This window comes from Vibrio sp. Vb1755 (assembly GCF_033338635.1).
In the GTDB taxonomy this organism is placed as follows: Bacteria; Pseudomonadota; Gammaproteobacteria; order Enterobacterales; family Vibrionaceae; genus Vibrio; species Vibrio alginolyticus.
Genome location: NZ_JAWOTA010000008.1, coordinates 1 through 57671, shown reverse-complemented (window position 1 = coordinate 57671; position 57671 = coordinate 1). Strand labels below are relative to the sequence as shown.

Annotated in this window: 50 protein-coding genes (1 of these 50 running past the window's edge); 23 read left to right on the top strand and 27 right to left on the bottom strand. The window is 43.0% G+C overall.

Annotated features, from left to right (window positions below):
• The 5 genes from R7E00_RS09590 to R7E00_RS09570 all read right to left on the bottom strand — a co-directional run.
• Window positions 1–97, bottom strand: the start of a protein-coding gene (locus tag R7E00_RS09590) for a sulfite exporter TauE/SafE family protein (protein ID WP_213871873.1). It extends 674 nt beyond the left edge of the window; only the first 97 of its 771 coding nucleotides appear in the window; its start codon is at window positions 95–97; its stop codon lies beyond the left edge, outside the window.
• Window positions 98–178: 81 nt separating this feature from the next.
• On the bottom strand, window positions 179–694 hold the full coding sequence (locus R7E00_RS09585; RefSeq protein ID WP_213885709.1) for an adenylate kinase: 516 nt from the start codon (window positions 692–694) through the stop codon (window positions 179–181).
• Window positions 695–973: 279 nt separating this feature from the next.
• On the bottom strand, window positions 974–2500 hold the full coding sequence (locus R7E00_RS09580; RefSeq protein WP_005388177.1) for a tripartite tricarboxylate transporter permease: 1527 nt from the start codon (window positions 2498–2500) through the stop codon (window positions 974–976).
• Between the two features lie 19 nt (window positions 2501–2519).
• Window positions 2520–3014, bottom strand: coding sequence for a tripartite tricarboxylate transporter TctB family protein (locus R7E00_RS09575; protein WP_033906154.1), 495 nt, complete (start codon window positions 3012–3014; stop codon window positions 2520–2522).
• Window positions 3015–3252: 238 nt separating this feature from the next.
• Window positions 3253–4224, bottom strand: coding sequence for a tripartite tricarboxylate transporter substrate binding protein (locus R7E00_RS09570; RefSeq protein WP_005388181.1), 972 nt, complete (start codon window positions 4222–4224; stop codon window positions 3253–3255).
• Between the two features lie 266 nt (window positions 4225–4490).
• On the opposite strand from R7E00_RS09570, the gene R7E00_RS09565 reads away from it, so the two are divergent.
• From R7E00_RS09565 to R7E00_RS09520, 10 genes are all read left to right on the top strand, one after another.
• Window positions 4491–4889 carry a GFA family protein gene (locus R7E00_RS09565; RefSeq protein WP_162497024.1) on the top strand — a complete coding sequence of 133 codons (399 nt, stop codon included), beginning with the start codon at window positions 4491–4493 and terminating at the stop codon, window positions 4887–4889.
• Between the two features lie 264 nt (window positions 4890–5153).
• Window positions 5154–5867, top strand: coding sequence for a GntR family transcriptional regulator (locus R7E00_RS09560; RefSeq protein ID WP_005377279.1), 714 nt, complete (start codon window positions 5154–5156; stop codon window positions 5865–5867).
• Between the two features lie 12 nt (window positions 5868–5879).
• Window positions 5880–6776, top strand: coding sequence for a methylisocitrate lyase (gene prpB, locus R7E00_RS09555; RefSeq protein ID WP_262606329.1), 897 nt, complete (start codon window positions 5880–5882; stop codon window positions 6774–6776).
• Window positions 6777–6907: 131 nt separating this feature from the next.
• The gene (prpC, locus tag R7E00_RS09550) at window positions 6908–8050 is read left to right on the top strand and encodes a 2-methylcitrate synthase (RefSeq protein ID WP_033906152.1); all 1143 of its coding nucleotides are present in this window, start codon (window positions 6908–6910) and stop codon (window positions 8048–8050) included.
• A gap of 156 nt (window positions 8051–8206) precedes the next feature.
• Window positions 8207–10798 carry a Fe/S-dependent 2-methylisocitrate dehydratase AcnD gene (gene acnD, locus R7E00_RS09545; protein ID WP_213909771.1) on the top strand — a complete coding sequence of 864 codons (2592 nt, stop codon included), beginning with the start codon at window positions 8207–8209 and terminating at the stop codon, window positions 10796–10798.
• Window positions 10799–10807: 9 nt separating this feature from the next.
• The gene (gene prpF, locus R7E00_RS09540; RefSeq protein ID WP_005377286.1) at window positions 10808–12004 is read left to right on the top strand and encodes a 2-methylaconitate cis-trans isomerase PrpF; all 1197 of its coding nucleotides are present in this window, start codon (window positions 10808–10810) and stop codon (window positions 12002–12004) included.
• Window positions 12005–12081: 77 nt separating this feature from the next.
• Window positions 12082–13959, top strand: a complete 1878-nt coding sequence (locus tag R7E00_RS09535; protein ID WP_053307036.1) for a propionyl-CoA synthetase — start codon at window positions 12082–12084, stop codon at window positions 13957–13959.
• Between the two features lie 189 nt (window positions 13960–14148).
• Window positions 14149–14628 carry a GNAT family N-acetyltransferase gene (locus R7E00_RS09530; RefSeq protein WP_005377290.1) on the top strand — a complete coding sequence of 160 codons (480 nt, stop codon included), beginning with the start codon at window positions 14149–14151 and terminating at the stop codon, window positions 14626–14628.
• A gap of 191 nt (window positions 14629–14819) precedes the next feature.
• The gene (locus tag R7E00_RS09525) at window positions 14820–16151 is read left to right on the top strand and encodes a trypsin-like serine protease (RefSeq protein ID WP_206958243.1); all 1332 of its coding nucleotides are present in this window, start codon (window positions 14820–14822) and stop codon (window positions 16149–16151) included.
• Window positions 16152–16536: 385 nt separating this feature from the next.
• Complete coding sequence (locus R7E00_RS09520) at window positions 16537–17982, top strand: bifunctional NUDIX hydrolase/phosphatase PAP2 family protein (protein WP_213889422.1); 1446 nt, start codon at window positions 16537–16539, stop codon at window positions 17980–17982.
• A 160-nt stretch (window positions 17983–18142) separates the two neighbouring features.
• On the opposite strand, the gene R7E00_RS09515 is transcribed toward R7E00_RS09520, so the two are convergent.
• Entirely contained in the window at window positions 18143–18952 is an 810-nt protein-coding gene (locus R7E00_RS09515) for a Cof-type HAD-IIB family hydrolase (protein WP_017821691.1), read from the bottom strand.
• A 216-nt stretch (window positions 18953–19168) separates the two neighbouring features.
• On the opposite strand from R7E00_RS09515, the gene queE reads away from it, so the two are divergent.
• On the top strand, window positions 19169–19819 hold the full coding sequence (gene queE / locus R7E00_RS09510) for a 7-carboxy-7-deazaguanine synthase QueE (protein WP_262606330.1): 651 nt from the start codon (window positions 19169–19171) through the stop codon (window positions 19817–19819).
• 310 nt (window positions 19820–20129) lie between these two features.
• On the opposite strand, the gene queC is transcribed toward queE, so the two are convergent.
• From queC to eamB, 3 genes are all read right to left on the bottom strand, one after another.
• Window positions 20130–20786 carry a 7-cyano-7-deazaguanine synthase QueC gene (gene queC / locus R7E00_RS09505; RefSeq protein ID WP_005377298.1) on the bottom strand — a complete coding sequence of 219 codons (657 nt, stop codon included), beginning with the start codon at window positions 20784–20786 and terminating at the stop codon, window positions 20130–20132.
• 67 nt (window positions 20787–20853) lie between these two features.
• Entirely contained in the window at window positions 20854–21192 is a 339-nt protein-coding gene (locus tag R7E00_RS09500) for a helix-turn-helix domain-containing protein (RefSeq protein WP_149192497.1), read from the bottom strand.
• A gap of 308 nt (window positions 21193–21500) precedes the next feature.
• A complete protein-coding gene (gene eamB / locus R7E00_RS09495) occupies window positions 21501–22085 on the bottom strand; it encodes a cysteine/O-acetylserine transporter (protein WP_047102681.1) in 585 nt (194 codons plus the stop codon).
• A gap of 112 nt (window positions 22086–22197) precedes the next feature.
• Between eamB and R7E00_RS09490 the strand changes: the two genes are divergently transcribed.
• The gene (locus R7E00_RS09490; RefSeq protein ID WP_137282042.1) at window positions 22198–23097 is read left to right on the top strand and encodes a LysR family transcriptional regulator; all 900 of its coding nucleotides are present in this window, start codon (window positions 22198–22200) and stop codon (window positions 23095–23097) included.
• 1233 nt (window positions 23098–24330) lie between these two features.
• On the opposite strand, the gene R7E00_RS09485 is transcribed toward R7E00_RS09490, so the two are convergent.
• The 3 genes from R7E00_RS09485 to R7E00_RS09475 all read right to left on the bottom strand — a co-directional run bounded on the left by R7E00_RS09485 (window position 24331) and on the right by R7E00_RS09475 (window position 29728).
• Window positions 24331–25260 carry a LysR family transcriptional regulator gene (locus tag R7E00_RS09485; protein WP_054579510.1) on the bottom strand — a complete coding sequence of 310 codons (930 nt, stop codon included), beginning with the start codon at window positions 25258–25260 and terminating at the stop codon, window positions 24331–24333.
• 145 nt (window positions 25261–25405) lie between these two features.
• The gene (locus R7E00_RS09480; protein WP_213911255.1) at window positions 25406–28546 is read right to left on the bottom strand and encodes an efflux RND transporter permease subunit; all 3141 of its coding nucleotides are present in this window, start codon (window positions 28544–28546) and stop codon (window positions 25406–25408) included.
• A gap of 12 nt (window positions 28547–28558) precedes the next feature.
• Window positions 28559–29728, bottom strand: a complete 1170-nt coding sequence (locus R7E00_RS09475; RefSeq protein WP_053304410.1) for an efflux RND transporter periplasmic adaptor subunit — start codon at window positions 29726–29728, stop codon at window positions 28559–28561.
• Between the two features lie 378 nt (window positions 29729–30106).
• Between R7E00_RS09475 and R7E00_RS09470 the strand changes: the two genes are divergently transcribed.
• Window positions 30107–31030 carry a LysR family transcriptional regulator gene (locus tag R7E00_RS09470; protein ID WP_005377321.1) on the top strand — a complete coding sequence of 308 codons (924 nt, stop codon included), beginning with the start codon at window positions 30107–30109 and terminating at the stop codon, window positions 31028–31030.
• A 140-nt stretch (window positions 31031–31170) separates the two neighbouring features.
• Window positions 31171–32145 carry a porin gene (locus R7E00_RS09465; RefSeq protein WP_213987446.1) on the top strand — a complete coding sequence of 325 codons (975 nt, stop codon included), beginning with the start codon at window positions 31171–31173 and terminating at the stop codon, window positions 32143–32145.
• 609 nt (window positions 32146–32754) lie between these two features.
• Here the strand turns inward: R7E00_RS09465 and R7E00_RS09460 are convergent.
• Complete coding sequence (locus tag R7E00_RS09460; RefSeq protein ID WP_005377323.1) at window positions 32755–33099, bottom strand: DUF3316 domain-containing protein; 345 nt, start codon at window positions 33097–33099, stop codon at window positions 32755–32757.
• A gap of 461 nt (window positions 33100–33560) precedes the next feature.
• Between R7E00_RS09460 and R7E00_RS09455 the strand changes: the two genes are divergently transcribed.
• The 4 genes from R7E00_RS09455 (at window position 33561) to R7E00_RS09440 (ending at window position 37360) form a co-directional block, all read left to right on the top strand.
• The gene (locus R7E00_RS09455) at window positions 33561–34349 is read left to right on the top strand and encodes a transporter substrate-binding domain-containing protein (protein ID WP_005377324.1); all 789 of its coding nucleotides are present in this window, start codon (window positions 33561–33563) and stop codon (window positions 34347–34349) included.
• A 135-nt stretch (window positions 34350–34484) separates the two neighbouring features.
• Window positions 34485–35432: an amino acid ABC transporter permease gene (locus R7E00_RS09450; RefSeq protein ID WP_258481819.1), complete on the top strand. Its 948-nt coding sequence runs from the start codon at window positions 34485–34487 to the stop codon at window positions 35430–35432.
• A gap of 14 nt (window positions 35433–35446) precedes the next feature.
• Window positions 35447–36181 (top strand): amino acid ABC transporter ATP-binding protein, encoded by a 735-nt coding sequence (locus R7E00_RS09445; RefSeq protein WP_170893395.1) that lies wholly within the window; start codon window positions 35447–35449, stop codon window positions 36179–36181.
• Window positions 36182–36457: 276 nt separating this feature from the next.
• Window positions 36458–37360, top strand: coding sequence for a homocysteine S-methyltransferase family protein (locus R7E00_RS09440; protein ID WP_206970878.1), 903 nt, complete (start codon window positions 36458–36460; stop codon window positions 37358–37360).
• Window positions 37361–37507: 147 nt separating this feature from the next.
• On the opposite strand, the gene R7E00_RS09435 is transcribed toward R7E00_RS09440, so the two are convergent.
• On the bottom strand, window positions 37508–38500 hold the full coding sequence (locus R7E00_RS09435; protein ID WP_318124429.1) for a zinc-binding dehydrogenase: 993 nt from the start codon (window positions 38498–38500) through the stop codon (window positions 37508–37510).
• 345 nt (window positions 38501–38845) lie between these two features.
• Here R7E00_RS09435 and R7E00_RS09430 point away from each other — a divergent pair, with 345 nt between their 5' ends.
• Complete coding sequence (locus R7E00_RS09430) at window positions 38846–39919, top strand: permease (RefSeq protein WP_242532995.1); 1074 nt, start codon at window positions 38846–38848, stop codon at window positions 39917–39919.
• Between the two features lie 98 nt (window positions 39920–40017).
• On the opposite strand, the gene R7E00_RS09425 is transcribed toward R7E00_RS09430, so the two are convergent.
• Window positions 40018–40779, bottom strand: coding sequence for a transporter substrate-binding domain-containing protein (locus R7E00_RS09425; RefSeq protein ID WP_186585015.1), 762 nt, complete (start codon window positions 40777–40779; stop codon window positions 40018–40020).
• Window positions 40780–40899: 120 nt separating this feature from the next.
• Window positions 40900–41418 (bottom strand): cysteine hydrolase family protein, encoded by a 519-nt coding sequence (locus tag R7E00_RS09420; protein WP_005377333.1) that lies wholly within the window; start codon window positions 41416–41418, stop codon window positions 40900–40902.
• A gap of 114 nt (window positions 41419–41532) precedes the next feature.
• Here R7E00_RS09420 and R7E00_RS09415 point away from each other — a divergent pair, with 114 nt between their 5' ends.
• Entirely contained in the window at window positions 41533–42444 is a 912-nt protein-coding gene (locus R7E00_RS09415) for a GlxA family transcriptional regulator (RefSeq protein WP_054579521.1), read from the top strand.
• 202 nt (window positions 42445–42646) lie between these two features.
• Here R7E00_RS09415 and R7E00_RS09410 read toward each other — a convergent pair whose 3' ends face one another.
• The 3 genes from R7E00_RS09410 to R7E00_RS09400 all read right to left on the bottom strand — a co-directional run bounded on the left by R7E00_RS09410 (window position 42647) and on the right by R7E00_RS09400 (window position 45539).
• Window positions 42647–43696, bottom strand: a complete 1050-nt coding sequence (locus R7E00_RS09410) for an alcohol dehydrogenase family protein (protein ID WP_017635961.1) — start codon at window positions 43694–43696, stop codon at window positions 42647–42649.
• Window positions 43693–44214 (bottom strand): TetR/AcrR family transcriptional regulator, encoded by a 522-nt coding sequence (locus R7E00_RS09405; protein ID WP_053307056.1) that lies wholly within the window; start codon window positions 44212–44214, stop codon window positions 43693–43695. Before R7E00_RS09405 ends, R7E00_RS09410 begins: the two co-directional genes overlap by 4 nt.
• 143 nt (window positions 44215–44357) lie before the next feature.
• Window positions 44358–45539, bottom strand: coding sequence for an MFS transporter (locus R7E00_RS09400; RefSeq protein ID WP_017635963.1), 1182 nt, complete (start codon window positions 45537–45539; stop codon window positions 44358–44360).
• A gap of 159 nt (window positions 45540–45698) precedes the next feature.
• Here R7E00_RS09400 and R7E00_RS09395 point away from each other — a divergent pair, with 159 nt between their 5' ends.
• A complete protein-coding gene (locus tag R7E00_RS09395; RefSeq protein WP_262606331.1) occupies window positions 45699–46583 on the top strand; it encodes a LysR family transcriptional regulator in 885 nt (294 codons plus the stop codon).
• Window positions 46584–46698: 115 nt separating this feature from the next.
• Here R7E00_RS09395 and R7E00_RS09390 read toward each other — a convergent pair whose 3' ends face one another.
• Window positions 46699–47604 (bottom strand): TIGR03571 family LLM class oxidoreductase, encoded by a 906-nt coding sequence (locus tag R7E00_RS09390; protein ID WP_053307049.1) that lies wholly within the window; start codon window positions 47602–47604, stop codon window positions 46699–46701.
• A gap of 132 nt (window positions 47605–47736) precedes the next feature.
• Entirely contained in the window at window positions 47737–48642 is a 906-nt protein-coding gene (locus tag R7E00_RS09385) for a LysR family transcriptional regulator (RefSeq protein ID WP_005377343.1), read from the bottom strand.
• Between the two features lie 112 nt (window positions 48643–48754).
• Between R7E00_RS09385 and dkgB the strand changes: the two genes are divergently transcribed.
• Window positions 48755–49555: a 2,5-didehydrogluconate reductase DkgB gene (dkgB, locus tag R7E00_RS09380; RefSeq protein WP_053304418.1), complete on the top strand. Its 801-nt coding sequence runs from the start codon at window positions 48755–48757 to the stop codon at window positions 49553–49555.
• A 198-nt stretch (window positions 49556–49753) separates the two neighbouring features.
• Here the strand turns inward: dkgB and R7E00_RS09375 are convergent, their stop codons facing one another.
• The 6 genes from R7E00_RS09375 to R7E00_RS09350 form a co-directional block, all read right to left on the bottom strand.
• Entirely contained in the window at window positions 49754–50446 is a 693-nt protein-coding gene (locus R7E00_RS09375; protein ID WP_132937121.1) for an SDR family oxidoreductase, read from the bottom strand.
• A 106-nt stretch (window positions 50447–50552) separates the two neighbouring features.
• Window positions 50553–51251: an IclR family transcriptional regulator gene (locus R7E00_RS09370; RefSeq protein WP_054575004.1), complete on the bottom strand. Its 699-nt coding sequence runs from the start codon at window positions 51249–51251 to the stop codon at window positions 50553–50555.
• 87 nt (window positions 51252–51338) lie between these two features.
• Window positions 51339–53309 (bottom strand): diguanylate cyclase domain-containing protein, encoded by a 1971-nt coding sequence (locus R7E00_RS09365; protein WP_115386007.1) that lies wholly within the window; start codon window positions 53307–53309, stop codon window positions 51339–51341.
• Window positions 53310–53495: 186 nt separating this feature from the next.
• Window positions 53496–53849, bottom strand: coding sequence for a DUF2750 domain-containing protein (locus tag R7E00_RS09360; RefSeq protein ID WP_262606332.1), 354 nt, complete (start codon window positions 53847–53849; stop codon window positions 53496–53498).
• A 175-nt stretch (window positions 53850–54024) separates the two neighbouring features.
• Window positions 54025–54639: an OmpA family protein gene (locus tag R7E00_RS09355; protein ID WP_005377354.1), complete on the bottom strand. Its 615-nt coding sequence runs from the start codon at window positions 54637–54639 to the stop codon at window positions 54025–54027.
• Between the two features lie 2 nt (window positions 54640–54641).
• Window positions 54642–55952: a TolC family outer membrane protein gene (locus tag R7E00_RS09350; protein ID WP_017635971.1), complete on the bottom strand. Its 1311-nt coding sequence runs from the start codon at window positions 55950–55952 to the stop codon at window positions 54642–54644.
• A gap of 400 nt (window positions 55953–56352) precedes the next feature.
• Between R7E00_RS09350 and R7E00_RS09345 the strand changes: the two genes are divergently transcribed.
• Window positions 56353–57671, top strand: a 1319-nt coding sequence (locus R7E00_RS09345) for a cadherin-like domain-containing protein (RefSeq protein WP_318124428.1), incomplete at its 3' end; no start/stop codon positions are given.

Genomic DNA, 57671 nt, shown 5'->3' with positions numbered 1-57671 from the left:
GAGCCGGAAAAGTAATAAAGCTTCCGCCTCCCGCTATGGAGTTAATAATCCCACCAATTACGCCAGCAACGAATAAAAGTGCGAGTTCTAAAAGCATAAGCAATCCTTGTTATGTTCTTTTTCATTGTTAGAGCTTCAGATGATCTAACCCACATGCTCTAATGTTCTGATATGAGGTTTACTTTACCCGCTCTAAAACAAAATTGTTCAGTTCTGTAACGTTTTTGATGACATGAACGGCTTTAGTTTGAGAGTACCCCTTGAGGCGAGACATAAAGTCATCATTCCAGAATGCGGGGCATTGCTGAAGAACTTTGTAGCTTTGTAACGTTCCTTTCAGTACCGAACTACCATCAGGCCAACCTTCAGGTTTAATGAATAGTCCTTTAAGGAGACGTTTCGTCACAAACCAATAGCTTACTGAGTATGGTAGATCAATATAAATGAGAGTATCGGCTGCATCTAAACGAGCGTTGAAAGAGCTGATCGGTCCAAGGCCATCTATAATCCAACGATCTGAGCTTAGTATATTGCTATGGGCTTCATCAAAAACGCTACGCTCAACGGGATCACCGTTTGGTTTATAGACTATTGAATCTAATTGATGAAGAGGAAGACCGGTAGCAGACGCGATTGCTTTACTTACCGTCGATTTTCCACTGCCGGGTTTACCAAAAACTGCTATTTTTTGCATTGTGACCGCCTCCAAGAGAGCTTTTCCCATACGGTAGAGACAGAAAACCCACCGCTATGGGTGGGTTCGATAAATACTGAGCGCATCAAAAAATCCCACCATTCCTATGGAATGATGATAATTCGTTGGTTAAGTTGCGCTAAGTGTGTGTTCATACAATCACCTTCATATAACGACAGTGATTTGTCAATACCATCTGTACAACAAGCGAACGATTTGGAAGGGGGAAGATAAAGCCATCACGATGGATGGCTTTATCTAGGTTGAAAGAGACAGCGATTACTGCTCAACGCTGACTGGCTGTGCTTTAAACTTTTGAATCAGCTTTACGATTAGTGGACTTGCCAATACCAATACAGCTAAAACAGTAAAGGTAAGGGTAATAGGACGCTCCCATAGGAAACTCAGTTCTCCATCTGAAATCATTAATGCGCGGCGTAAGTTCTCTTCCATTAATCCTCCAAGGATGAAGCCCAGCAATAAAGGTGCGAGCGGGAAGTTAGCGAGCCGAAGTGCAATGGCAGCCATAGCAACAATCAGCATCACGAACACATCCATAGTGTTAAAGGAGACCAAATAAACCCCGGTGATTGAGAAGAATAAAATCATCGGTAGAAGCACCGTTCTTGGAACCGCCAAAAGCTTTGAAATATACGGAATCAACGGTAAGTTCAGGATCACAAGTACGATGTTGCCGAAGTACATGGAAATGATCACTGACCAGAACACATCTGGGTGTTCAACAAACAGGCGAGGGCCAGGTTGAATACCATAAGCGATCAGAGCGCCGAGCATTATTGCTGTTGTACCAGACCCCGGAATACCAAGCGTTAATAGCGGTACAAATGAACCACTAGATGCTGCATTGTTCGCAGACTCTGGCGCAACCAAGCCACGGATACTGCCTTTACCGAACTCATCCTTTTTCTCTTTAGGTGCGAGGTTGCGCTCCATACCATAGCTTAAAAAAGCAGCAATGGTTGCCCCTGCGCCAGGAAGAACGCCAGTGAAGAAACCTAATATTGAAGAGCGAATTGAAACAGGCGCAACATCTTTGATTTCTTCCTTGGTCACTTTCATTGAGCCAATGTTGCTCAGCTTTTCTTGTTCTTCATCGCTGGTGTCTTTTGATGGTTTAAGAATGCCCATCAATGTTTCACCCAGTGCGAATGTCGCCATTGCAAGCAACAAGAAGCTAAAGCCATCCATTAAATCCGTTAAACCGAAGGTAAAGCGTTCAACGCCTACGCCTTTATCGATTCCAACTGTAGATAGCATCAAACCAAGAATGGTCATCATCCACGCTTTGATTACCTGACCTTTCCCCGCAAAAGCCGCGACTGCTGATAACCCAAGTAGCATCAACGCAAAATAGTCCGACGATTGGAAGCTAAGGGAGACGCTAGCCAATGCTGGTGCGGCAACAAGCAACATAATGGCAGATAGCGTACCGCCAGTGAAAGACGAATAAGCTGCCAAAGCTAATGCTTTACCTGCTTGGCCTTTTTGGGCCATTGGGTAGCCGTCAAATGCTGTGACCACGGTTGAAGAACAACCCGGTGCGTTAATTAAAATCGACGATGTAGAACCACCAAATACCGCACCGTAATAAACACCCGCCATCAAAATAAGGCCCGAGGAGGGCTCTAGGCCATAAGTAATTGGGATCATCAAAGCAATGGCTGAGATCGGCCCAAGTCCAGGTAACATGCCGATAAATGTACCGACGAAGCAACCCACGATCACCATCATAATGTTCATTGGCATTACTGCGGTGGATAAACCTTGTAGAATTCCATCTAACATAATTCAGTCCTTTCTTTGACTACCAGATGGTGAAAATCAAACCCGGTTCGAGATAGATGTCCAAACCTTGAGTGAGTAATAAGTAGAACGCGATCACGAATGGAAACGACGCGCCAAACAGAACGGGTTTACGTCTTTCCCCGAGCAGATAAAAGCCAGCCAATAAAAAGAAGCCAGTAGCTATCACAAAACCTAGATAAGTCAGGCCCACGCCGTAGAGTGCCATTAAAATTAAAAAGGCAATCAGTAACTTCCAATTGAAGGTCAGCACTGCGCCACTTTTTTTATCTGGTTGTCCTGTCACCAGCAACAGCAAAGAAAGGCCGACACCAACGTAAGTCAGGATGGTTGGCAGAGTACGTGCGGTGAATGGTTCATACTCATCACCTGGAAACAATGGAATCTGCGAGGTTTGATAACCGTAGCAAAGACAGAAGAGTAGAAAGATCATTGCGCCGACGCGGTCACGACAGAGCAAGTACTCTTTGGTGAAAAAGTTGGTTGAACGAGGCATATTCAACTCCTAACAAAAGTAAAAAAGACCGCATATGGACGTCAATGAATAAACTAAACCATTAACAATTAAGCATTTCGCTGCTAGTCGAGCCGCTTTGGGTATATAAACAAAGGAGTGTGCATGCCGATTGTCGACAATGTCCATATGCGGTGAAACTTAGAGTGCAAATACAATGGGGAAATACCAACCTACGTTATTCATTGAGGTTGGTATCTGAGGGACCCCAATTCGATTGTTACTTCAGGAAGCCTAACTCGCGCATTAAGTCACCCATCTGTTGCTCTTGATCTTCAAGAAACGCGAAGAATGCTTTATCCGCTTTATAGTTGTCGATCCAACCATTGCGGTCTCGAACGACTTGCCATTCGTCGGTGTTATACATTTTAGTAAATGCGGCATTCCATTCATCTAGCTTTTCTTGGCTTGTGCCTGGTGCTGCAAAGAATCCACGCCAGTTAGCAAAGACAGTTTCATTACCATATTCGGTGAGAGTTGGAATGTTAGGCGCAGCTTCTAAACGTTTTGGTGCTGTAATCGCTAACACTTTCACTTGCCCAGACTTAGACATTTCGAGTACTTCACCTAGCCCTGTAGAGAGCAGTTGTGTTTCGCCTGAAAGTAGGGCTGCCATGGCTTTTCCACCTGCATCATAGGCAATGTAACGAACTTTACGCGCATCAAAACCTTCACCTTTGAAAGCTGCTGCTATAACCAAATGATCCATAGAACCACGAGCAGAGCCACCAGCAACCTTCACCTTACGTGGGTTTTCTTTAAAAGCTTTAACGACATCTTCCCAAGAGCTGTAAGGAGAATCGGCTGATGTAACAATGGCGCCATAATCGGCAACCGTTGCGGCAACAGGAGTCAAGTCGCGGAAAGATTGTGGGAAGATCCCACTGAGCGAGCGAACGACGATCGGTGTTGAGTTCACCATGAGTGTATCTTCTTGACGATCAGCCGTTTCAATCAAATGTGCGATTGCTTTGCCACCGCCACCACCAGATAGGTTTTGAAATGATACGGTTTCGACGATGTCCGACTTTATTAATACATCACCAGTACCTCGGGCGGTCATGTCCCAACCGCCACCGGCACCTCCAGGGATAAGAAAGTGCATTTTTTCAATATCTGCAGCAAGAGCGTTGAATGAAAATGAAGCTGCGATGATTGAAGCGGCGAGCGTTGGTTTGAGTACCTTTAACATGTTCACGTTCCTTATGTTGGCGACTCTATTTAGTTGAGCCTTATTGTTTTTGCTCAGTTGTTATGCCTTGTAAGCGTTAAAGCTGAACTTGGTGTAAAGGTTAATTAAGTGTTAAATATCTGTCTGTAAAAGAGATATAAAGAGAATATTGAGCATTTCGGTTATTTTGTTCATAAAGTTCACGACGAGAAGTTGGTGTTAGGTCACGCGGCTTTACGCTTTGGTAGGCCATAATAAAATGACGGAAAATGAACGAGGAAAAGAGAATGAAAGGGACGTGTTTGTGCGGCGCAATTGAAGTCGTCGCTGAGGTTAAAAATGAGGTTAGCCTGTGCCATTGCTCTATGTGTCGAAAATGGTCGAGTGGCGCACTTCATGCGGTGCATTGTGGGCCTAACGTGACGTTTAAAGGTGGCGAACCTAAACGTTATCAGTCGTCAGACTGGGCGGTGAGAGGTTTTTGTGGCGAATGCGGCACAAACCTTTTCTATCATTTGTTGCCGACAGGTGAGTACATTCTTTCCGCTGGTTTGTTCGATAACCCAGATTTCAAACTCACTTTAGAGATTTTTACCGATGAAAAGCCAGCTTATTATGACCTCAATTCCGCTTCACAAAAGATGACTTCGCAACAAGTCTTTGATCAATTTGTACCTAAAGAATAGTTTTTTATCCGATTATTGTTCGACAGCTGAGCTTTTAGTTTTTAGATCATAAGCTTAAAGGTTTACAAGTTGTCGACAATATGAGTTCCCCATTCTTTATTTCTGCTAAAAACGGCACTTAATAGGCATTTTAGGCCAATTTAAATTACGACCTTAGTCTAAATTGTCGACAATTTACTTGATTGTCGACACTTTGATCGACTACTTTATATTCAGGTTAAGAAATTGTAGACATTTCGATGTCGGTAACAAGAGTATCTGAATATGAACTCTGAGTTGAAAGCTCGTTATAAAGTGCTGGGTTCTGAGAAAGAACACACCAAATCCGAAACGCTGACCGAAACACTCATTGAAGTCATTGTTAATGGCGACGTGAAGCCTGGCCATAAGATATCAGAGCCTGAGCTAGCAAAGAAATATCAAGTCAGTCGTGGGCCTTTGCGTGAAGCATTGATGCGCTTAGAGGGGCTAGGGCTCATCGAGCGAATTCCTCATGTTGGGGCTAGAGTGACCACTTTTTCTCCGGAAAAGCTGATAGAACTTTATGCCGTTCGAGAAGCATTGGAAGGCATGGCGGCAAGGTTAGCTGCGCGACACATTACGCAAGAAGAGCTCTTAAGCTTGGAAATGCTATTGTCGACACATTCCAAGCATATAGACCAAATGGAAGGCGCGTCTTACTTCCATCAACATGGTGACTTTGATTTTCACTATCGCATCATCCAAGCGAGCAGAAACAGTAAGTTAATATCTCTGCTGTGTGATGAACTCTATCACTTATTACGGATGTATCGTTACCAGTCGCCACGTGCGCAATCTCGCCCGAATGAGGCGCTCACCGAACACAAATTCATTTTGGAAGCCATTCGCAATCGCGATGAAGAGCTTGCAGAAATGTTGATGAGAAGACACATATCAGGAAGTCGAAAGCTCATCCAATCTCAAATTATACATACAGAAAGTTTAGACAAAGACTAGAAGGAATTCGTCATGAGCTTAACACCGGGAGCGAAATTCAGACTCGCCATTGAACAAAATAATCCACTACAAATTGTCGGCACTATAAACCCGTATTGCGCCATGATGGCAAAAAACTTGGGTCACCAAGCGATTTACTTGTCTGGTGGCGGTATCGCAAATGCGTCATACGGATTGCCGGATCTCGGTATCACAACATTAAACGACGTTTTGGTTGACGTTGACCGCATCACTAACGCATGTGATTTGCCTCTTTTGGTTGATATCGACACGGGCTTTGGCGGTGCATTTAACATTGCTCGCACGATCAAAGCGATGGAAAAAGCGGGCGCGGCAGCGGTGCACATGGAAGACCAAGTCGCACAGAAACGTTGTGGTCATCGTCCGAACAAAGCAATAGTCAGCCAGCAAGAGATGGTTGATCGTGTAAAAGCCGCGGTTGATGCACGCAATGATGAAAGTTTCGTGATTATGGCTCGTACAGACGCGCTAGCTGTTGAAGGCATGGACAGCGCAATCGAGCGTGCGATTGCGTGTGTGGAAGCTGGCGCAGACATGATCTTCCCAGAAGCGATGACCAAGCTGGATCAGTACCTTCAGTTCTCAAACGCACTTGAGCAAGCAACTGGAAAGCTCGTTCCTATTCTGGCCAACATTACCGAGTTCGGCGCAACGCCACTGTACGGCTGCGATGAGCTTGCAAAAGCGAAAGTCGATATGGTGCTTTACCCATTAAGTGCGTTCCGTGCCATGAACAAAGCTGCTGAAACGGTCTACAAACATTTGCTAGAAGTGGGTAATCAGGAAGCACTGGTTGATTCGATGCAAACACGTAAAGAGTTGTATCAGCACCTGAATTACCACGACTACGAAGACAAACTTGACCAGTTATTCTCTGAAGGGAAATAGCGGGGAAAAGCAAAAATAAACGGAAGCCCAAGAAAAAGATAATCGGAATTTATCTCATCTAATAACGTGAAATTCGTTTGGCTAAAAACACCCCAGAGAGGGAAAAGTCAGACAGAAAAGGAGTTCAAACAATGTCTCAAACTGCAGAAAAGAAAGCAGAATTAGGTGGCGCAGGCCTTCGTGGTCAAAGCGCAGGAAGCACAGCTTTATGTACTGTCGGAAAAACGGGAACTGGTTTAACTTATCGTGGATACGATATTACTGATCTTGCGAACAACGCACAGTTTGAAGAAGTGGCTCACCTTCTGTTACGCGGTCACTTGCCGAATCAACAAGAACTTGATGCGTACAAGACACACCTACTCAGCTTTAGAGGTTTGCCAGCCGAGCTAAAACAAGCTTTAGAGTTGATTCCTGCAAGCGCACACCCAATGGACGTAATGCGCACGGGTTGTTCTGTATTGGGTAACCTAGAGCAGGAAATGAGCTTCGAGGAGCAACTGAAAGCAACCGAACGTATGCTAGCCTTGTTCCCTGCCATCATCTGTTACTGGTACCGCTTTAGTCATGATGGCGTGCGTATCAACACCGAGGATCAGACTGAAGATTGCATCGGTGGTTACTTTTTGCGATTACTTACAGACAAAGCGCCATCTGCGCTGCACAAACAAGTGATGCATTGCTCGCTTATTCTTTATGCTGAACATGAGTTTAATGCTTCTACATTCGCAGCACGCGTTTGTGCATCAACGTTGTCAGACATCCATTCTTGTATCACGGCAGCAATCGGTACGCTTCGTGGACCACTTCACGGAGGTGCGAACGAAGCGGCGATGGAAATGATTGAAGATTGGCAAACGCCCGACGAGGCGGAAGCGAACATCATGAAAATGCTAGCCAATAAAGACAAGATCATGGGCTTTGGTCATGCGATTTATCGTGAAAGTGACCCTCGCAACGCCTTAATAAAACGCTGGTCCAAAGAGTTATCGAAGCAAGTTGGTGATACACATCTATATGCGGTTTCTGAGCGTGTTGAATCAGTGATGAAGCGAGAGAAAGGTCTGTTCTGTAATGCGGACTTCTTCCATGCATCGGCTTACCACTTCATGGACATTCCAACCAAACTATTTACCCCAATCTTTGTGATGAGTCGTTTAACGGGCTGGGCTGCACACGTTTATGAACAGCGTGCCAATAACCGTATTATTCGCCCAAGTGCTGATTACACGGGCCCAGATCATCAAGAATGGGTGCCTATCGAGAATCGCTAGCGCGAAGGTCAACGAGGGCATTATATGCTTTGGTTGACCACCTCCTTCCTTTGTCATTCTCTCTAACAGAGGAAGGAGAACCTCTCATCACTGTGTTTCTGGAGCAATGGAAAACCTTGATGAAGGTAAGATGTAAAGACTGAATGGAAGCAAACCATGAATACAAATATTAATACCCAATATCGTAAGCCGCTTCCGGGAACTCAACTGGATTATTTTGATGCACGCGAAGCCGTCAATGCCATTTCTCCTGGAGCCTATGAAACACTCCCTTATACCTCTCGCGTGCTAGCTGAGCAACTGGTCCGTCGCTGTGACCCGAACACATTGACAGATAGCCTGAAACAGTTAATTGAACGCAAACGCGATCTTGATTTTCCTTGGTATCCAGCACGCGTTGTTTGTCATGACATTCTTGGTCAGACCGCTCTAGTCGATTTAGCGGGTCTGCGCGATGCCATTTCAGATCAGGGCGGCGATCCTGCAAAAGTGAACCCAGTGGTTGAGACACAATTGATCGTTGACCACTCTTTAGCGGTTGAACATGCGGGCTTTGACCCTAATGCCTTCGACAAAAACCGCGCGATTGAAGAGCGCCGCAATGAAGACCGATTCCACTTTATCGAGTGGTGCAAAACAGCGTTTGAAAACGTCAGCGTGATTCCAGCTGGGAATGGCATCATGCATCAAATCAACTTGGAAAAAATGTCTCCTGTGGTACAAGCAAAGCAGGGCATTGCCTACCCAGACACCTGTGTGGGTACGGACAGTCACACACCTCACGTAGACGCTCTTGGTGTTATTGCGATAGGTGTCGGTGGTCTGGAAGCAGAAACCGTCATGCTTGGCCGACCATCAATGATGCGTCTACCAGATATTGTCGGTGTCAAACTGACGGGTAAACGTCAACCGGGCATTACCGCAACGGATATTGTCCTCGCGATTACTGAGTTTCTGCGTAATGAGCGTGTGGTATCTTCATATCTTGAATTCTTCGGAGAAGGCGCACGTGATCTAACGATCGGAGACCGCGCAACGATTTCAAACATGACACCAGAATACGGCGCAACAGCTGGCATGTTTTATATTGATGAGCAGACCATCAATTACTTGAAACTAACTGGTCGAGATGAAGAACAAGTTGCTCTAGTAGAAAATTACGCAAAACAAACCGGTCTTTGGGCAGACGATCTTGATAGCGCCGTTTACGAGCGCGTACTTGAGTTCGATTTATCATCAGTTAGCCGTAACTTGGCTGGTCCGTCAAACCCTCATCGTCGTTTACCAACTTCTGAGTTGGCACAGCGCGGTATTTCTGGAGCGTGGGAAGAGAAAGAAGGCGAGTTGCCAGATGGTGCAGTGATCATCGCTGCTATTACCTCATGTACGAATACCAGTAACCCAAGAAACGTGGTTGCTGCTGGCCTTGTCGCGAAGAAAGCCAACGAACTTGGTCTTGTACGTAAACCTTGGGTGAAATCGTCTTTTGCTCCGGGTTCTAAAGTTGCACGCTTGTATCTGGAAGAAGCGGGCTTGTTACCAGAGCTAGAGAAGCTTGGCTTTGGCATTGTTGGTTACGCATGTACAACTTGTAACGGTATGAGTGGTGCGCTGGATCCAAAAATCCAACAAGAGATCATCGACCGTGATTTATATGCGACAGCGGTGCTTTCTGGTAACCGTAACTTTGATGGCCGAATCCATCCGTACGCCAAACAAGCTTTCTTGGCTTCACCACCATTGGTTGTCGCTTATGCACTAGCCGGTACAATTCGTTTTGATATCGAGCGCGATGCGCTTGGCACGGACCAAAACGGCAAACCAATTTATCTCAATGATTTGTGGCCAAGCGATGAAGAGATCGATGCAGTTGTCGGTACTCATGTTAAACCTGAGCAGTTTAAGCAAGTTTACATTCAGATGTTTAAGCTGAATGATCAAGAGCAAAATCCCAACCCGCTGTACGACTGGCGTCCGATGAGTACCTACATCCGCCGACCACCGTACTGGGAAGGTGCGCTAGCGGGAGAAAGAACATTGTCTGGTATGCGTCCATTGGCGATTCTGGGCGACAACATCACCACTGATCACTTATCACCATCCAACGCGATTCTTGGAAGCAGCGCAGCAGGTGAATACTTAGCGAAAATGGGTGTGCCAGAAGAAGATTTCAACTCTTACGCGACTCACCGTGGTGACCACTTAACGGCGCAACGCGCGACCTTCGCTAACCCAAAGTTGTTCAATGAAATGGTGAAGGAAAACGGCGAAGTCGTGCAGGGATCTCTGGCTCGTGTAGAGCCAGAAGGGCAGGTGGTTCGTATGTGGGAAGCGATTGAAACCTACATGAATCGTAAACAACCATTGATCGTGGTGGCTGGCGCGGATTACGGTCAGGGGTCATCCCGTGACTGGGCAGCAAAAGGCGTTCGACTGGCAGGCGTAGAAGCCATTGTTGCTGAAGGCTTTGAGCGTATTCACCGTACTAACTTGGTTGGCATGGGCGTACTACCACTGCAATTTAAGTCGGGCGTTAACCGCAATACGCTAGAGCTGGATGGTACGGAACTTTACGACGTGGTTGGAGAAATCAAGCCGGGCGCTGATTTAGCGCTGGTTATCACACGCAGCAACGGCGATAAAGTCGATGTTCCGGTTACTTGTCGCTTAGATACCGCTGACGAAGTTCACGTGTACAATGCGGGCGGTGTTCTGCAGCGTTTCGCGCAAGATTTCTTGGCACAATAAGGAGTGCGTATGTCAAATAATACTCCGAATCAAACAAGCCAAATAAAAGTGCCCGCGACGTACATGCGTGGCGGCACGAGTAAAGGTGTCTTTTTCAACCTAGAGGATTTACCTCAAGAAGCGCAAGTGGCTGGAGCCGCACGTGACAAACTGTTGCTACGCGTTATTGGCAGCCCTGATCCTTACGCGAAGCAAATTGATGGCATGGGGGGCGCGACGTCAAGCACCAGTAAAACAGTGATTGTTTCGCGCAGCAGCAGAGCCGATCACGATGTTGACTACTTATTTGGTCAAGTGTCGATCGACAAACCATTCGTCGATTGGAGTGGTAACTGCGGCAACTTGTCTGCGGCAGTTGGTCCCTTCGCCATTCATGCTGGGCTGATTCCACAAGACCGCATTCCAGAAAATGGAATTGTGACGGTGCGTGTTTGGCAAGTGAACATAAGCAAAACGATTTTGATTCACGTGCCAATCGTCAATGGTTTCGTCCAAGAAACCGGAGAGTTTGAACTCGATGGTGTCACGTTTCCAGCGGCAGAAATTCAAGTGGATTTTGTTGATCCTTCCGATGGCGAAGGAAGTATGTTCCCAACGGGTAACTTAGTTGATGATTTGGTGGTGCCGGATGTGGGTACGTTCAACGCGACCTTTATTAACGCGGGCATACCAACCATTTTTATTGATGCTGAATCGATAGGATATCAGGGCACAGAGCTGCAAGACGATATCAACAACGATGACACAGCATTAGCGATGTTCGAATCCATCCGTGCATATGGCGCGTTAAAAATGGGCCTGATTTCTGATTTAGAAGAAGCTCAAACACGCCAACATACGCCGAAAATAGCGTTTGTTTCTAAACCGAAAAGTTACCTGTCTTCAAGTGGTAAAGCCGTTAATGAGTCGGATATTGATGTGCTCGTTCGCGCGCTGTCGATGGGCAAGCTACATCATGCAATGATGGGAACAGCAGCCGTTGCTATCGCTTCTGCTGCGTGTGTGCCCGGAACGTTAGTGAATTTAGCCGCTGGTGGCGGTGAAAAAGAGTCCGTGACTTTTGGTCACCCGTCAGGAACGTTAAAAGTTGGGGCACAAGCGAAGCAAACTGAGCAGGGCTGGGTGGTGCAAAAAGCCATTATGAGCCGAAGTGCGAGAATACTGATGGAGGGATTTGTGCGTGTACCCTTCTATGTCTTCGATTAAAAGAGACGATCTTTGGATTAAAAGAGCGATCTTTGAGTAGAACGAGAGCAATGTCAGGACATACTGGAGGAAGCAATATGTCTTCATACGAAAAAGAATACTTATGGGCGAAGAATGAACCGGAGAGTTTTTGGCGCGCTCAAGCGGAGAATATCGATTGGTTCGAATCTCCTAAAACTATCTTGAAATCTGATGAAAACGGCATAGAACGTTGGTTTCCAGATGGTGTAATGAATACGTGCTGGTTAGCATTAGATTACCATTGCGAGCAAGGACGCGGTGATAATACTGCACTCATTTATGACTCGCCAGTGACAGGTCGTAAAGCCACGTACACCTATAGCGATCTACGTGACCAAGTAGCAAAAATTGCTGGCATGCTGTCTGCTCAAGGTGTTGAAAAAGGCGACCGAGTCGTTATTTATATGCCGATGATCCCAGAAGCCGCAATGGCGATGCTTGCCTGCGCGCGTTTGGGGGCGATTCATTCCGTAGTATTCGGTGGTTTTGCACCTAATGAGCTTGCTGTACGAATTGAAGATGCAGAGCCGAAAGTGATCATGACTGCGTCGTGCGGGATTGAGATCAACAAAGTCATTCCATACAAACCAATGGTAGACAAAGCCATTATGGACAGCCGTTGGAAGCCTGAGAAAGTGTTTGTTTTCCAACGTCCAGAGTGCGACGCTGAGCTAAACCAAGATAGAGACTTAGATTGGCAGCGAGAGTACAACCAAGCGCTGCCACATGGTTGTGTTCCGGTGTTAGCAACCGATCCGCTCTACATACTTTATACATCGGGTACGACAGGTAAGCCGAAAGGCGTTGTGCGTGATAACGGTGGCCATGCTGTCGCGATGAAGTACTCCATGAGCGCAATCTATAACATTCCTCAAGATGGCGTCTTTTGGGCGGCATCTGATGTGGGCTGGGTAGTAGGGCACTCTTACATTGTTTACGCTCCACTGATTCACGGTTGCACTACCATCCTATTCGAAGGCAAGCCTGTTCGAACACCGGATCCTGGGGCATTTTGGCGAGTGTGTGATGAATATAAAGTAGATGCGTTGTTCTCTGCTCCAACGGCGTTTCGTGCGATTAAGAAAGAGGACCCGGAAGGCGAGCACTTAAAACGGTACGACTTGTCGAATCTGAAAACCATCTTTATGGCGGGAGAACGCCTTGACCCTCCGACACTGGAGTGGGTTCAGAGCAAAGCGGACAAGCCCGTTATTGACCACTGGTGGCAAACCGAGACGGGCTGGGCCATCGCGGGCAACCCGACAGGTGTCGAAATGATGCCAGTTAAAGCTGGTTCTTCGACGAAGCCCATTCCGGGTTATCAGGTCGAGATTCTGAATGAACTTGGAGAGGCTGTCGGGCCTAACCTACAAGGCTTTGTCGCATTAAAACGTCCGCTACCACCAAGCTGTCTGCCAACGGTTTGGCGTAATCATGACCGTTTTGAAACTGGTTATCTTAGCCAATTCCCAGGCTACTACGTGTCAGGTGATGGTGGCTATCTGGATGAAGACGGTTACCTGTTTATTATGGGACGTATTGATGACGTGATTAATGTCGCGGGACACCGATTGTCGACAGGTGAAATGGAAGAAATAGTAGGAGGCCACCCAGCGATTGCAGAATGTGCGGTGGTTGGTATCCACGATGATCTAAAAGGTCAGCTTCCACTTGGCTTTGTGGTACTAAAAGACGGTGTAAAAGTGGATGAGCTAGACCTTGAAGGTGAGCTTGTGGGCAAAGTGCGTAGTGAGATAGGTGCAGTTGCTTGCTTCAAGCATGCGTTGGTTGTAGACCGTTTACCGAAAACACGTTCAGGTAAAATTTTGCGTCGAACTATACGTCAAATAGCTGATGGTGAAAAATACACCGTTCCGTCAACGATTGATGACCCAAGTAGCTTGAACGAAATTGAGCGAGTGCTACGACGCTGAGAAAAACTCAATTCTAACTAACCCCTGATCCTCGAACTCTGTTGGTTGGTTCTGCCTCTGTACGTTTATTAAGTGCAGGGGCCTTTTTGTTGTTCAAACAGTACAAACGTATCGTGAAAGCATTTGTGACTTGCCAATACGACGTTTTCCTCACAAACTACAGCCATTCCATTTTTAGTGACCCTTTGTATGACCACGTTTGCGATTAAACCTGCGTGTTTTAGCGACCTAGAGTTGCTCAACGATCTTATGTTCGAGCTTCATGATGAGCATCATCTTCAATCTCCTGAGCTTTTCAAAACGGCAGAGGAGATAGAACAAGAAAAAAGCATTGCTCGATATATTGACGACCCTGAGTGCCTTGTTTACGTAGCAAAACAAGGAGATGAAATTATTGGCTTTATTTCTGGTCACTTCTGTGAACTTATTTCTACCGTCAGCCAGCCAGTTATGATGGGAAGCGTGGATGAGCTCTATGTGCTGCCTGAATATCGAAAACAAGGTACGGCGCAGGCTTTGATTAATAAAATTGAGTCAACGTTCTCTGATTACGGTGCAAAACAGATGTTTGTTGAAGTATGGCATTTTAACCAGGGCGCAATATCTTTGTATGAAAAACAAGGGTTTGCACACCATATCCACTATTTAAGAAAACCGCTGAACGAATAATCGTATTTAACTTTAATATTGTGATTTAGGTTCGATCGAATTGAAATCATTCAGTTCGTCAATAGACTTTTCTCTATAAGTTGCTCGCAATGTTAACAAATTGATATGCACCCACATTGGTATCGGCGTTTTTGTCTGCTTGTTTATTAGTAGCACGAGGATCGTGCTTACAAAAACAAGAGGACAATATTTTGAAACTAACAAAATCGTTACTTGCTTTAGCCGTTTTGCCAATGTTCGCAAGTGCTGATGATTTGTCACAGACGCAAAATCATACTATCCAACCCCAGATCGTAGGCGGAGTAACTGCCGACCCACGTGACTGGAAATTCTACACCCAAATTGTTAGTCGTTATGGTAACCGATCATATTGTGGGGCCAGTTATATCGGGAATGGTTACGTCCTGACTGCTGCACATTGTGTTGAGGGTGATTCTCCGAATCAGATTGCGGTTAAAATCGGTGGCGTTGTTTATAACGGTAGTGATGGTGTTCGTGCAAACGTCAGTGAGATCCATATGCACCCGGCATATCGCCGCGCGACGCTTTCTCATGACCTCGCGGTATTGAAGCTCGACTCTGTTCCTCAAGGTGTTTCTTCAGTTGAAATTGCCGATGGCAGTCTAACGCAATACGCGAGCATCGGAGATTGGCTTAGTGTTGCTGGCTTAGGGCGAACTTCTGAAGGAGGAAGCTCTCCGTCTCGATTGCAAGAGGTTGACGTCCCACTTGTGTCGGATATGACTTGCCGTCAAGCCGGTGGCAACTACACAACGGTTGGAGAAGTGTCATTCTGTGCGGGTATTCCTCAAGGTGGGATAGATTCTTGTCAGGGAGATAGTGGTGGTCCAATCGTCATTAATCGCAGTGGTGTAATTACTCAACTTGGTGTGGTCAGTTGGGGAATAGGTTGTGCTCGTCCTGGTATGTATGGGGTTTATAGCGATATCGCTGCTATGCGCAATTTTGTCGATGGTGTTATCGGAACAGCAACACCACCAAAAGAGAATGTTTCTGTTGGATACACCACCGAACAGACACTGGCATCATTTTATGTTGGGGAGTTACAGCAACATAGCTTTGTTATCCAGAATTCAGGGAACACCACGTTCACTGTGGAAAATGTTCGCGCGTTTGCTTCGGGTGTTACTGATGCAGCTGTTATTGCCAATGATCAGTGCTCTAAGGCGACGTTAGCAATGAATGCAAGTTGTCGTGTTGATGTTGAATTTGGTGCTACTCAGAGCGGAGAAGCAAGAGTGGCTTTGAACTTCAACGTTGATAAGACCAGCACACAATACCAAGCGTTAGTATCTGCTCAAGCGAAAACGGTGACAACGCCTCCCACAGATAGCTGTACAACTGTATGGCAAGCCAGCTTAGTGTATCTCAAAGGAGATACGGTCACTTGGAATGGTAAAGTTTGGCAAGCGCAGTGGTGGACTCAAGGTGATAACCCAGCAGACTCAGGGCCTTGGGGTGTTTGGCAAAAAGTAGGCGATGAGAATTGCACGTCTAACTAACGATCGGGCCAGTGAATTTGATTCGTTGACCATGAGATAAGATTCATTCTTGGTTTCAACGATCAGTACATAGTTACCATAACTGGGGTTTATTGTTTGCGAATAATAAGCCCTTTTTTATTGTGTCAACTATGAGAACCCACAAAATGTGTATGACTTTTTCCTGACGTTATCTTTATATAACTGGCAGAATTGCGATCAACATTTTATGTTTTGTCTGATTTTTGTCAGGTTTGCATTAAATTATTCTCCAGTGAGCGTTGAGATCAGGTTTTACGCGATCAACTCAGTTTGGCATAACTCGTTACTTAATTTTTGTCGAAAAAGATAAGATTAACTGCCATGATTCATTGGTTATCATTATGTTTATTTAAGGTCATATTTTGTGTTGAGACAGCTGTTATTACTCATCCTTTGTTTTATTTTGTTACCTGTTTCACCGATCTCTACGGCTAAAGCCACTGCGAGCGAAGTTAAAGGAGCGCTCTGTATTGTTCGCGCTGATGACAAGTTAGTGCTAGTTCATGAAGTATTAACGGATAAGATTTCTCTACCTGGCGGAACCATTATTGATGGTGAGTCTCCACAAGTTGCTGCTCAACGAGAAACGTGGGAAGAAACCGGTATAGTGGTTACGGTTGGAGAGGAGCTTGGCAGAACGGACACTGCGATTTTTTACGACTGTATATCAGACTCTGACATTATCGCTTTTTCTATGAATAACTCTTTAGGTGGAAATGAACTGCCTATTTGGTTTGCCCCTCATTATGGAGTAGAAGTTGCGTCAGCTATGCTGCTTAGCCCATCTGAATTACCATCATCTTTGTATCGTTATCCTGAGCAATGGCCACAAGTCACTCAGTTTTTTGATCAAGCTACAAAGCAATCTGTATCTTATGTGACTCAGCTGATTGAATCCGCGCCTTCATTTCGTCAGGTTGAATTGGCGTGGCTGATAGATATACAGAGTTGGGTAGGGGCGTTGTCAGAAACGAGTTACGAGGTAGCTAGTCAGATCTCGAAACTCGTTATAGATCTGACAGAACCAACGGTACTACTCTTTCTATTTCCTTTTGCCATGATGCGCTTTGGTAGCCGGTTTGTGTACCGACTTTTTTTCGCAATTAGTGCAACGTCGCTTATGGTGCTTGTCGCTCAACAAGGCTTTTCGCTACCGCGCCCACATGTCTATATACCAATGATGGAGTTAACGCACAGCTTTGGCTTTAGTTTTCCTAGCTTGCCTATCGCTGTGTGGTTTTGTGTGCTGACGTTCTTGTTTCATAGAACCCAGTATTTTGGTTTGAATGGAACAACGGCAGTCTTCGTGTTCATCACTCTTACAGTGGTGTCAGGTAAGTTTTTCCTCGGCAGTGCCTTTATTTTAGATATGTTATTTGGCGCGCTGTTAGGTAGCTTGGTGGCTTGGCATGTTCTTCGACTGGAGACAAATCAAGATGTGAACGTTGATCAAGTTCTAAGCTCAAAAGGCGTCTGGTTCATTATGACTGCGACAACAGCGGTCATCTCCGTCATCTGGCCATTACCTGTGTTTGGTCGCTGGTTAGCAATTTTAATCACTGCATCAGCGTTGGCCATGACATTTAAAGAGTCGAAAGCACATTTAGATACTCGGCAGATGATCTTTGTGACGCTGGCATTGTTGCTTGTTGATCAACTCTATTTGTACTCGGCTAATATCGTATCGTTTAGCGGTTTGTGGTCATTAGTCTTGTCGACGTTACATTATCCATTATTAATGTTGTTATTTATGCTGCTTGCAAGAAAGCTGACTTGTGAAAACCAACCGAGCAAAACGTTGCTAGATTGATGGCTGTATTTGTTATCTATTAGTATTTGAGTAAAAACAAAGCCTTGCATTACAGCAAGGCTTTTACACGTTTAGTCTACGAACAACGCCGCTTGCCTATCTTGGACGGCTAGGGGTGTTAAACGTAAGAAGCTTAACGCAACAGACATGGCGGAAAGGGCTATGCATTGAGCACGAACTTTTCTATAGCTTTAGCGACACCGTGCTCATCATTACTTGCCGTAATGTAGTCAGCGATTTGCTTGGTTTCTTCCATTGCATTTGCCATCGCGATACCAAGGCCAGCGTATTTCAGCATGTGGTGGTCATTTTCTGCGTCACCCATACAGATAACTTCTTCCGGTTTAATTCCCAGATACTCGGCAATTGCGGCAACACCAATACCTTTGTTGCTCGCAGGGTTAAGAAACTCAAGGAAAAACGGAGCGCTTTGAACAACCGTAAACGCTTCGCGCATTTCAGCTGGCAGTGCTGCTATAACTTCTGTTAGTTTGCTTGGCTCAGCAACCATCATAGCTTTGATGATTGGATGATCGTCTTCTAGTGATTCGAAGTTCATCTCGGTGACATTTAAGCCATTTATCTTTGCTTCAATATCGGTGTAAGGGTTGTGTTCGTTGGTGATTAAACCATGAACTTGACTAAAAGCATGGACGTACGCACCTAGCTCTTCGGCTTTTCGCGCCACCAATTTTGCAGCTTTACCATCTATGATTTGCTGGTGGATGATGTCGTTTGTGCCTACGTTCTTGACCATCGAACCGTTGTAGTAAAGAACAAAATCTCGATCGGAATGGATATTCAGTTCGTCGAGCTTGTCTTGCATTCCTTCTAATGGGCGACCAGAAGCGAGAACGACAGTAACGCCTGCTTCTCGAGCTTTTGCGATCGCTTGTTTGTTTTCTTCAGAAATGGCTTTATCACTATTGAGTAGCGTGCCATCCATATCTAGTGCGATCAGTTTATACATCATTTCTTACCTTAAAGTTTTTTGGGATCTGTCAGTGAAAAAGGCTTGGTTTAACGTTAACCAGAAACCTATATTCATTACGCTATGAAACTACAAAATGGTCTATTTTAACAATTAATTTTTGGTTTAAATTGACCTAGACACGCGTGTCCATTATGGTCTTCGCCTCGAAATGTTATGAGTTGAGTGAGTTCTGCGTTGTATAAGCTAAATGAGATGTTTGAAACCATCCAAGGGGAAGGGGTTTTTACTGGAGTCCCTGCTGTTTTTGTTCGGCTTCAAGAGTGTCCGGTTGGTTGCTCATGGTGCGATACCAAACAAACGTGGTATGCAGATGAGAATGATCAACGTCAAATAGGCGATATTCTGGTGAAAACGGAAGATTCTCCGACGTGGTGTGTTGCATCTGCCGAGAACATCGTAAAGCAATATCAACAGCAAGGCTTTAATGCTAAGCATATCGTGATTACTGGTGGAGAGCCTTGTATTTATGATCTGCGCCCTTTAACAAAGGCGTTTGAAGATATGGGGTGCCAATGCCAAATTGAAACCAGTGGCACATCAGAAGTGATTACTTCAGAAAATACGTGGGTGACAGTGTCACCAAAAGTAGCAATGAAAGGTAAATTACCAGTGCTTAATAGCGCGTTAGAGCGGGCAAATGAGATTAAGCATCCAGTCGGCACCCAGAAAGACATCGACCACCTTGATGATCTTTTAGCAAATGCGAACGTAGCGGCTGAGACTATCATTGCACTACAACCAATTAGCCAGAAGCCTCGTGCTACGCAATTGTGTATTGATACGTGCATTGCCCGCAATTGGCGTTTGTCTGTTCAAACTCATAAATATTTGAGTATTGCTTAGACGAGAGACTCGTCATCATTCGAGGTAGCTTTTCTATCTAATTCCGGTTTCGCGAGTAATGCCGTTGGTAGCTTTGCTATCGAAACATTGTCGATATATCTAAACAATTTATAGCGTTGTAAAAGCTAAGCAGTGTTGGCTGCTGTGGTGTGGTGCTATCTTTGGTTCGACAATCGTTTCGCATTTAATTGATGCCACCAATCTGGCGGCATCAAAATGAAGCTCTGTTGGCTGGAGTTTCACGCTGAGATAAAACGTTTAGAAGCTAACGCAAAAGGTTTTATCCCAGCGCTATTACCGCTAACAAAGACTATTTGCTCGCTAAGTATTCTTCTAAGCCGCTTTGTCGCAGTAGGCACGCTGGGCATTCACCACAGCCTTTACCAACGATTCCGTTGTAACATGTTAAAGTATTGTTTTGGACAAACTCCAACATATTGTGCTTATCAGCTAGAGCCCAGGTCTCGGCTTTAGTAAGCCACATTAAAGGAGTCTTAATGTTGAAGGCTTTATCCATACCTAAATTGCAAGAGAGATTTAGAGAGCGAATAAAGTTGTCTCGGCAGTCAGGGTAACCACTAAAGTCTGTTTCGCAGACTCCCGTAATGATGTCTTGAATGCCAAGCTGGTAAGCATGGATACATGCGTAAGTAAGAAAGAGAATGTTTCTCCCTGGAACGAATGTATTGGGTACGTTAGCGTCGCTTAAGTCATTAGATACCGGAATGTTGTCTCTTGTCAGCGAGCTTATCGCTAACTCATTAATTGATTTTACATCCAGGACTTTGTGGCTTTTGATGTTAAGTTGCTTACCTAATTCGATAGCGATATCTATTTCATCTGAATGACGCTGGCCATAATCAAACGTTATAGCATGAACTTCATCATATGTATTTAATGCATCGATTAAGCAGGTCGTAGAGTCCTGCCCACCGGAAAAAACCACAAGTGCTTTTGTTGTAGCCATGTTGAACCCTTAGTTATGCTCTTTGATTCTTTGGTATTGATACGTATTCTTAGGCGTTTAATCCCAATTACGTACTCGACTTCGTGGCGATTGCGTCCGCAATCAGCTGGGCTGTGCTCTCAAGCACTCTTTGCTTGTCATCATTTGACAGCTTGTGGAGATTCACAGCAAGTTCAGCGGTGATTTTATCTTCACAAAAAAAATAGTTTAGAGGCACGTTTAGCTCATCTGCGATAAGTTTGAGCGTTTTTACGTCGGGAGTATGGCGCTCCCTTTCGTATTGATTCATCCTTGCACTTGCAGAACTATCATCCATGCCGATACGGATGCCCAGTGCTTTTTGGGACAGATTCGCTTGTTTACGCGCATGCTTAAGGCGGGCTGGGAGTGGGTTATTAAACAACACTTAAAGTTCATACGAAGGACTTGGATGACTAAGATTATCTTAGTTTTTCTGATTTGTGTATACTAAGTAATACTTAGTTATTACCGAGGTCGCCAAGGCCGTGTATGTATAGCTAAACAAGATTTCGTATCTTTAGGTTGATTAAGTGACGTTGAATCTACTTCTTCAAAAACTGCCGTATGAAGGAGTGGGAGGAGCGAGTAAGGGCACGAGAAACCGCAGCGATTTGTAGAGCAGAATTTGCTCTTCACATAAACGTAGTCGTCTAAGTTGAAGAGCAATATTGTTCTTGATGATCAACTATATACTTAAGTAAATAACTGTGTCGCACAATAGATCAGAGCTGCTGCTAAGCTCATATTGATGACTTTGCCATATCTTTGGAATTGCGATTGAAGTAGCTTTCCTGCAACGGCCCAGACTACGTTGCTAAGAAGTGCGATCAAAGCAAGAATGAGGCTAGTCGCTAAGATCCAGTAGATATTCTGAGTGTGGGGCAGTACGAACGTAGAGATAGAGGTAATTCCATAAAGAATGATTTTCACATTAACGAACTGCAAACCGAAACCTGTTAAGAAACTGATACCTTTAGAATTATCCGGTGAAGTTTTGATCTCACTCGTAGCAAGCCCCCAAGCCAACCAAACAATATAAGCTGCTCCAATCCATGTTAGCCAAGGTGTAATCACGGGCAAGAGGCTGATCATGTTATACGTGAAAGCTCCACAAAGTAGCATCAAAACAACATAGCCACAAAACATCCCCGAAATCACTTTTGTTGAGCGTTTTAGTCCATATTGCGTCGCGATGCTGAGCGATAAAATGTTGTTTGGCCCTGGTGTAATTGAAGTAATGATTACGTAAGTAAAAAATGCGGTGTAGATGGCGGTCATCTCTATCTCTCCTGTTTTTACTGCACTATACTTCGCTACAATTGATTAAAAAATCGAATAAATTAAAACTTAGACTTTTAATTTATTGAACTGTTGGTTGTGGAGTCTAGTCATGAATCTAAAACGCTTTCTTACTTTTAAAGCTATTGTTGAAGAAGGATCGTTTCTAAAAGCGTCACAGAAGCTTTATTGCACGCAATCAACCGTCACCTTTCAAATCAAGCAGTTGGAACAAGATCTGTCTTTGCAGCTGTTCGAAAAAATAGGGCGTAAGATGGTTTTGACTCAAGCAGGAGAAAAGATACTGCCTTACGTCTATGAACTGGCGCGAGTGATGGAAAATATTGAGGGAACAGCACAGCAAGAAAACTCGGAGCCGACCGGTGAATTGAAAGTGCTGGTTGCTGAGACTCAACTTGCTTATAAGATGGCTAATGTTTTAAAAGAGTTCAGGATCAGAGCGCCCAATGTTCGACTCTCTCTGCAATCACAAAATTGCTATCAGATTCGAGATGAGTTGATAGCGGATAAAGCTGATTTAGGTGTGTTTTATCGAGTTGGTAATGACGATACGCTCAAGGTCCACGAGTTTGAGCACGAGCCACTGGTATTGGTTGCTTCACCGCTTTTAAAAGGGCTAGATTTAAAGAAGAGAGAGCAACATATTGATTTAGGGTTTATAAGCAATGGCCCTAAGTGCCTTTTTCGACAGATGTTTGAGAGCATTATTCAGGAGCGTGATATTAGCATCGACAACATGATCGAACTTAGCAGTATTAATACGATCAAAAACTGCGTTGAGAGTAATATTGGTATCTCTTATTTACCTCGTTTTACGGTTGAAAAAGAGTTGCAAGAGGGCAGTTTACAAGAGCTTGAGTTCACCGAATTTTCACAGATGATCAAGCCACTTTGTGCTTATCATGCTGGGAAGTGTGTGACGCCGGCGATGGAAGTCTTTATTGATTGTATGCGTAACGAGTATGAACGGTTTTCTACTCAGAGCCGGTGATCTTTAATATGTTCTATCTGACATAGTTTCGTTTTTACTCCTTTTTACTTTTTAAGTGGCTACTTCTAATTTATTGATTTTTATTGCTTTGTTGTGAATCCGACTGTTGTGGGATGATAAATGGGATCTGATGTGAAGAGCTATTTATTGACGGAAAGAGATAAGATATAAAAACGACGGCGTGTGATAACTAGATTAGATAAGGTTACATAATTAACAGTGTAATAAATGCCATTCTTTATGGATTATTTTCAACGAGACTTAATTGTTACGGTTCGTTATTATTAACTCGTTAACGCATCCATTGCTAGGAAGTTAACTTACGCATATTGTTTTTTTCATCATTTGCAGCAAATATAATTTGCTGCTTTTTTTTAGCCAAAAAAGTTCAAAGCTTGAACTACAAGCTCTGAACTCTTATTTATACTTAGTGATTTTCTACTTTAATAAGTAAAACACCGTTTAAAAGTATCGCGTAACCTAGTAACTCTAAGCTTTCTTCAACCAAGTTTTTCACGTCTCTATTGTATGAGTTCCCCATGAACTCGACCCAAAAATCACCATACCCTGCAAATCGTGAGAATAAGAAAACAATAAAAAATCCAATCGTTAATGTCGTGAAGCTAGAATGAGAAATGAAAAGTTTTACCTCATTTTTTATGTTAACTATATTATTAAAACAAAAATAACAGACCGAGACTATTATAATCCAAGCAGGATACTTCCATGAACCGTGAGGGAAATACTGCTCTATGTGGTAGTCTATTTCTCTAACGAATATAACCATAAAAAATGAAGACATTATTACTAATATGTGTTTGAGTTCAAGATATTCCTTAGATTTATACAAACACATTAACGATGAAAAAAGCACAAATGCTATTTGAGTCATTTCTATAAGAGAGTTCTCCGATGTGCTTTTGTCCATTTTTACGCTAAAGTAAATCGTTGCTAACGTATAAATAACCAAAAAAATAAGATAAGATATTTTATATACTAACAAACTAGTGACCGAGGTGTGTTTTTCTTCAATATACATCGTAACTTGTATAGGTGATGGATTTGTTAGTATTATAAATCAAGAATTTTTTATATTTAGTGAATTAAGCGCCATTTAGAATGGAACTTAATTCACCTAACATTAAACTTCGATGAATATTAAACGTTACTGGTTTAATTTATTGATTTTATTTTATTTTTTATTTTCTGCTAATTTTGGTTAAATAGAATCACCTAGCTTTTATTGAAATGCTTTTCCCATACTGGTGGTATGCCAATTTCTTCTTGAACGATATCAATGAATGCCCTAACCAATGGTGATTGCTGACGGTGTGAGTACATGGCATAAATATCACCAAAATCTTGAGTTTCATATTCTGGTAAAAGTTGAACTAAATTAGAAGACTCTAGGTTGTTAGGAAGCATAAATTGACCTATGAGTGCTGCGCCCAGACCTGACTTTACGCTTTCAATTATTAGCTCAGCTTCATTGACCATGTATGATCCTGATATTGGGTATGTATCTAAACCATCTGATTTTTCTTTGTCGTAGAATTTAAGTTTGTCGACAATAAAATTACCATTTGAATAAATAATAAAAGGTAGCTTAACTAACTCATCAGGCGTTTCTGGGTTACCATGTTTTTCAATTAAATTTCGAGAAGCAATGATTGCAGTCGTATTTTTTGCTAATTTTCTTGCTACCATTGATGAATCCCTCATAGGTCCGATTCGAAAAGCAATATCAAAATTACTTCTAATCACGTCTACATGAAGATCATCTAGCATTAGTTCAACACTTGCTTTTGGGTACTTATGTAAAAACTTCTCTATCGAAGGTTGTAGATAGAGTTTTCCAAATAATGTTGAGCTTGAAATTCGTACTTTCCCTGAAGGCTCAGTCTGAAAGTTCTCCGCTATTTGTTGAGTATCATCAAGGAGTTGAGATATTTGGTCTGCTTTTTCAACTATTTGCTTGCCGACTTGTGTTAATGAAAGAGAGCGAGTTGTTCTGTTTAATAGCCTAACGCCTAAGTGCTCTTCTAACTGCTTGATGTGTTTAGATAAAACAGAGCGGTCGATATTCATCCCATCTGCTGCTTTTGCAAAAGATCCAGCTTTAGAGACTTCTAAAAGCAGGTGTAGTTTATTTGCTAAATCCACAATGTTTATCCAAGTTAGATATTAGCGTATTAGTTTCATGTATAACTACTGCTCTGTCTAGAAATTATTAATATACTTAATAACCAAAAGAAAAGGGAGCAATAGCTCCCTTTATTATGAATTTAAATGAGTATTTATATTATGGTTATAGTGTTTGACGTTTTTTGTTTCGACTCACTAACATGTAAAAAACAGGTGTGAGTAGTAATCCAAATACCGTTACGCCTACCATACCCGAGAATACGGCAATACCCATTGCTTGTCGCATTTCCGCTCCGGCCCCTGTACCAATCATTAATGGAATAACACCAGCGGTAAATGCAATTGATGTCATTAGAATCGGTCGAAGACGTAAACGACATGCTTCCAAAATCGCTGATAAGGTATCTTGGCCATTGTCTTTAAGTTCTTTAGCGAACTCCACCATCAAGATGGCATTTTTACACGCTAGAGCCACAAGGACAATCAAAGCAATTTGTGTGAATATATTGTTGTCACCACCAATGAACCAAACACCTGCTAGTGCAGAAAAAATGGTCATGGGAACGATCAAAATGATAGCGAATGGCAGTTTTAAACTCTCGTACTGCGAAGCTAGCACCATGAAAACTAACAAAACAACAAGTGGGAATATATACACCATCGTGTTACCAGCCAAAATCTGCTGGTAGGTTACATCAGTCCATTCATAAACCATTCCCTCTGCTAGGTTTTGAGCCAGTACTTCCTCAATAGCCGTTTGGGCTTGGTCAGAACTGTAACCAAAAGCAGGACTGCCGTTTAGTTCTGCACTAGGGTAGCCGTTATAGTGCATCACGCGGTCAGGCCCAATCGTAGGTATGATCTCCAGTACAGCGCCGAGAGGAACCATTTGTCCGGCAGCATTTCTTACTTTGTAGTTAAGTATTTGGTCAGGTTCGAGACGATAGTTCATGTCTGCCTGGGCATTCACTTTGTATGTTCTACCAAACATATTGAAGTCATTGACATACAACGATCCTAAATAAACTTGAAGCGCATCAAAAACCTGCTCTAGAGGAACACCTTGCAGCATCGCTTGTTCACGATCTATTTGGATGTCCATCTGCGGCACTTGTATACGAAATGTGGAATATAATCCCATCAGCTCGGGTCTTGTTGATGCCTCACTTATTACCAAGTTCAATTGCTTGAAGAGCTCATCAAACCCCTTGTTCGCACGGTCTTCGATTTGAAGCTTAAAGCCGCCAGTAGATCCAAGTCCTTGGATTGGTGGTGGTGGAAAAATCGCAACGAAGGCTTCATCAATAATTGAAAAGCTCTTATTTAAAGATGCAACAATCGCATTTGCGCCGAGAGTTGGATCATTTCGTTTATCGAAGTCCTCAAGCGTAACAAAAACGATGCCACTATTCGGACTGTTAGTAAAACCATTGACCGATAAGCCTGGGAAAGAAATGGTTTGTGCTACGCCAGGTGTTGCCAGCGCGAGGTTTTCCATTTCTTTAATAACGGACTCTGTTCTATCTAAACTTGCTGCATCTGGAAGTTGGGCGATCGCAACTAAATACTGCTTATCTTGTTGAGGAATGAATCCTCCAGGAACCGCTTTGAATAGAGAAACCGTTCCCCCGAGTAACGCAATGTATACCACCACAACAACAAGGCTAAAGCGAATCAGCTTCTTGACCAGAGCTTGATATTGGTTCGAGCTGTACTCAAAAATTCTATTGAATGGCGCAAAAACATACTTACCAAAAACCGCATCCAATAGCTTGGTTAGCCGATCGGGTTTTGCGTTCTTATCTTGTAATAGCAGTGCTGATAAAGCAGGCGATAACGTCAACGAGTTAATTGCTGAAATAATCGTCGAGATCGTAATTGTTAGTGCGAACTGCTTATAAAACTGACCGGATAACCCTGTAATAAAGGTCGTCGGGATGAACACCGCACATAACACTAAAGCAATTGCAATAATTGGCCCGGTAACTTCGGTCATTGCTTGTTTCGTTGCTTCTAGTGGTGCAAGGCCATTATGGATGTTCCGTTCCACGTTTTCGACGACGACAATGGCGTCATCGACGACGATGCCTATGGCGAGAACAAGTCCAAACAACGAAAGCGTGTTAATCGATACTCCGAGCATTTGCATTACGGCGAACGTACCGATTAATGAAACAGGCACCGCAATGATAGGGATGATAGACGCGCGCCATGTTTGCAAAAACAAAATGACTACAACAACAACTAGTACAATTGCCTCTAGCAGAGTATGAACCACTGCGTCTATCGATCCACGAACAAAGACGGTCGGGTCGTAGGCTATTTCATATGAAACTCCAGCTGGAAAGGCTGCTTGTAAACGGTCCATGGTTGAGCGAACCTGATTCGATAGCTCAATAGCATTAGCACCAGGGCGCTGGAATACGGGCATCGCCACCGCTGGTTTACCATTTAACAAGGCGCGCAGTGCATAAGAGTTTTGACCTAGCTCTACGCGTGCAACGTCTTTAAGACGTGTCAAAGCCCCTGTTTCGTCAACTTTTACTACAATGTCGTTGAATTCATCAATATTCTCCAAGCGGCCTTTTACGTTCAACAAAACTTGGAATTGGTTTTCATTAGCGGCTGGTTGCGCACCTAATGAGCCTGCTGCCACCTGTTGGTTTTGAGATCGGACGGCGGAGACAACGTCCATTACGGTTAGATTTCTAGAAGCGAGCTCATCTGGATTTAACCACAAGCGCATTGAGTACTCGTCACCACCGAAAAGGCGCACATCACCAACGCCTCCGAGCCGAGCTATCTCATCTTTCAAGTTTAAATTAGCGTAGTTAGCTAAATAACTGACTTCACGGCTAGAATCTGGAGAATATATATGCACAACCATAGTGAGATCAGGAGAGGCTTTTTCGGCAACAACTCCTAACCGTTGGACGGCTTCTGGTAATCGGGGCAAAGCTGTAGTGACGCGGTTTTGAATTTGAACCTGAGCTTTGTCCAAGTCCGTACCTAAAGCAAAGGTTACGGTCAATGTCATTCTGCCGTCACTGGTTGCCTGCGAAAACATATATAACATGTTTTCTGTACCATTAATTTCTTGCTCCAGAGGCGTAGCAACTGTTTCTGCGATTACTTTTGGGTTCGCACCAGGATAGTTTGCTGTAACTACCACTGTAGGAGGGACAACCTCTGGATATTCACTCACAGGCAACTGTAAAAGTGAAATTGCGCCTACTATTAATATCAATAGCGATAACATAGAGGCAAATATGGGTCTTTGAATAAAAAAGTGTGCAAATTTCATTCGGTTGTCTTCTTAGTCTTGAGCTAAACGTTTGTTTGGCAACGATGTTGAGTTTGAAGCCATAATCAATGAAGTGTTGCTAATATCTAGCGTGACATTTTTTGGTGTGACTTTGCTATTTGGGCCAACTTTTGCTGGGCCATTTACCGCAATAATTGAGTCGGCGTTCAAGCCATTCTCGATGGCACGAAATGTTCCGTAACGTTCGCCTAAGGTTACGATGCTGTATTGCAACGTATTCTCTTCATTGAGTGTTAATACAAAGCGGTTTTCTAGATCTGTGCCAATAGAACGCTCTGGAACGAGAACTCGTTCAACTGGTTTGGTTGTTGATATCTGAACTCGGCCAAACGATCCCACTTTTAAGTTTGATTTTGTTGCATCGAATACCGCTCGAACCTGCAAAGTACCGGTGTTTTCGTTGATGGAGTTGTCGACAAAGTCAACGCGTCCAAAAAACTCCTGCCCATTTTGTCCAGATAGTTCAAGACGAGTAGGTAAGTTAGAGTCGGCATTGATTGTCGAGAAGTAACGGTTCCAAGTTCGCTCATCGACATCAAAGTATGCATATACCTGATCGTTAGAGACAATGTTTGATATAACGCTTTGATTTGCGTTTACATTGTTTCCTTTAGTAATGAATGCTCTTGAAATAGTGCCGCTAATAGGGGCATATATCTTCGTAAACTCAAGATCTAACTTTGCGGATTCTAACTGAGCACGCAAGGCCATTAGTTCTGCAGAGCGTTGTTTTACTGCGGTATCTCGGGCCTCTGCTTGTTCCGCTGAGATGGCCTTTCGCTTAACCAGTTGAGCGGCTCTCTTTTGTTCGTTTGCTGCTTGCTCTAGCGCAGCTCGAGCACTCTTAACTTGCGCTTCAAGTCGTGAGACCTGAGCTTTGAAGGTTCGATCATCAAGAGTGACGAGTAAGTCGCCTTTGTTGACACTCTGTCCGTCTTTGAACTCTACCGTTTCAATAACTCCGGAAACGCGTGGCATTAAAGAAACTTTCTCTGGGGCTTGGAGCCTTGTTGTAAAGGTGAACCACGATTGAACGGGCTCATAGATGACTTTGGAGACGTCTATCGTAGGTAAGGGAGTATTAGGTTGTTTGGTTATCTCTTCGTCTGCACAAGCAGCTAAAACGGATAAAAGGCCAATGCCGAAAACTTTCTTTAACATTTGTCGCGCCCTAAATGATTCTGTTCATACTAAAAGGAACGGCATTGTATTCATTGTACCTATGGGTAAATAGGCCCTCAGCGAACATAGAGTAGTGATAAAAATGCACGATTAAATATTGGTCAAAATGCTCACTTTTTGGTTTAAAAAAGGTCAGTTTAGGGTTTTAAAGACGTGGAGTATTGTTAAATGTAATAAGCCATAATAGATAGGAATAACTAAACAGAAGCTAAAGATAGCGACGAAAATTAAAGCGTTTTTAATTCGTGCATTATTTGCAATTCACTGATGCAATTTGAACCATAAAAAATTGAAATTAATTTTGTAAAATCCATTTCCCATCACATAAAGAATAAAAACTAAATAAGGAATTGTGCAGTGGATCTCGCAAGCCAACTTGAATTACTACTGGATGTCTCTGAATACGGAACTTTTGCTAAGGCAGCTGACAGAAATCATATAGATCGTTCAGCTTTGTCAAAACAGATCAAAAAGCTAGAGGATGAATTGGGCTTACGGCTGTTAAACCGTTCCACGCGTTCGCTATCCCTGACCAATGCTGGTGTTGAGATGGTGGCGCAAGCTAAGAAAGTAAGAGAGGTTCTAACTGAAACTCGTAGTATTGCTGCTACATTTCAGGATGAACCGAAAGGTAATCTGAAAATATCAAGCTCCACTTTCTTTGGCAGAGCATACTTAAATCAGGCAGTTAAAGAGTTTATAAAACAGTACCCAAACATTACTGTAGAGCTGCTGCTCGATGATAATCGAGTCGATGTTATCCACGAAGGTTTTGACGTTGTGTTTCGTATCGGACCAATCCGAGAGTCCAATATGATAGTACGTAAGTTGGCAAGTAATAATATGGCACTGGTTGCATCGAAGAGTTTTATTGACAAGTATGGAACCCCGAGCTCTCCAGAAGAGCTTATAAAAATGCCAGCAGTAATATACTCTAATGCTAACTTTAAGGCGGATAAGCTACGTATAGCGCCAAGCCAGTCATCAAGCGACGTTAGAACGTATAATATCAACGGGCAGTACTTCGTGAATGAAACTGAGTTAATGCTCGATGCCGTAAAATCTGATCTAGGGTATGCTTTAATAGGGCAGTTCTTTCTTCAGGAGAGTTTGAGTAAACAAGATCTTGTACAGTTGCTTCCTGATTATAATCTTCCCGCAATAGGGGAAATATATGCAATGTATACTCACCGAAATCAACAACCATTAGCCAAACTGTTCATTGATACTGTTCAAAAAATAATAGGGACACCTCCTGTTTGGATGGATTATCTCAACTAATATGAGTACTAGGACATAATGTTTTAGATTGAGGGCTTGTTTATATTTATCCATAGAATATGGTTGAATTTGCACTTTAAAAATAATTGCCACTGTTCATAATTTCACTCGATTCAAACAACACAAGTAGTGGTAATTAAATGAAAATGACAAGAACGTCGATCGCAATCGCTGCACTTTTCTCTGCAAGTGCTGCAAATTCAGCCATAGTTTATGAAGATCAAGAATCAGTATTAAATATTCATGGCCGAGCGCAAGGGATGTATTATTTCTCTGATGATAAAAATGCTGACGGAGATAATAGCTACATTCGTGTAGGACTTTCAGGTGAGTCTAAAATAAATGAAGATCTTTATGCATTCGGCTTATATGAGTTGGAATTTAAGTCTAATCGCAGAGATGCTGATGGGATTGAAGATGATGAATTTGATATCCGAAAAGGCTATGTAGGAATTGGTGCAGATTACGGAACAGTAAGTTATGGACGTCAATACGGTGCGGTCACTTTAGTATCTGACTACACGGATATTTTCCCGGAGTTTGGTAATGAAGCTGCTGGTGTAAGTGCGGATCTATATGGTACCGGTCGCTCCGATTCAGTATTTAAGCTAACGACAAGCTATGAAGGTTTGAATATTCATGTTAGCTATCAGGCTGAAAACGATGAAGTGTCAACAGATGCAGCCTCTTATGGTGCGGCGGCTGACTACAAGTTGCCATATGGCTTCAAAGTTGCGCTTGGTTACAACGAAGGTGAAGGGCAATCGGGTGCAGAAGATGCAGAGCTGCTAACGGGTGCTATTGCATTTGAATACGACAAGTTTTATGCCTCTGTTTTATACAGTGATGGTGAAAACTGGGCTAAAGATGGTTCTGAAAGTAATATTGATTACACCGGTATTGAAGCAGTTGCCACTTATGAAGTAACAGATAAGCTTTGGGCACTAGTTGGCTATAACAATCTAGAGCGTGATGATGAAGACGTCGTCGATTACTACTCACTAGGTGCAGAGTACGATTTGACTTCTAATTTTAAAGCACTAGCAGAATACAGAATTACAGATGTAGACAATGAAGACGATATTCTTGCAATAGCTGCGAGATATTCATTCTAAAAAATTAATAAATATAAAAAGCCTGAAACTATTTTCAGGCTTTTTATTTATCGGTGTAATTTTATCAGTGCTGATTTTCATCCATATATAATGGATTATATTGATCGTTACTTGTTAAAGTGTTTTGGATATAATTGTTTTGTTAGCTAGTCCACTGCTAGTTTTCATTTTCATATTTTTTGAATGATGATTTTTTTCTTTGGCAACAAGAAGTGTCTTGTTGCCTTTTTTATTTTCACGCTTTATGGTTAATTAAAACGAAAAGAGTAGTTTTATATATTGCTATAAACGATAAAAATGTAACGACAATTGTCGATCTTAGATTTAGTTAATCTTCATAGAAAATTGAACTCAATTTCAAGTGTTTTTTTCATTTAAGTGATGTGGAATCCATATGGCGAACCAAGCGAATGACAAAGCGCCAAACGACGAAATGTATCTCAATGAAGATTGGAAAAATGATTTTTATGTAAACGATAGAGGTAGGGGTTGATACTGTTTATGTAAGGAGAGAGCGATTTATGAAAAGCAGTCGTTTCAATGTGATTAGACACCTTTACTTTCTTAAAATAGGAAGGGCTCTAAGAAAGTAAAGGTGCAGACGATTTTTTAGTTTTTACCGCCGTCACTTGTTCTGAAGTGATAATCGAAGTTTATGATTGCACGATATTTAACTTCATCACGGTTAAGTGCGTATTCTTCAACTCTCACCTTACTATCATCGATTGCAATATCACGAGGGAAACCGCTTCCAATGATGTTTAGACGATTTCTAAGTTCATGTTTTGATAGCGTTTGGTATTCATCGACAAGATCAAACGCAGAGCTATAAGCGGCATCTTTTGTCGTAAAGTCATTGAGAACAACTTTGTTTGTAGAGTGTTCGACATGAATACCAGCAGTAGCAGATAAACTGAATAATAATAGTGATGAGAGCGTCATTAGTTTTTTCATATAGTCACCTTTTTATTTGTATTACAAAGTCAAGATGTCCAACGAATCCTTGTTAATATCTCTCGACAAAGGTGATAGTGCCATTATAGAAATGTGCTGTACATCACATTTGTGACCATTAACTATGGAAGAATTGTCAACAATAAAACTCAAGCACTTTTGACATTACGGTCAATGTGAAAAAGCGAATATCTGTATGGTTTCGTTAATAATTAAACCACTCTCGGAAACGCTGACTATTCAGTCAAAGCGTATGTTTCTTGTCGTTATAGTGACCTGCCTACAACTTAATCACTTAATGCATGCAATTCAATTGCAATGGCTTGGTATAGATTTTCATTCAGATCTTCCAGCTTAGTAACGATCCTAAAAATTCTAGTGATTAAAAAGTCATTGTTTGTGGTTTTTTATTCTATTGTCGTGTATAAAAAAACTTTACAACGAATGATAAAGGAATATCCATGAAAAAGTTATTGTGTTTTGCTGCACTGGGGTTAGCTGTTTCGACGACGGTTAATGCAGACCCAATTTTAGACGACATCAAAAGTACAGGGGAGCTAAAAGTCTGCTTTGATTCTGGGTATATGCCTTTTGAAATGACAGCAAAAAATGGGCAGTACATCGGGTTTGATATCGATTTGGGTAAGCAAATGGCGCGTGCCATGGATGTTAAGTTTGTGCCGGTAAACACTTCATGGGATGGCATTATCCCAACACTGTTGACTGGTAAGTGTCACATGATTATGGGCGGGATGACTATCACACCTATGCGAAATACTCAGGTGAATTTCGCTGATCCCTATGTGGTTATTGGTCAATCCATTCTCGTAGATCTCAAACATGAAGGTAAAGTGTCTAGTTACCGAGATCTCAATAGTCCAGAATATGTTGTTGCAACTAAGCTTGGGACAACGGGTGAGCAAGCGGTAAAACGATACCTTCCGAAAGCTAAGATAAATCTATACGAAACTCAGTCTGAAGCGGTACTTGAGGTTGCCAACGGAAAGGTAGATGCGTTTGTTTATGACTTTCCTTACAACTCTATTTATGTGGCGGAAAACAAAGGGCAGTTAATGCACTTGGCTAAACCGTTTACTTACGAGCCTTTGGGTTGGGCTGTGCCGCAAGGAAATCCAGATACGCTTAACTTCTTAAACAACTATTTACGTCAAATTAAGGGCGATGGAACTTACGATCGCATTTACGATAAGTGGTTTAACGACGATAAATGGTTAAAGCAAGTTAAGTAATCATTTTGTTATTGTAGAGGAGCGGCTAGCTTCTGGCTCGGTTCATCGCCAACCAAACGGTTCGCGCTGTGAAGCTAACGCTTTTCTTTATTCAAATACCCAACCAACTTTAATCAAAGTCATTCTCGGAATCACATGCAAAATAACTTAAAATCCCTATTGTGGAACGCTGTTTTTGTTCTTGTTTTGCTATCAATTTGCGGTCTTGTCTATCTGTCAGGTAAGCGAATCGATTACAGCTGGAATTGGGAGCGTGTCCTTCCTTATATTGCCACTAACGCTGCTTCATCCATTACCGCGCCTGTCGATGGGAACATCATTCTCGACGAGAATAACCAACTGGCTCTGGAGAGTATTCATGGTGATATTGTTCTTGAACTAAGCCAATATAAGTCTGTCGACGTCTATGAAGGTGATCTTATTTTTGAAGGAGATACCTTAGCAACTATAAAAGAGTGGCGCTCTGGCCCAATTTTAGATGGTGTTGTGACGACCATTAAAATCTCACTCTGGTCACTTATCATTGCTCTAGCGTTGGGCTTAGTTGTCGGACTAATGCGTATATCCAGCAATCCGGCATTAAAAAAGCTGGCGCTTGTTTATGTCGAGGTCATTCGTGGAACGCCTCTTTTAGTACAGATTTTTATCGTTTACTTCTTTATTGGTACTGTGCTTGACCTTGAGCGTTTTACTGCGGGAGTGATAGCGCTCTCCGTGTTTACCGCCGCTTACGTCGCAGAAATTGTGCGGTCAGGAATCCAGTCAATCCCAAGAGGACAAATGGAAGCGGCGCGTTCACTAGGAATGAATTATCCCAAAGCGATGATTTATGTCATTTTACCTCAAGCGTTTAAGCAGACATTACCTCCCTTAGCCGGGCAGTTTATCAACCTGATAAAAGATTCCTCACTTGTCTCCGTGATTTCGATTACTGATCTGACAAAAGCGGGCAGGGAAGTCGTAAGTGGTAGTTTTGCCCCATTTGAAGTTTGGTTTACCGTTGCGGCCCTTTATTTGCTTCTAACTAGTACCTTATCTTGGGCAATACAAACGTTAGAAAAGAAATTGGCAGCAAGTGATTAATGGTGGAGTCATTAATGGAATACATTATTTCAGCAAAAACAATTAATAAAATTTACCCTAATGGCTGCCATGCGCTCAAGGACGTATCGGTAAATGTAGAAAAAGGGGAAGTGATTGTCATCGTAGGACCGTCAGGTTCTGGTAAGTCAACATTCTTACGGACGATCAATCAATTAGAGACAATAAATAGTGGGTCTATTATCGTAGATGGTATCGATATGTACCACAAATCTACGGATATCAATAAACTACGCGCTGATGTGGGCATGGTATTTCAAGGCTTCAACCTTTTTCCACATAAAACGGCGATAGAGAACGTCATGTTAGCACCTTTAAAGGTTTCTAAACGTGACCCTGAATCGGTGAAGAAAGAAGCAAAAGATTTGCTTTATAAAGTCGGTCTGTCGGAGAGAATGGATAATTATCCTAATCATTTATCAGGTGGACAGCAGCAGCGCGTCGCAATCGCTCGTGCGTTAGCAATGAAGCCCAACATTATGTTGTTTGATGAACCCACATCAGCACTAGACCCTGAAATGGTTGGAGAAGTTCTTGATGTGATGAAAGATTTGGCCAAGGACGGAATGACGATGGTCGTGGTTACTCATGAAATGGGTTTCGCAAAAGAGGTCGCTGATAGGGTGTTGTTTATGGAAGATGGTGAGCTTTTGGTTTCTGACTCTCCTGAGCGATTTTTTGATAACCCCACCAACCCTAGATTGCAGAAGTTTTTATCTAAAGTATTATAATAAAAAGAAAATTTGATTGAGGGCGAGTCCCTCAATCACTTCATGCACTATTGTGGCTCGTAACGTTCGCCTCGCCGAGAGACATAGATAATGGGATTTTTACTCGAAGTTAATGGCGATAACATTAGCTTGGTCCGAATGAAAGGTCTGGTAAATACTAGAGTGTTTAATCAGCCATTAAGTCTTTGTTCACTTTAAACATAACAATTTCATTTTGAATTGATAAAAATTGTGTTTGAATAGAGCTTATGGATGTTTGGCGGTATGGATGTCTAAATGAAGAAAGTAACAATTTTAGATGGTGGCATGGGGCGAGAGTTAAAACGTATTGGCGCCCCTTTTTCTCAGCCGCTTTGGAGTGCACAAGCGCTAATTGAATCACCACAATATGTAAAAATGGCACATGAGAATTTCATAGACGCTGGCGCAGAGATTATCACTGTCAACAGTTATGCATGTGTTCCATTTCACTTAGGAGAGGAACTCTATGCAAAGCAAGGGGCTGAGTTAGCAAAATCTGCAGCCAAAATTGCCAGAGATGTAGTCACCAGCTCTAACGATAGAGTGCTCGTTGCGGGGTCTCTTCCTCCTGTAATGGGGTCTTACAGGCCTGAATTATTCGAGCCGAAAAGGGCACTGGAAGTGGCTTCTGAGTTATTTGAAGCTCAAGATCAATATGTTGATATTTGGTTAGCTGAGACCGTGTCTAGCCTTGCTGAAGTTGAAATTCTATCAATAATTTTAGCCAAAACAGATAAGCCCAATTATCTTGCTTTCACCTTAATGGATGACCCTAACTCTTTGCCTCGCCTTCGCTCAGGGGAATCTCTTAAAGTCGCGGTTAATACGCTGTTGAAAACAAATGTTTCAGGTATCTTTTTCAATTGCTCTATTCCTGAAGTTGTCGAGCAAGCGATCATAGATACACAAGCAGTATTGAGTGAGTCAGGTAGAGAATTGACGATAGGTGTTTTCGCAAATAGCTTTGCTCCGATAAAGCAAGCGCACCAAGCCAACGAGACCATTCAGGAAGTTCGTCATTTCTCTCCGACTGAATATCTTGAGTATGCTAAAAAGTGGCATGTGCAGGGAGCAAGCATTATTGGTGGTTGCTGTGGGATTGAACCACGTCATATTAAATTGCTAGCGGCTTGGAGAGACACTCTCGAAAACGCCTAATTTTGGTGAAGTGCAGGGAAGCATGACAAGAGATTTTGTTTTTCATTCATCGTTATAGATAAAATAAAAGTCTTTCGTATCTGGCAAAGTAACAAGATGCTTTAACTTGCTCATTACTTTGCCAGTGTGCCTCGAGATTTTTATTAATTATTTTTGGTTCAGATTAACGACAATCTTTCCAACTATTCTCTGATTTCGCATGTCCAAGAGTGCGTTACCTACATCCTCTAAGCCGATGATCTTCAGTTTCGGTACTTCCAATTCTCCATTTTCTAATAGCTCAGACACTTCCTTTCCGGCATTAACGATACTTGCAAACCCTCTCTCGCCAAAGACATGACCAGAGCCCAAACTTATTTGGTGGAAGCCCAAGCCTTTTAAGAAGGCATCTGGATATTGAGAAGGGTCGACAGTCTTGACGAGCTCCACCATTTCTCCCTCAAAGGTTAACACCGAGGCTGCAATTCGGTCGTTATCACCGCCTACACAATCGAGTGCAACCTCAACGCCATGATTTCCGGTAATGTCCATTACTCGTTGAACTACATCTTCATGATGATAATCAATCGTATGGGTTGCTCCTAACGAGGACAAATATGCGTGATTAGCTTCTGAACTAGTAGCAATGATCTGTTCAACACCAAATGTCTTTGCTAGCTGAATAGCAAAGCTTCCAACGCCGCCAGCACCTCCGGCGATAAAAATGCTGCTTCGATTTGAAATATCGAGCTTGTCTACCAAAGCGCGATATGCGGTCCAGGCTGCGCAAGGTGTAGATGCTGCTACTTCAACCGGAACCTGAGGGTGCTTTATAAGCGTTCTTGAATCATGGATAGCAAATTCAGCGAATCCTCCGTGATGGCGTCTCATGTTTCCGTGATACAACACTTTATCGCCAACCTTCCAATCAACGACCGCATCGCCTACAGAGACTATTTCTCCTGATACGTCTAACCCGCCAACAAAATTGTTATCCATGTTAGTGACCATGTCTGACCAATAATGAATTTTTGCATCGACAGGATTCAAACCAACAGCGTTAACTTTAACCAATACATCAAATTGGGTTTCTAGTTTTGGTGTAGGTAATTCGGATAAAGAGAAAGTATCGTTATCTCGTTGGTAAGTTATCGCTCTCATAGGTTTTCCTTATTATTAAGAATGGTCGAAAGTCATACTAACTCAGAGGGTGCTGCTGCAATAATTATGGTTTTTTCTTATTTTGATAATTTTAGGTTATGTTTGATAAAAAGGATTCGAGATGCTCTGAAATTATCATAGACAACCAGTCTGCATAGCTAACGACATGTAACTTTATGATAAGTAATGACTAGTTTTATTATTCCATTTTTATGGAAATATTCTGTTGATTTTTTGTTTTGTGATTCTATAATTCCAGAAATATCGAAATGAAAGCTTATCTATCAGGTAAGCTTGTTAGCGAAAATGACGAGGAGAGTAAATGTGAATACAGAAATTATAACAATGGTTAAAGAAGCGCTGGATATGTTTGCGTTTCTAGCAACCGAACTTATCATCTTATTTCTGGCAATTAGCTACATTGTCGGTGTGTTGCAAGATTTTCTAACGCCAGAAAAAATTCAATCTATTCTTAGCTCGAAAAAGGGTAAAGGTTACTTCATTGCTGCGTTGCTAGGCTCGATTACGCCTTTCTGTTCGTGTTCGACCATTCCTTTCTTAAAAGGCTTGTTGCGTGCAAGAGCAGGTTTTGGACCTATGATGGTGTTCCTATTTGCAAGCCCGTTGCTTAACCCAGTGATTATTGGCTTGTTTGTGGTGACTTTTGGTTGGAAAGTTGCGGTATTTTACTTTGCTATCGCGATGTCAGTATCAGTGGTAGCAGGCTATGTACTTGAAAAACTAGGGTTTGAACGTTACGTCAAACCAGAAGCATATCAAGCGGTAGGTTCTTCTTCGTGCGGTACTTCTTGTGGCGATTCAAGCAAGAAAAAAGAAGAAGCGAGACCAGCATCAATCTGTGGTACCAGCGCCTGCAATGAACCTACGCCAGTTGCGGCGAAAACATCTTGCTGTGGTGATGCACCAAAACCTGAACCTAAAGTGGAAGTGTCTTGCTGCTCATCAGACGGTAGTGCAACAGCGACAGTCGTGGAAGAGAAAGAACCTAGCCGCTGGGTACGTATTTGGCAATCAACTTGGAAAGACTTTAAGCAAGTGTTCCCTTATCTCATGATGGGCATTGCGATTGGTTCATTTATCTATGGCTTCATCCCGACGGAGTTCATTGCGGAGTTCGCTGGTGAAGCGAAGTGGTACGCGATTCCGGTCGCAGCAATCATTGGTATTCCATTGTACATCCGTGCAGAGGCGGTCATTCCACTTAGCGCGGCACTAGTACAAAAAGGTATGGCTCTTGGATCTGTTATGGCGCTTATTATTGGTAGTGCTGGCGCAAGTCTTACAGAAGTGATTTTGTTGAAATCAATTTTTAAGAACCAAATGATCGCTGCCTTCCTAATCGTTATCTTAACGATGGCCATGGGAGCGGGTTACTTATATACGTGGGCTTTTTTATAAAAATAACCCTCGGGCGACTGCTCGAGGGCTCCGTTTTTGTCGCCATATAGGGAAAGGGAAGTTTCCTATACCGCGCAGGCTATAAAAAGATAAAGAGGTTACTCGTAAATACTATAGGAGAAATACTTGCTGGCGATGGTTTTATGCTTACCGCTCTGGATCAATTTTTGTATTCCGCTATCGAGTAATGCTTTTAATTCTTTGTCTTGTTTTCTCACTGCTACGCCAATGCCACGGCCGAACCACTTTTCCTCAGTAAACGCTGGTCCAGTAAAGTGATAGCCTTGACCTTGTGCAGTTTCAAGAAAACCAGCACTTAAACCGATTGAGCCGCCAAATACAGCATCTAACCGTCCATTGAGTAGATCGGTAAATGCCTCATCGAACGTACCATAACGACGAATATCAATATCTGGATACAAGGCCGAAAGGTACTTATCACCAATTGTGGCTCTTTGAACTCCAATAGATAAACGATTTAGGCTGCCGTCATCCATGTTGATTTCTCTATCATTTTTCATTACAAAACGAGTCGGTACTTTTGCATAAGGGACGGTGAAATCGACTTTCTTTTCTCGTTCTTCTGTGATTGTCATTGCAGCAATAATCGCATCGTTCTTGCGACTAAGGAGAGAAGGGATGATGCCATCCCAATCCATTTTTGAGATAACGCACTTTACTTCTAACTCTTTGCATAACGCGTTAGCGAGGTCGACTTCAAACCCTTCTAGCTTTCCCTCTTTTGTCGTCCAGCTAAATGGAGGGTAAGCCCCTTCAACAGTGAAGCGAATTTGTTTCCACTCTTTCGCATGGCTGAAAACTGAAAATAAGCTAATAAACAATGCGACTATCCATTTCATAAATGTTTCCTTGTAACTATTTGGAAACCAATGTTTAACACAAAGTAAGCAAATATCAATGAAAATGCATATATGTGTGACCTTTCGCCCGCATTGTGTGAGCGAAAGGTTTTGCGTGTATTACAGCTTATCTTCAATAGTTACGAGGGGAACTCTCGTTGAGACAGCGTGAAGTGCAATGTTGTGAATCATTTCATCGACCGTGGTACAGCTATCCATTAAGATCGAAACATCATACTTGTCCGCAGATTTTGAGATAGCAGTATGTGTGACGCAGTTTTGTGTCATCATTCCGCATACAAGTAACTCCGTTACATTTTTGCTTGCCAATACTTCTTCTAAACGTGTTCCTTCAAAGCTATCTGCGAAGTGCTTTACCACGATTTCGGAATTCGGCGCTAAAGCAAGAACTTCTGGGTGAATATTGGCACCGTCGCTGCCTTCATTGAAGAATGGGGCAATGCCCATGGCAGGATCGGCAATATGCTGAATATGAATCACAGGAATGTTTTGCTCATTGGCTTTAGTTATTGCTCTCTTAACATTGTCTAAAGTTGATTCTGTATTCCATAAAGGAAACTTTCCTTCTGGGAAATAGTCGTTTTGCAAATCAATTACAAGTAGGGCTTTTTGAGTCATTTTCTTTTCCTTTTATTGAGGATCATTGCGGTACGAATAATATAAAGACTTTTAGCCACCTTCTTTAGAGTCTAAAATGACACAAAAGAGTCAAAAAGCGACACTTGAAGATAAATGAAAATAGCACTCGTTAATTACCCAGATAGCTCGCAAGCCTCCGTATATGGTTTAAGCGAACTCTTCGAGATGGCAAACCGTGCGGCGGCTAAATTGGGCGTTGATGTGCACTTTGAAGTAGAGATATTGGATCACTGGTCAAACACGCACTTCGATGTGAAAACAGCGGTAATGATTCCGCCCAGCGGCACTGGTCAATATTACTTAGAACCAGAGCCAGAGCTACTCGACTGGTTAAATGTCCAATATAGTAAAGGTGCGATTTTAGCCTCCGCCTGCGCTGGTACTTTTATTCTTGCTCAAACCCAGTTGTTGACCAATAAGTCTTGTACAACACACTGGGGCTTGGCTCCTTCATTAGCGAGTCAGTTTCCCGATATCCACGTAAGACAAGAAGCCATCCTTATTAACGAAGGAACGATCATTACGGCTGGGGGTATGATGTCATGGGTGGATTTAGGCTTGGAATTGGTTTCCTTATTTGCGTCACCGGCAGTAATGCGCCTGTTAGGAAAAATGTTGGTTATTGATACTGGTCCGAGAGAGCAACGCTTTTATCAACAGTTTACCCCAAACTTCCAACATGGTGATGAGGTAATTGTTCAACTACAGCACTATATAAACGATCATTATCAAGGAAAACTGAGCAATAAAGAGCTTGCAGAGTTGAGTTGTTTAACAGAAAGGACATTGCAGCGACGCTTTAAAAAGGCGACAGGTTTCAATGTTAACCAATACATACAAAGCTTAAGAGTCCAAAAAGCTTGTGATTTACTTGAGTCGACAACCCTAACATTTGACGCAATATCATTTAGAGTGGGTTACCAAGATGTGAGCGCGTTCAGGAAAATATTTAATAGGATCGTAGGTTTAACACCAAAGTCGTTCAGATCTCGGTTCTGTTCATAAACGCCAGAAGTAAGATAATGTTGGTATTAAACATTTATAACTCAGAAACAAACACATATTTTTACAAGCTGGCTTAGCGTGATGAAAAGGGATAACAAGCTAAGCCAACCGTAGCGCACTCCTAATTACTGAACATTTTGTAGAATGCTTAAAGGGTTCTCAAATTACAATGACTTGTATAGGTCTTTGTTAATCACAAAAGCTATGTGATTTCCAAAACCAGTTTCCCAATATGTTGCTTGCGTGAAAATACTTCTTGCGCTTGACCTATCTGGTTCAAGGGAAATGACTCCGCGACTAAGGGACGAATTGCGTTCTGTTCGATATAGCGAACCAAGTTACCGAATACTTCTGGTGCCAAAACGGTACAACCAAATAACGCTAGGTCTTTAAGGTAAAGAGTTCTTACATCCAGCTCGACAATTGGGCCGCCTATGGCGCCGGAAACAGCGTATCTTGATCCTGGCTTTAGTACCTGAAGAAATTGTGGCCACTGCTCTCCTGCGACCAAATCAATCACTACGTCAACGCTGTTTTCTCCGAGAGTCGCTGTTAAATTTGCATCGCGAGGGATAACTTGGTTTGCTCCTAATGCCGTGATCTGTTCTTTCTTTTCTGGGCTGGCGATAGCAATGACGTATGCTCCACGCGCCTTCGCCAGTTGGATTGCGGCAGAGCCAACACCACCGGATGCCCCTGAAATCAGTACGGTATCGCTCGCTGTGACATTAGAGCGGACAAGCATGTTCTCGGCAGTTGAATAAGAACAAGGGAAGGAGGCCAAGTCGATATCCGATAAACTACTATTCACAGCATATGCATGTTTACTGTCAACAACAGTGAACTGAGCAAAGCCACCATCACATTCTGAACCGAAGTACCAAGGCGAGCTAAGTGCTTGACTGTGGAAGCGCGTAATACATGGTTCGATAAGCACACGCTGACCGATTCGTGATGGGCAGATATTCTCACCAACAGCGACGATGGTACCGCATACATCGGCACCTTGGATTCGAGGGAGAGATAGCGCGTCTCCTGACCAACTTGCATCCATGCTATTGGCGTCATTTTTAGAATACCATGCTGTTCGGGTATTGATGTCGGTGTTATTGACTCCGGCAGCGGCAACTTGGATCAATACATCATCAGGCGAGGGGACTGGCACAGGTAGATCATCGCGGTAACGAAGCATATCTGGCCCACCATGACCGATAAGTTGGACGCCTTTCATGACTTTCGGGATTGTGGTCATTGATTGTTCTCCTTCATTAGTTCTAGCAGAGTGCGTTCAGCGGATGCAAAGGCAGCGTGACCGAGAACCGGCCATGCGTTGGATAGACCTTCATGTAACAAGAAGAGTGTGGTTGCGAGGTCTTCTCGCTGACTTAGTTGGCCCATAAGCTGACGGACCGCCAATTTGTGTTGTTTTACTGCTTGATTAATTGATAGATTTTCTGGATAGGCTGCTAATGCATTGATGGACATGCAGCCATTCGGTGCAAACTCCTTCATCCAATCCTCGAGGCGAGTGAATAGGTGTAATACAGCCGGTGTTCCATTGGCAGGGGCGTCTTCGAGCAAAAAACTCAAATACCTTTGATGGCGATGCTCGAGAGCTGCAACAATCATCGCTTCCTTGGAGGGGTAGTATTTGTACAGGGTTCTCAGGCTGACTTCGCAGGCGTTTTTGAGTTGGGGTACGCTAGGCTCGGCGAAGCCATACTGACTGAATGCTTTTTCTAGGCTTGCTGCGATTTTTTCTTTCACTATTTGATACACCAGGTAGAACGTTTGTTTTACCTAAGGGTAGAATAAACTTTCTACCTCAGTCAATGGTGTATTTAAACTCTGTATTGAAAGCCCGACGTAATGCCGGGCTAATTTAAGTGATTTTTATAGATTCGGAACGTGAATCAGTGTGCCGTTGCGTGCTGCTCTCCACGCTTGTCTAGCATTCCGCTGAAACGGGTTAGTAGTAGAGCACCTAATACTACGATCGCGCCAATCCAAGGTGTGTGCATCAGCCCAGCATTGGCCACGATAAGGCCACCGCCCCAAGAACCCAGTGCAATACCTACGTTAAATGCAGCAATGTTGAGACCAGAAGCGACGTCGACTGCATCAGGTGAATATTTCTCTGCTAGTTTGACAACATAAACTTGAAGTCCTGGAACGTTACCAAAGGCAAAGGCACCCCAGACAAGAATGGTCACTACTGCAGAAATTGGATTAAATGCTGTGACACTAAACACGAGCAATACCACAATTAGGCCCGAGAAAATCGCTGTCAGAGCTTTGATTGGCCCCATAGAGTCGGCCATCTTTCCGCCCCAGATGTTGCCGAATGCGACTGATACACCATAAACCAACATAATTAGGCTGATAGCGCTAGAGCCAAACCCCGAAACTTCTTCCAAAATAGGAGCCAAGTAAGTGAAGGCTGTGAACGTACCACCGTAACCGAGCGCGGTGATTGCGTACACCAAAAGTAGACGAGGCTGAGTCAAGACTTTTACTTGCGATGACAGCTTGGTTGCTGGTGGTTGTTTCAGATTACTCGGCACTAGCAGAGCGCTTCCTATCAGTGCGATGATTCCAAGGATCGCGACGATTAGGAAGGTTGCCTGCCAACCAAATGTCTGGCCAATCCAGGTGCCAAGTGGCACGCCCGTCACTAGAGCTACGGTGAGACCGGTAAACATAATAGCAATTGCGCTAGCGGCTTTTTCTTTTGACACTAGGCCAGTGGCGATAGTCGAGCCGATCGAAAAGAACACACCGTGTGCAAGCCCGGTCAGTATCCTTGCTGTAACTAGTGTGTTGTATCCAGGTGCTTGCCAGGCTAACAGATTGCCAAGAACAAACAGTGCCATAACAGAAAGCAGAACGTACTTTCTTTTCCAGTTGCCAGTCAGCGCTGTTAAAACGGGAGCACCAACCGCGACACCAAGTGCGTACAGGCTAACTAAAAGACCCGCTGAAGGTAATGATACGTTGAGGTCGGAGGCCATAGTCGGTATCAGACCGACAATTACAAACTCCGTGGTTCCAATAGCAAAGGCGCTCAGCGTCAATGCAAGTAAAGCTAAAGGCATAACAACTCTCTCTTATAATCATTGAATATGAATGGATAAACGAATAGCCCGTTTCCATGTCGTGTATTATTAAAGAGTTATTCGTTGCGAAAAATGGTGTTTATTACAAAATACTTTTGTTATAAATGATGAAAATGCGCAGTTAAGAAAGGGGATGAAATGTTAACCCGATCAGATGAATTAGAGATTCTCATGGCAGTTGTGGATAGTGGTGGATTTTCTTCCGCTGCTGATGCACTAGGTATTCAAGTCGCTAGGGTATCTCGTGCGGTTAGTAAAGTTGAATCACAGTTGGGGGTAACCTTGCTGAATCGCACGACACGCAGAGTGGAAGCTACTGAGGAAGGGCATCAGTTTGTTGAAGCGGTTCGCTTAGGTTTACTACAAATACAGCAAGCTGAAGAAGAGATCATCACACGAGGTGAATTACCCAAGGGGCGCTTAAGAGTTGATGCCGCTAGCCCATTTGTTTTACATCAACTTGTGCCGTTAATTCAGCCATTTAAAGAGGCTTATCCTGATATTCAGCTCGATCTTACCTCTAATGAGGGTTTTGTGGATCTATTGGAAAAAAGAACCGATGTGGCGATACGTATTGGACGATTATCGGATTCAACACTGCATGCTAAACCTTTAGGAACAAGCCCACTATTTATCGTTGCCACGCCTGGTTATTTATCTAAACGAGGTTTCCCTGAAGCGGTGAGCGATTTGCGCAGTCATAACTTGATCGGTTTTTCTGGCGCTAAAGTGTTAAATCAGTGGCCATTACGAGGGTTTGAGATGATAGAGCCTGGTATCCTATCCAGCAGTGGTGAAACGGTTAGACAGTTAGTGCTGGCAGGGAACGGCATTGCATGTTTATCTGGCTTTATGGTGAAAGATGATCTTGATTCTGGACGGTTAGTGGCATTGTTTGAATCGGAAAAAATCACAAATACTGGACGAGAACAGGTCAATGCTGTGTTCTACAAATCTTCTTCAGTCTCTAAACGTATTTCCGCGTTCATCGACTTTATTCAACCAAGACTTACTTTAAAATAACTCTATTATTGTTGTTTTAACAAAAGAGTTTTGTCGTTATTGCAGCTTTTGTTTTTCCAAGTGCCAAGCCTAGCGTGCCACCCCTTAGTAAGGTGGCACATATTTTTATTTGATCTTAGTTAAAGCGTGGCAACACGTACTGAGCGATCTGTTCCATTGATTTCTCAATTGGTTGGCTATTACGACGGAAATGCAACCCGATGTGATTGACTCCTGCTTCTTGCATTTTTTCTAGCTCATCGCTCAAGCCATTGACTCCGGCCCGGATACCAAAATGATGCCGAACGACTGGTGCATTTGGGTTATCGACTAAATCAAGATGAATAAAGCTGGCGTAGGGTTTGTTTCCCGCTACGGAGCGCCAAAGTGCAACGCGGTGTTCATGATCATCAGGTGTGCCTGGGTAGGCGAGCCAGCCGTCTAGGTTTTCTCCTATCCATTGTGGACTTTGCTGCGCTAACCCTGCGACATAGATAGGAATATCAGCAAACTCGGGTAATAACTGTAGATCGTTACCCAGTTTATCATTTTTCGTATCTTTCAAAATCTCTACACTTTCTCGAAAAGCTGATCCACGGCTGTCAAAGTTGGCATTAAAAACGGGATATTCACTAGGGCGGTCTCCACTAGCCACACCGAGTATCAGGCGGTCACCACTTAACTCGTTGATGGTCGCAGCGGCTTTTTTCACTAGCCAAGGTTGTCTTAACGGTAATACTATCGCTGCTGTCCCTAGTAGAATGTTGTCGGTGCACGCAGAGAGATAGCCAAGATAACTGAACGGTTCATAAATTTGTGCCGCGTCTCCAAAGTTAGGGTCGTACAACGGGACATCTCTCACCCACGCTACGTTAAAGCCTAACTTATCGGCTAACATAATACGCTGTTTATGTGCACTCATGTCTGGTACGCCGAACGGTTTTCGTTGGAGCAGGCGTTTTTTCTGGCCTTCTTGGGTCCAGTCATTATCTAGGGGGAGCTCAACCCCGATGGTGAATCTGTTACTTAAATCTTTATGCATTATGAAGCCTGACTATTACTGTGAGTACTAGGAGGCAAGGTGCCTCCCTGATATTCAGGACACTATGAGATTTTTGTTGTGAGAAAAAGCGGCAAAAAGACAAAAGTGTTTTGCTACAAACAGCGGTGGTCTTTAAAGGAACTGGTGGTTCTCTACCTTGATTTCTTGCTTGATGAAGTCAATAAAAGAGCTGATCCGGCGTGAGGTGCTGGCATTTTTGTAATACACCGCATGAACGGGCTGTTCGACATTATGCGTGTGTTCACTAAGCACGCCCACTAAGCGACCAGCTTGTCGGTCAGAGTAGGTCATAAAGTCAGACAGGCAAGCTATCCCCGCACCATGTAAGGCTAAACATCTTAGCGTCTCGCCATTATCAGATCTTAGGCTACTCATAATACGCAGAAGTTTGTTCTTATCATCCATGATCGGCCATTCCTTAAGATACTCCGGCTTGTTGAATCCAAGTAGCTTGTGATTGAGTAACTGATCTATTGAGGTTGGAGTACCATGTTGTCTTAAATACTCTGGACTCGCGACGATTCGAATCCGACTTTTACCAAGAAATATCGCGCGCATGGTTGAGTTTTGTAGCTCACCGATACGAAAAGCAATATCGGTTTTTGTTCCCAAAAGGCTAATATTTTCCTCATTGGAATTGAGATCGATTTCGACTTCTGGATACAAGCTCTGATATTTAGCAATGTGCGGAGTTAGTACGTGCAGTAAGAAGGGGGTAGCTGCGTTTATTCGTAGGAGGCCAGAAGGCTTATATTTCTGGCTTTTCAGTTGTGCTTCGGCATTCTCTACTGCTTCTACAATATGTCTGACTTTATCGAGGTATATCGTTCCTTCATTAGTAACATCTAACTTACGGGTTGTGCGATTTAACAAGGTCGTTTCGAGTTTGGCTTCTAGCCGAGATACCGATCGACTCACCGCCGAGACGGTCATCGATAACAGTTCAGCCGCAGAGCTGATTGAACCCGTATCGACCACGGCCATAAAGGTGCGCATTTCATCTAGAGTAGCTTTCATTGTTGAATATATTTCAAATTAGATTTGAGTATTGTTAACTTTACGGAAAGTTTCTTGCGGCGTAAAGTTTTGCTTCGAATCAACTATAAAATCGATAATTCAGGAGATTTAGATGAAAGTACCATCATTTGGCGTCGGCACGTTTCGTTTAGAGGGTGAAGTAGTTAAGGATTCAGTCCGTAATGCGTTAGAAGTGGGTTACCGCGTAATTGATACTGCACAGATTTACGGTAATGAGGCAGAAATCGGTGAAGTATTGACACAATCCGGTATTGCACGTGATGAGCTATTCATTACGACCAAGATCTGGGTTGATAACATGAACACGGAACAACTCATTCCAAGTCTAAAAGAGAGCTTAGAAAAGCTAAATACAGATTATGTGGATTTGACCTTGATCCATTGGCCTGGCAATAACAATAACTTGAACGAATACATGGCTTCATTACTTGAAGCTAAATCGCAAGGGTTAACCCGTAATATTGGCGTATCCAACTTTAATATTGACTTGTTGCAACAAGCGATAGAAGTGGTCGGTAAAGAGAATATTGTTACTAACCAAATCGAGCTTAGCCCTTATTTGCAAAATCGTAAGTTGGTCAGCTTCATGCAGGAAAACGATATTCAGGTAACGTCTTACATGACCTTGGCATATGGGAAAGTACTTGGGGACCCAACTATTGCAGGTATTGCTGAGGACTATCAGGCCACGCCCGCTCAAGTCGCGCTTGCTTGGGCTTTGTCAAAAGGTTACGCGGTGATCCCGTCTTCAACTAAACGAGAGAATTTGGCAAGTAACCTGAAAGCACTTGAACTTAATCTGAGTGAAGAGGCGATTGCAAAGATAGATGCGTTAGAAAGAAATGGCCGCGAAGTAAACCCTGAAGGGCTAGCGCCTGAATGGGATGATTGAGTGAGTTTCACAGGAAATCATTGCCTAAATGACGCCTCTGCAATCGCTGACTTCCTCAGCGTTTGACAGTAGTACAACACCATAGACGATAAGGGCTCGCTTGTCTGACGATAGTGCGAGCTTTTATCTTTTTGGCCTATTAGTTTACTGTATTCTCCCGGCCTTCAATTTGGCCGGGAGACGTCATTTAGAGATCAATTACCATTCGATTGTAGAGCCATCAAATACGCGGAAGCTTCCGGATTGCTCAAGTGTTAGCTGTTCTGCGACCGAAACAATGCCTGCAACACTTTCCTCGGCAGAAAAGGTTGCGTCCTCACCGCCCATATCGGTTTTTACCCAGCCGGGATGAACTGCGACAGTTTTTACTCCTCGCGATTCGAGATTGCGTGCTGCTGATACTAGAACCTGATTAAGCGCTGCTTTAGATGCTCGATAACTGTACATGTTACCTGAACTGTTATCGCTTAAACTCGCAACTCGGGTTGAGATTCCCACGATGGTTTTGTGCTGACTTTTCGCAACGTTGTCTTGTAGGGCTTGAATTAGCAGGGCAGGTGCGACGGTATTTATGTTTAGTACTTCTAGCCATTTTTTCTGGGTCATTTCGCCAAGCTTTGCACACTCTTCGCCTAATACACCTGCATTAAGAATTAAATGATCGAGCGGACGATCCGCTAATCGAGTGGCTAACTGATCGATATCTTGTTGGTTAGTGACGTCTAGAGCCATCAGTTGAAGTTGATTAGATTGGGTTACTAGTTCATTGAGCTGCTTAGCATTTTCTGGTGAACGACAAGTTGCGATAACTTGCCAACCTTTTCCAAGGTAGTGGCGGACAAATTGCAAGCCTAAGCCACGGTTAGCGCCGGTGATTAATACAGTAGACATCGCTTCTCCTACGTTGTTGAGTTGAACAACGACCATATTAGAGGCGACGTATAAGCATGTAATCAAAACAGTATAAAAATGGCCTAGGATTCGACATTGTCAAATCTTAAAATTTGAGAAAGATGCTGGCAAAGTGTTTTAGCCTAGTGACCGTCAGTTCGGAGGCAGCACCGCTAACACCTGCAACAGCAACGACTTTACCATCCAAGTAAAGGGGGATCGCTAAGCAATTGAGGTTTGGCTCTGCCTCTTCTAAATCGAGTGCGTAACCTGATAATACAACCTGATTAAGTTCAGTTTCTAACGTGGGGGATATTTGGTTTTCAAGGCGTAATGTTCGACGAAGCTCATCATCAAAACTAAGAAAAACTTTGCCGATCGCAGATGTTGTGAGTCCTTCTCGTTTCCCTCTCGGGCTACGGATAGTAAGAGGGTTATCCTGCTCTATAGCATCGATATACAAGTACTCTTTAGCGCCACTTTGTACAGCGAGGTAAGCTGTGTTGTTAGTCACTTGGGCCATTTTTTTCAGCAATGGAACAAAATGTTGTCGGATAGCTTCGTTTTTTTGTTCAATCGGCTTAGACAGTTCATAGCATCTAAACCCTAGGCTGTAGCTATGGTTGTGTTTGGATACATATCCAAGAGAGTGTAGAGTCGCAAGTAACCCGTGAACAGTCGTCTTATTTAACTGGATCGCATTACTGATCGTCTGTAATGATAGGGGAGACTCACTCATCGAGAGCAACTCGAGGATTAGAAAACCTCGCTCTAGAGACTGAATGTTTTTTCTTGCCTTGGGCACAAAGACTCCTTGATGATGGTGTTGCATCTGAATGGCTTACTGATGCTTCCACCTATAACAAACCACTACGCTGGTGGTTTGGTTTTATTAGAGAATATACTCAGCACTTAAACTGATCGGCTCGTTGTATGCATCCACAAGGGAGTTTTTTCCTTGCTTCTTAGCATTGTATAACGCTTGGTCTAATATCGAATAGAGCTCATCAAAGTTGGTGAGTGGCATTGAGGTTGATAGATAGGCCAGACTCGCAGATATATTCAATTGATGGTTATTAAGCGAATGTACACTCTTTTCTGAAATTGTTTTATGCAGACTTTGTATTCTAAAGGGAACGTCAATCTCATCGACGTTTTTCAATAGCAAGATAAACTCTTCTCCACCTAAACGACCCAAGTACTCTCCCTTATTAAGTTTAGCTTTAAGCGCTTTGCATACCTGTTGTAGTACTAAGTCGCCAGTCGGATGACCATACTGATCATTAATCGCCTTAAAGTCATCTAGATCGATTAATGCTAGAACGTAGCGGAAGTCTCCTTCCGCTTTGGAGGTGTGGCTTTTAATCGTCTCTATAATTGCCGCTCTGTTTAATGCACACGTTAAGCTGTCTATTTTGGCTTTTAAGCGTGTTTGTCGCTGAACCATCAATGCCAGAGCGAGGAGAATCAATAAACAGAAAACAACAAAATTATAAGTGCGTTGTTGGTCTGTGAGTTTTTCAAACTGGTACTGACTTAGAAGAGTTTCGTTGTTCAACTGCGCGACTTGTAGATCATATTCATACTCTTTTTTAGTGAGATCTAGTGCCTCTAACGCCTTGATATTACTCGCGTCTCGGTTCGTTAGTTCAATCGTCGAGTAGGCCTTGTGATGCTCCAGCGCCTTTTTGTAATCATTTTGAGCTTGGTATGCTTTTGAGAGGAGTAATTGGGCTTGCGCTTGCAATAAGGGCCTAGCGTTTTTTACCGCTAATCTTAACGCAATTGTACCGTGTTCAATCGATTTTTCGGGTGTATGGTTCTTTAAATATGCCAATCCAGCAGCCAAATGACCCTCTGTTTCAAGGTGCGTATTCTCATAAGTTTGGGCAATGTTTAATGCTCTTCCAATGTAATCTACCGCGGTATCCAATTGCCCAGAATCGGCCAAAGCAGCAGATAACCCTAAATAGGTCAACCCTTGCCCGTATGGATAATGAAGTTGTTCGAGAATCGTTAATGCATTTTTGTAGTGGCTGATGGACTTATCGAGTTCTTTGGATTTTCTGTACATCGCTCCTAGACTATGTTCGACTTGCGCAACTTCAAGAGGTGTCCCTTCATCTTGGCGAACCAGTAAGGCTTGAATGAGATATTGCTCTGATTGTTCAAATTGCCCCAGCTCTGCAAGTAAATTGCCGACGTCATTGTAAATCCCTGAAGGATCGCTTTGCGTCGACATGTTGGCCATCAACTGTCGATACAAACTTAAGGCTTTTTCATAGTCACCACGGTAATTGTAGTTATTTGCTACCACGCGCAAAGCAAGATCAACAGGGAAGTTTTCTTGATGCTTATGATTTAAGTGGCTCTCTATGGATGAGCAATAAAAGTTTGCTTTGTGATAACGACCTTGTTGATTCAGCGTATAACAAAGTTGATAGTTCATCAGAGCCTTGCCTTCGGAATCGGATATTTTCTTCATTGTCTGTCGCAAAGAAGAAAAGCTATCTACTGAGGCCTCGTAACTACCATGCTTACGTTCATTTAAGGCAAGAATATATTCTGATTCTAATTGAGAAAAAGGGTTGTCTAAGACTTGACTGCTGCCGTAGTAAGGCTGATTTATGTTTGACATATATTCATAAATCAATCCACTTACGTAGAGCTTTTCGCTGTCCGATTTCGCTGTATGGTAGCGATCTTGAAGCATGCTCAATGCCGACTCAGGGTTGCTTCGTAGTGTGGTTTGGTAGACAGAGTGCCACTGTGTGATATTTTGGTTTGGTTCAATATCTTGAGTGTCGCTTGCATATACTGGAGTGAGCAAAAGTGACGCAAGCAAGGGATAGAGCACGCGCATGTTTAAACGAGCCTTTAATTTAAGGTGCCTTTAAAGTTGAGTTATCATAGCGCTTTTAACGCATCAGCGTTGTGATTAAGTTGGGTGTACTAAGAAAAAGAGTAGTGAAACTATGCACTTGGTCGAGATATTGAAAGAAGAGGCATAAAAAGAAAGACCTCAACATAAAGTTGAGGTCAGAAATCTTTAATCAATGTAAAGCTTTGCTAGATCTTGAGGCTCCATTTCTTTGCCTTCTAACTGATCGTTCCAGTTAGTTCCAACAAGAACACCATCTTCAGCAAGAGTCAAAAGCCAATCTTCAACAAAGATATCTAATGGGATTTCTAGTACAGTAAAATCTGCCCATTCTTCAACATTATGTGCTTCTGCATCTTCTTTAGAAGACCAGAAAGGCATGACTTCGCTGTTTTCGAATTCAGTTGAATCGCAAGATAGCCAACCTTCTTCATTGCGTAAACCCCAAACCAATTGGTTTTCTTTCGTTTCTTCAACAAAAAGGTCAAGGTTCGCTTGGATATCTGATGTAAGTTTGCTCATTTCAAAACTCTCGTTGTTATGACGTGGCTAGAGTAACACTAAAGTGCCGATTCCTAAAGCATAATACGGTTGTCGAAATGAGTAAAAATAAAGGAGCCGAAGCTCCTTTTCTGAGGTTAAGTATTCACTCGTTTTTGTTTGCTTTGTGCTTGCAGAGCAAACAAAAACAGGTACTTTACCTTTCTGGAAGAGTTGTGAATATTGTCCACTCTCTTTTTATCTCGCCTTTGTAACCAACGACTGATGCGGTTACTCGACGATTTAAAGCATGGCTGACTTCATCGGTCCCTTGTTGTGCTAAGTGAGTGTCACCAAAACCAACAATGCGGACTCTACTCGGTTCGATGTCGTAGCTTAGTAGGGCTTCACGGACATTGCGTGCTCGTCTTTCAGAAAGATCTTGGTTATGCTTTGAACCGCCAACTTTACTAGCATAGCCGTGCAGCTCTATCGAAGTAGTAGGGTACTCTTTTAAAAAGTCGGAAAGCTCTCGGACTTGTCTTCTGAAGACTGGATTGATCTCATCAGAGTCGTTAGCAAAAAGTATCCGCACTTGCATGTTATCTGATGCTTTAATGTATTCTCCACAACCGTCGTTGTCGACCTCTGAGCCTTCAGGTGTACCTGGGCACATATCTCGAGCATTGATGACACCATCGTTATCGTCATCTTGCAAATCTGCTATTTGTTCTGCATTTGGTACAGGACGATACTCATATTCGTCTTCAGCAACAACGTGTTGAGTGATGGCGAGCATACCCAATGCAAATAGAATCTTCACTGGTTTCATGATCAGTACTCCACCTTTTCATTCCATTCTGTAGGTACATCGACACGCAAGGCATTTAACAATTGGCCAGTCGCGTTCATAACGCGGTACTTGGCGTACTGCTCTGAGTATCGAGCATCTAAGTAGTTCTTTCTCGCTTCGAAAAGTTCGTTTTCAGTATTTAACAAGTCCAGCAGAGTGCGTTTTCCAATGCGATACTGCTTTTCGTAGGCGATGACAGTTTCAGAGGCCGAATCTACGTGATCCGCTAGGAACTCTTTTTGTTGAAGTGTTAAATCTAACGCACTCCAAGATAGACGAAGACCTTCTTCTACTTGGCGGTATGCACGTTCTCTTAGGTCTTTTGCTTTATTTAGTTGGTAGGCAAAACTTTCAGCGTTGGCTACGTCACTACCACCGTTAAAGAGGTTGTAACGCATACGTAACATTGCTGTTGTCTCTTCGCTGCTTCCTTCGATACCGCTTGCATCATCACGCCATGTTTGAGCCGCTTCTACCGATATCGTTGGGTAGTAAGTTCCCTTAGATTGCTTGTATTGGAACTTTGCAGAGTCCACATCAGCTACCGAAATTTTGATTACTGGATGTGACTCGAATGCCAAGTCAATCGCTTCATCGATGGTGTAGGGAATAAAGTTTTGGTCCGCTCTTGGGAAAATCAATCCTTGTGGTGACTGTCCGACAAGGCGTGTAAAGGTGGTGTGGCTGTCATATAAGTTGTTCTGAGCTGCCACCAAGTTACCGTGAGCCTTTGCTAAACGAGCCTCTACCTGGGTTAGGTCTGCTGTAGAACCGATACCTGAGTTAACTCGCTTTTTAATGTCTTCATAGATCTTCTTATGCACTTTCAAGTTATTCTCGGAAAGTGTCAGAATTTCATAAGCTTTTACTGAGTCTAAATAAACTTTCGCGACCTCTAAAGCGGTGTCTTGGGCATCAGCTAGAAGTTGATAACGGACCGATTCAGCATCAGCTGCTGTTCGATCCATATCATTAAGTGTCGCTGAGCCATCCCATATTAGCTGGGTTAGTGTCACGGTGGCTTCTTTTCTTGTCAGATCGGTTGAATCTCGCCCTGACTCTGCAGGTTTGATTCCTTCGTAACCGATACCGGCATCTAAGTCTACGGATGGGAGGTAAGCACCACCAGATGCTTCATTCACATACTGCTTGCTAACGAATTCATTGAACGCACTTTTGATGTCAGGATTGGTTTTTAATGTGTTTTCAACCGCTTGCTCTAGCGTTTGCCCAAAAGCATGACTAGCGGTGAACATACCAATACAAAAGGCGTTGGCACGAGTCCACTTCACTGTGATTCTCCTAGATAATGGTAAAAATTCTCGAGGTGATAGGGCTTATAAGTGGAATACTTATAAGGGCGTCAATAATTTAGCGCACAATAACATTAATATGCGATGAAGTAACCTGTTGATTCGCTGTTCATTTGTTTCAATTTTGATAAATCAACCTACTAAATCTGCCTAAAAATTGAATTAAGATCTCAAATTAAACATGGAGGTAATGGCTAGAAACGAGAGTCCAGATTTTAATAAAACAAAACACTTATGCATCTGGATTCTTATTGATGTATGACACATAATTACTTTATTGAGCATCAAATTGCTGTTATTGCACTATATATTCGGGCAATATATAGCAAATTAGTATTGTTAGTCAAAAACTTGACAGTTATTTAGGGTTAAGGTTTATATGGATCGTACAGCATTAGTGCCACTCGGTAATCAAGTCGTCGTAATAGGTTTGGATGGGCAGCTGAGAGTCCTTGCAGAAGGACAGCAGCCTCTACCAGGTGAAGTGATAGTGGCAATGACAGATGCTGCGCCTCAAGACCTGAAAATTCAGCTTGCTCAAGAGCAAGGTTTAAAAGATATTTCAGACGATGTAGCACAGATTATTAGTGCTATTGAGCAAGGTCAAGACCCTTCTGCTATTGATGAAGAACTCGCACCTGCAGCGGGTGAAAATAGTGGCTCCAGTTTGCAAAATAGTGCCACGATTGTACGAGATGGTACTGAAGTGCTAGCCTCAACAAACTTTGAAACTATTGGCCTAGAATCCCTCGGCTTATCTGAAACACAAGCGTTGACCTTAAATGACTTCTTCACAACAGGTATCGAGACAAGTGGGGATGGCTCAAGTAAGCCACTTACTAATTCTCCAGTGACATTAAGCGCTGTTGAGGAAGATAGCGATCCAATCACGATAACTACTGAAGAATTACTATCGAATGTCAATATTGATGATGCCGATACTCTTGTCATTACAAACGTCACTATTGAGAGTGGGAATGGCACCTTAATTGATAACAGCGATGGCTCTTGGACTTACATCCCAGAAGCTGATGATGACACTGAAGTGTCATTCTCCTATGACATCATTGATGATGATGGTGGTGTTATTAATGGCACTGCTAACTTAGATATTACGCCTGTTAATGACGCGCCAATAGCAACTAATGATGCGATTCAAACTGACGAAGATTCCCTGGTTGTAATTGATGTGCTCGCTAACGACAGTGATATTGAAGGTGATGATTTAATCATTACCTCTGCTTCTGTACCAGAAGAGCAAGGTATCGTTGAGATTATCGATGGTAAGCTTGTTTTCACTCCGGCTGAAAATTTCAACGGTAATGCAACGATTAGCTACACCATCTCAGATGGTGAGTTAGAGGATGAAGCTCAAGTTTCGGTAACAGTAAACTCAGTTAACGATGCGCCTATTGCCTCTAATGATACAACAATTACAGAGGAAGATAGCTCAGTAACGATTGATGTCCTGCCAAACGATACTGATATTGATGGTGATACGCTGTCTATCCAATCGGCTTCCGTACCTGAAACACAAGGCACAGTTGAGATCGTTGATGGCAAACTGGTCTTCACACCGGCTGAGAACTTCCATGGCGATGCTGAAATCACTTACACCGTCACCGATGGTGCACTGACTGACCAAGCGACGGTCAACGTCACCGTGAATGCGGTGAACGACACGCCTGTGGTTGAGAG

What these genes read in the sequence shown, in the direction of transcription:
- queE (WP_262606330.1), top strand. Translation starts at nt 19,169, where the DNA reads ATGTTTGAAACCATCCAAGGGGAAGGGGTTTTTACTGGAGTCCCTGCT.
- R7E00_RS09570 (WP_005388181.1), bottom strand. Translation starts at nt 4,224, where the DNA reads ATGTTAAAGGTACTCAAACCAACGCTCGCCGCTTCAATCATCGCAGCT.
- R7E00_RS09580 (WP_005388177.1), bottom strand. Translation starts at nt 2,500, where the DNA reads ATGTTAGATGGAATTCTACAAGGTTTATCCACCGCAGTAATGCCAATG.
- R7E00_RS09455 (WP_005377324.1), top strand. Translation starts at nt 33,561, where the DNA reads ATGAAAAAGTTATTGTGTTTTGCTGCACTGGGGTTAGCTGTTTCGACG.
- R7E00_RS09535 (WP_053307036.1), top strand. Translation starts at nt 12,082, where the DNA reads ATGTCTTCATACGAAAAAGAATACTTATGGGCGAAGAATGAACCGGAG.
- R7E00_RS09385 (WP_005377343.1), bottom strand. Translation starts at nt 48,642, where the DNA reads ATGAAAGCTACTCTAGATGAAATGCGCACCTTTATGGCCGTGGTCGAT.
- R7E00_RS09565 (WP_162497024.1), top strand. Translation starts at nt 4,491, where the DNA reads ATGAAAGGGACGTGTTTGTGCGGCGCAATTGAAGTCGTCGCTGAGGTT.
- R7E00_RS09430 (WP_242532995.1), top strand. Translation starts at nt 38,846, where the DNA reads ATGGTTAAAGAAGCGCTGGATATGTTTGCGTTTCTAGCAACCGAACTT.
- acnD (WP_213909771.1), top strand. Translation starts at nt 8,207, where the DNA reads ATGAATACAAATATTAATACCCAATATCGTAAGCCGCTTCCGGGAACT.
- R7E00_RS09480 (WP_213911255.1), bottom strand. Translation starts at nt 28,546, where the DNA reads ATGAAATTTGCACACTTTTTTATTCAAAGACCCATATTTGCCTCTATG.
- R7E00_RS09445 (WP_170893395.1), top strand. Translation starts at nt 35,447, where the DNA reads ATGGAATACATTATTTCAGCAAAAACAATTAATAAAATTTACCCTAAT.
- R7E00_RS09410 (WP_017635961.1), bottom strand. Translation starts at nt 43,696, where the DNA reads ATGACCACAATCCCGAAAGTCATGAAAGGCGTCCAACTTATCGGTCAT.
- prpB (WP_262606329.1), top strand. Translation starts at nt 5,880, where the DNA reads ATGAGCTTAACACCGGGAGCGAAATTCAGACTCGCCATTGAACAAAAT.
- R7E00_RS09390 (WP_053307049.1), bottom strand. Translation starts at nt 47,604, where the DNA reads ATGCATAAAGATTTAAGTAACAGATTCACCATCGGGGTTGAGCTCCCC.
- R7E00_RS09425 (WP_186585015.1), bottom strand. Translation starts at nt 40,779, where the DNA reads ATGAAATGGATAGTCGCATTGTTTATTAGCTTATTTTCAGTTTTCAGC.
- R7E00_RS09475 (WP_053304410.1), bottom strand. Translation starts at nt 29,728, where the DNA reads ATGTTAAAGAAAGTTTTCGGCATTGGCCTTTTATCCGTTTTAGCTGCT.
- prpF (WP_005377286.1), top strand. Translation starts at nt 10,808, where the DNA reads ATGTCAAATAATACTCCGAATCAAACAAGCCAAATAAAAGTGCCCGCG.
- R7E00_RS09530 (WP_005377290.1), top strand. Translation starts at nt 14,149, where the DNA reads ATGACCACGTTTGCGATTAAACCTGCGTGTTTTAGCGACCTAGAGTTG.
- R7E00_RS09400 (WP_017635963.1), bottom strand. Translation starts at nt 45,539, where the DNA reads ATGCCTTTAGCTTTACTTGCATTGACGCTGAGCGCCTTTGCTATTGGA.
- R7E00_RS09575 (WP_033906154.1), bottom strand. Translation starts at nt 3,014, where the DNA reads ATGCCTCGTTCAACCAACTTTTTCACCAAAGAGTACTTGCTCTGTCGT.
- queC (WP_005377298.1), bottom strand. Translation starts at nt 20,786, where the DNA reads ATGGCTACAACAAAAGCACTTGTGGTTTTTTCCGGTGGGCAGGACTCT.
- R7E00_RS09375 (WP_132937121.1), bottom strand. Translation starts at nt 50,446, where the DNA reads ATGTCTACTGTATTAATCACCGGCGCTAACCGTGGCTTAGGCTTGCAA.
- R7E00_RS09395 (WP_262606331.1), top strand. Translation starts at nt 45,699, where the DNA reads ATGTTAACCCGATCAGATGAATTAGAGATTCTCATGGCAGTTGTGGAT.
- R7E00_RS09490 (WP_137282042.1), top strand. Translation starts at nt 22,198, where the DNA reads ATGAATCTAAAACGCTTTCTTACTTTTAAAGCTATTGTTGAAGAAGGA.
- dkgB (WP_053304418.1), top strand. Translation starts at nt 48,755, where the DNA reads ATGAAAGTACCATCATTTGGCGTCGGCACGTTTCGTTTAGAGGGTGAA.
- eamB (WP_047102681.1), bottom strand. Translation starts at nt 22,085, where the DNA reads ATGACCGCCATCTACACCGCATTTTTTACTTACGTAATCATTACTTCA.
- R7E00_RS09585 (WP_213885709.1), bottom strand. Translation starts at nt 694, where the DNA reads ATGCAAAAAATAGCAGTTTTTGGTAAACCCGGCAGTGGAAAATCGACG.
- R7E00_RS09460 (WP_005377323.1), bottom strand. Translation starts at nt 33,099, where the DNA reads ATGAAAAAACTAATGACGCTCTCATCACTATTATTATTCAGTTTATCT.
- R7E00_RS09440 (WP_206970878.1), top strand. Translation starts at nt 36,458, where the DNA reads ATGAAGAAAGTAACAATTTTAGATGGTGGCATGGGGCGAGAGTTAAAA.
- prpC (WP_033906152.1), top strand. Translation starts at nt 6,908, where the DNA reads ATGTCTCAAACTGCAGAAAAGAAAGCAGAATTAGGTGGCGCAGGCCTT.
- R7E00_RS09415 (WP_054579521.1), top strand. Translation starts at nt 41,533, where the DNA reads ATGAAAATAGCACTCGTTAATTACCCAGATAGCTCGCAAGCCTCCGTA.
- R7E00_RS09420 (WP_005377333.1), bottom strand. Translation starts at nt 41,418, where the DNA reads ATGACTCAAAAAGCCCTACTTGTAATTGATTTGCAAAACGACTATTTC.
- R7E00_RS09560 (WP_005377279.1), top strand. Translation starts at nt 5,154, where the DNA reads ATGAACTCTGAGTTGAAAGCTCGTTATAAAGTGCTGGGTTCTGAGAAA.
- R7E00_RS09365 (WP_115386007.1), bottom strand. Translation starts at nt 53,309, where the DNA reads ATGCGCGTGCTCTATCCCTTGCTTGCGTCACTTTTGCTCACTCCAGTA.
- R7E00_RS09360 (WP_262606332.1), bottom strand. Translation starts at nt 53,849, where the DNA reads ATGAGCAAACTTACATCAGATATCCAAGCGAACCTTGACCTTTTTGTT.
- R7E00_RS09515 (WP_017821691.1), bottom strand. Translation starts at nt 18,952, where the DNA reads ATGTATAAACTGATCGCACTAGATATGGATGGCACGCTACTCAATAGT.
- R7E00_RS09355 (WP_005377354.1), bottom strand. Translation starts at nt 54,639, where the DNA reads ATGAAACCAGTGAAGATTCTATTTGCATTGGGTATGCTCGCCATCACT.
- R7E00_RS09450 (WP_258481819.1), top strand. Translation starts at nt 34,485, where the DNA reads ATGCAAAATAACTTAAAATCCCTATTGTGGAACGCTGTTTTTGTTCTT.
- R7E00_RS09465 (WP_213987446.1), top strand. Translation starts at nt 31,171, where the DNA reads ATGAAAATGACAAGAACGTCGATCGCAATCGCTGCACTTTTCTCTGCA.
- R7E00_RS09435 (WP_318124429.1), bottom strand. Translation starts at nt 38,500, where the DNA reads ATGAGAGCGATAACTTACCAACGAGATAACGATACTTTCTCTTTATCC.